This is a genomic window from Hymenobacter sp. M1-2, assembly GCF_057808495.1.
In genome coordinates, this window is the sequence record NZ_JBTYZO010000010.1 from 138,192 (window position 1) to 195,862 (window position 57,671).

49 protein-coding genes and 1 tRNA gene (1 of these 50 only partly in view) are annotated in these 57,671 nt (G+C 51.6%); 41 read left to right on the forward strand and 9 right to left on the reverse strand.

Features of this window, described 5'->3' with window-relative positions; all coding sequences use genetic code 11:
* Positions 1-164: 164 nt before the first annotated feature.
* On the reverse strand, positions 165-1,487 hold the full coding sequence (locus ACYSMN_RS11630) for a serpin family protein (protein WP_488924049.1): 1,323 nt from the start codon (positions 1,485-1,487) through the stop codon (positions 165-167).
* Between the two features lie 372 nt (positions 1,488-1,859).
* Between ACYSMN_RS11630 and ACYSMN_RS11635 the strand changes: the two genes are divergently transcribed.
* The 4 genes from ACYSMN_RS11635 (at position 1,860) to ACYSMN_RS11650 (ending at position 5,876) form a co-directional block, all read left to right on the forward strand.
* A complete protein-coding gene (locus tag ACYSMN_RS11635) occupies positions 1,860-3,740 on the forward strand; it encodes an ABC transporter ATP-binding protein (protein ID WP_488924050.1) in 1,881 nt (626 codons plus the stop codon).
* Positions 3,741-3,768: 28 nt separating this feature from the next.
* On the forward strand, positions 3,769-4,224 hold the full coding sequence (locus ACYSMN_RS11640; protein ID WP_488924051.1) for a GNAT family N-acetyltransferase: 456 nt from the start codon (positions 3,769-3,771) through the stop codon (positions 4,222-4,224).
* Between the two features lie 137 nt (positions 4,225-4,361).
* Complete coding sequence (locus tag ACYSMN_RS11645; RefSeq protein ID WP_488924052.1) at positions 4,362-4,961, forward strand: DUF4136 domain-containing protein; 600 nt, start codon at positions 4,362-4,364, stop codon at positions 4,959-4,961.
* Between the two features lie 150 nt (positions 4,962-5,111).
* Positions 5,112-5,876 (forward strand): TerC family protein, encoded by a 765-nt coding sequence (locus ACYSMN_RS11650; protein ID WP_488924053.1) that lies wholly within the window; start codon positions 5,112-5,114, stop codon positions 5,874-5,876.
* A gap of 213 nt (positions 5,877-6,089) precedes the next feature.
* Here the strand turns inward: ACYSMN_RS11650 and ACYSMN_RS11655 are convergent, their stop codons facing one another.
* The gene (locus ACYSMN_RS11655) at positions 6,090-7,004 is read right to left on the reverse strand and encodes a hypothetical protein (RefSeq protein ID WP_488924054.1); all 915 of its coding nucleotides are present in this window, start codon (positions 7,002-7,004) and stop codon (positions 6,090-6,092) included.
* Between the two features lie 337 nt (positions 7,005-7,341).
* On the opposite strand from ACYSMN_RS11655, the gene ACYSMN_RS11660 reads away from it, so the two are divergent.
* The gene (locus ACYSMN_RS11660; protein ID WP_488924055.1) at positions 7,342-8,394 is read left to right on the forward strand and encodes an MJ1255/VC2487 family glycosyltransferase; all 1,053 of its coding nucleotides are present in this window, start codon (positions 7,342-7,344) and stop codon (positions 8,392-8,394) included.
* Between the two features lie 224 nt (positions 8,395-8,618).
* On the opposite strand, the gene ACYSMN_RS11665 is transcribed toward ACYSMN_RS11660, so the two are convergent.
* Entirely contained in the window at positions 8,619-10,040 is a 1,422-nt protein-coding gene (locus ACYSMN_RS11665; protein WP_488924056.1) for an FAD-binding oxidoreductase, read from the reverse strand.
* Between the two features lie 192 nt (positions 10,041-10,232).
* On the opposite strand from ACYSMN_RS11665, the gene ACYSMN_RS11670 reads away from it, so the two are divergent.
* The 3 genes from ACYSMN_RS11670 (at position 10,233) to ACYSMN_RS11680 (ending at position 14,762) form a co-directional block, all read left to right on the forward strand.
* Positions 10,233-10,754, forward strand: a complete 522-nt coding sequence (locus ACYSMN_RS11670) for a C40 family peptidase (protein ID WP_488924057.1) — start codon at positions 10,233-10,235, stop codon at positions 10,752-10,754.
* A gap of 213 nt (positions 10,755-10,967) precedes the next feature.
* Entirely contained in the window at positions 10,968-14,543 is a 3,576-nt protein-coding gene (locus tag ACYSMN_RS11675; RefSeq protein ID WP_488924058.1) for a TonB-dependent receptor, read from the forward strand.
* A gap of 145 nt (positions 14,544-14,688) precedes the next feature.
* Positions 14,689-14,762 (forward strand) — tRNA-Ala (locus tag ACYSMN_RS11680).
* Between the two features lie 164 nt (positions 14,763-14,926).
* On the opposite strand, the gene cysK is transcribed toward ACYSMN_RS11680, so the two are convergent.
* Entirely contained in the window at positions 14,927-15,847 is a 921-nt protein-coding gene (cysK, locus tag ACYSMN_RS11685; RefSeq protein WP_488924059.1) for a cysteine synthase A, read from the reverse strand.
* A 109-nt stretch (positions 15,848-15,956) separates the two neighbouring features.
* Positions 15,957-16,796: a serine O-acetyltransferase gene (locus ACYSMN_RS11690; protein WP_488924060.1), complete on the reverse strand. Its 840-nt coding sequence runs from the start codon at positions 16,794-16,796 to the stop codon at positions 15,957-15,959.
* A gap of 190 nt (positions 16,797-16,986) precedes the next feature.
* On the opposite strand from ACYSMN_RS11690, the gene ACYSMN_RS11695 reads away from it, so the two are divergent.
* Positions 16,987-17,325 carry a cupin domain-containing protein gene (locus ACYSMN_RS11695; RefSeq protein ID WP_488924061.1) on the forward strand — a complete coding sequence of 113 codons (339 nt, stop codon included), beginning with the start codon at positions 16,987-16,989 and terminating at the stop codon, positions 17,323-17,325.
* A 200-nt stretch (positions 17,326-17,525) separates the two neighbouring features.
* On the opposite strand, the gene ACYSMN_RS11700 is transcribed toward ACYSMN_RS11695, so the two are convergent.
* Together ACYSMN_RS11700 and ACYSMN_RS11705 are read right to left on the reverse strand one after the other, a co-directional pair.
* A complete protein-coding gene (locus tag ACYSMN_RS11700; protein ID WP_488924062.1) occupies positions 17,526-19,505 on the reverse strand; it encodes a peptidylprolyl isomerase in 1,980 nt (659 codons plus the stop codon).
* 117 nt (positions 19,506-19,622) lie between these two features.
* Positions 19,623-20,123: an acyl-CoA-binding protein gene (locus ACYSMN_RS11705; RefSeq protein WP_488924063.1), complete on the reverse strand. Its 501-nt coding sequence runs from the start codon at positions 20,121-20,123 to the stop codon at positions 19,623-19,625.
* Positions 20,124-20,249: 126 nt separating this feature from the next.
* Between ACYSMN_RS11705 and asnB the strand changes: the two genes are divergently transcribed.
* The 30 genes from asnB (at position 20,250) to ACYSMN_RS11855 (ending at position 52,211) form a co-directional block, all read left to right on the forward strand.
* Positions 20,250-22,157 carry an asparagine synthase (glutamine-hydrolyzing) gene (asnB, locus tag ACYSMN_RS11710; RefSeq protein WP_488924064.1) on the forward strand — a complete coding sequence of 636 codons (1,908 nt, stop codon included), beginning with the start codon at positions 20,250-20,252 and terminating at the stop codon, positions 22,155-22,157.
* A gap of 85 nt (positions 22,158-22,242) precedes the next feature.
* Positions 22,243-23,580 carry a UDP-glucose dehydrogenase family protein gene (locus ACYSMN_RS11715; RefSeq protein WP_488924065.1) on the forward strand — a complete coding sequence of 446 codons (1,338 nt, stop codon included), beginning with the start codon at positions 22,243-22,245 and terminating at the stop codon, positions 23,578-23,580.
* Positions 23,581-23,660: 80 nt separating this feature from the next.
* Entirely contained in the window at positions 23,661-24,611 is a 951-nt protein-coding gene (locus tag ACYSMN_RS11720; RefSeq protein ID WP_488924066.1) for a UDP-glucuronic acid decarboxylase family protein, read from the forward strand.
* Entirely contained in the window at positions 24,608-25,012 is a 405-nt protein-coding gene (locus ACYSMN_RS11725; RefSeq protein WP_488924067.1) for a sugar 3,4-ketoisomerase, read from the forward strand. The genes ACYSMN_RS11720 and ACYSMN_RS11725 overlap by 4 nt, the downstream gene beginning before the upstream one ends.
* Positions 25,000-25,956, forward strand: coding sequence for a GNAT family protein (locus ACYSMN_RS11730; RefSeq protein WP_488924068.1), 957 nt, complete (start codon positions 25,000-25,002; stop codon positions 25,954-25,956). The genes ACYSMN_RS11725 and ACYSMN_RS11730 overlap by 13 nt, the downstream gene beginning before the upstream one ends.
* Positions 25,957-25,982: 26 nt before the next feature.
* The gene (locus ACYSMN_RS11735; RefSeq protein WP_488924069.1) at positions 25,983-26,918 is read left to right on the forward strand and encodes a glycosyltransferase family 2 protein; all 936 of its coding nucleotides are present in this window, start codon (positions 25,983-25,985) and stop codon (positions 26,916-26,918) included.
* Complete coding sequence (locus ACYSMN_RS11740; RefSeq protein ID WP_488924070.1) at positions 26,905-28,365, forward strand: glycosyltransferase family protein; 1,461 nt, start codon at positions 26,905-26,907, stop codon at positions 28,363-28,365. The genes ACYSMN_RS11735 and ACYSMN_RS11740 overlap by 14 nt, the downstream gene beginning before the upstream one ends.
* A 162-nt stretch (positions 28,366-28,527) precedes the next feature.
* Positions 28,528-29,640 carry a DegT/DnrJ/EryC1/StrS family aminotransferase gene (locus ACYSMN_RS11745; RefSeq protein ID WP_488924071.1) on the forward strand — a complete coding sequence of 371 codons (1,113 nt, stop codon included), beginning with the start codon at positions 28,528-28,530 and terminating at the stop codon, positions 29,638-29,640.
* A 57-nt stretch (positions 29,641-29,697) separates the two neighbouring features.
* Positions 29,698-29,970, forward strand: a complete 273-nt coding sequence (locus ACYSMN_RS11750; protein WP_488924072.1) for an IS1-like element transposase — start codon at positions 29,698-29,700, stop codon at positions 29,968-29,970.
* Complete coding sequence (locus tag ACYSMN_RS11755; RefSeq protein ID WP_488924073.1) at positions 29,967-30,413, forward strand: IS1 family transposase; 447 nt, start codon at positions 29,967-29,969, stop codon at positions 30,411-30,413. Before ACYSMN_RS11750 ends, ACYSMN_RS11755 begins: the two co-directional genes overlap by 4 nt.
* Before the next feature lie 234 nt (positions 30,414-30,647).
* Positions 30,648-31,652 (forward strand): STELLO glycosyltransferase family protein, encoded by a 1,005-nt coding sequence (locus ACYSMN_RS11760; RefSeq protein ID WP_488924074.1) that lies wholly within the window; start codon positions 30,648-30,650, stop codon positions 31,650-31,652.
* An 8-nt stretch (positions 31,653-31,660) separates the two neighbouring features.
* On the forward strand, positions 31,661-32,638 hold the full coding sequence (locus ACYSMN_RS11765; protein ID WP_488924075.1) for a glycosyltransferase: 978 nt from the start codon (positions 31,661-31,663) through the stop codon (positions 32,636-32,638).
* Between the two features lie 40 nt (positions 32,639-32,678).
* Entirely contained in the window at positions 32,679-33,500 is an 822-nt protein-coding gene (locus ACYSMN_RS11770; RefSeq protein WP_488924076.1) for a glycosyltransferase family 2 protein, read from the forward strand.
* Positions 33,501-33,537: 37 nt separating this feature from the next.
* Entirely contained in the window at positions 33,538-34,473 is a 936-nt protein-coding gene (locus ACYSMN_RS11775; RefSeq protein WP_488924077.1) for a GDP-L-fucose synthase family protein, read from the forward strand.
* A gap of 90 nt (positions 34,474-34,563) precedes the next feature.
* On the forward strand, positions 34,564-35,634 hold the full coding sequence (locus tag ACYSMN_RS11780; protein WP_488924078.1) for a DegT/DnrJ/EryC1/StrS family aminotransferase: 1,071 nt from the start codon (positions 34,564-34,566) through the stop codon (positions 35,632-35,634).
* Position 35,635: 1 nt separating this feature from the next.
* Positions 35,636-36,277 carry a NeuD/PglB/VioB family sugar acetyltransferase gene (locus ACYSMN_RS11785; protein ID WP_488924079.1) on the forward strand — a complete coding sequence of 214 codons (642 nt, stop codon included), beginning with the start codon at positions 35,636-35,638 and terminating at the stop codon, positions 36,275-36,277.
* A gap of 15 nt (positions 36,278-36,292) precedes the next feature.
* Positions 36,293-37,276, forward strand: coding sequence for a glycosyltransferase (locus ACYSMN_RS11790; RefSeq protein ID WP_488924080.1), 984 nt, complete (start codon positions 36,293-36,295; stop codon positions 37,274-37,276).
* Positions 37,277-37,289: 13 nt separating this feature from the next.
* A complete protein-coding gene (locus ACYSMN_RS11795; protein ID WP_488924081.1) occupies positions 37,290-39,059 on the forward strand; it encodes an ABC transporter ATP-binding protein in 1,770 nt (589 codons plus the stop codon).
* Between the two features lie 82 nt (positions 39,060-39,141).
* The gene (locus ACYSMN_RS11800; protein ID WP_488924082.1) at positions 39,142-40,086 is read left to right on the forward strand and encodes a glycosyltransferase family 2 protein; all 945 of its coding nucleotides are present in this window, start codon (positions 39,142-39,144) and stop codon (positions 40,084-40,086) included.
* A gap of 69 nt (positions 40,087-40,155) precedes the next feature.
* Entirely contained in the window at positions 40,156-41,094 is a 939-nt protein-coding gene (locus tag ACYSMN_RS11805; RefSeq protein ID WP_488924083.1) for a glycosyltransferase family 2 protein, read from the forward strand.
* 61 nt (positions 41,095-41,155) lie between these two features.
* Positions 41,156-42,253 (forward strand): glycosyltransferase family 10 domain-containing protein, encoded by a 1,098-nt coding sequence (locus ACYSMN_RS11810; RefSeq protein WP_488924084.1) that lies wholly within the window; start codon positions 41,156-41,158, stop codon positions 42,251-42,253.
* A gap of 525 nt (positions 42,254-42,778) precedes the next feature.
* Positions 42,779-43,372, forward strand: a complete 594-nt coding sequence (locus ACYSMN_RS11815; protein WP_488924085.1) for a helix-turn-helix transcriptional regulator — start codon at positions 42,779-42,781, stop codon at positions 43,370-43,372.
* A gap of 89 nt (positions 43,373-43,461) precedes the next feature.
* Positions 43,462-43,875: a hypothetical protein gene (locus tag ACYSMN_RS11820; RefSeq protein WP_488924086.1), complete on the forward strand. Its 414-nt coding sequence runs from the start codon at positions 43,462-43,464 to the stop codon at positions 43,873-43,875.
* Positions 43,876-44,225: 350 nt separating this feature from the next.
* Positions 44,226-45,338 (forward strand): GDP-mannose 4,6-dehydratase, encoded by a 1,113-nt coding sequence (gmd, locus tag ACYSMN_RS11825; RefSeq protein ID WP_488924087.1) that lies wholly within the window; start codon positions 44,226-44,228, stop codon positions 45,336-45,338.
* A 100-nt stretch (positions 45,339-45,438) separates the two neighbouring features.
* A complete protein-coding gene (locus ACYSMN_RS11830) occupies positions 45,439-46,359 on the forward strand; it encodes a glycosyltransferase family 2 protein (RefSeq protein WP_488924088.1) in 921 nt (306 codons plus the stop codon).
* Positions 46,360-46,379: 20 nt separating this feature from the next.
* The gene (locus ACYSMN_RS11835) at positions 46,380-47,573 is read left to right on the forward strand and encodes a glycosyltransferase family protein (RefSeq protein ID WP_488924089.1); all 1,194 of its coding nucleotides are present in this window, start codon (positions 46,380-46,382) and stop codon (positions 47,571-47,573) included.
* 330 nt (positions 47,574-47,903) lie between these two features.
* Positions 47,904-48,836 carry a glycosyltransferase family 2 protein gene (locus ACYSMN_RS11840; protein WP_488924090.1) on the forward strand — a complete coding sequence of 311 codons (933 nt, stop codon included), beginning with the start codon at positions 47,904-47,906 and terminating at the stop codon, positions 48,834-48,836.
* A 52-nt stretch (positions 48,837-48,888) separates the two neighbouring features.
* On the forward strand, positions 48,889-49,620 hold the full coding sequence (locus ACYSMN_RS11845) for a GNAT family N-acetyltransferase (RefSeq protein WP_488924091.1): 732 nt from the start codon (positions 48,889-48,891) through the stop codon (positions 49,618-49,620).
* Between the two features lie 374 nt (positions 49,621-49,994).
* Entirely contained in the window at positions 49,995-51,131 is a 1,137-nt protein-coding gene (rffA, locus tag ACYSMN_RS11850) for a dTDP-4-amino-4,6-dideoxygalactose transaminase (RefSeq protein WP_488924092.1), read from the forward strand.
* Positions 51,132-51,140: 9 nt separating this feature from the next.
* A complete protein-coding gene (locus ACYSMN_RS11855; protein ID WP_488924093.1) occupies positions 51,141-52,211 on the forward strand; it encodes a glycosyltransferase family 4 protein in 1,071 nt (356 codons plus the stop codon).
* A gap of 8 nt (positions 52,212-52,219) precedes the next feature.
* Here ACYSMN_RS11855 and ACYSMN_RS11860 read toward each other — a convergent pair whose 3' ends face one another.
* Positions 52,220-53,551 carry a hypothetical protein gene (locus tag ACYSMN_RS11860; RefSeq protein ID WP_488924094.1) on the reverse strand — a complete coding sequence of 444 codons (1,332 nt, stop codon included), beginning with the start codon at positions 53,549-53,551 and terminating at the stop codon, positions 52,220-52,222.
* Positions 53,552-53,567: 16 nt separating this feature from the next.
* Positions 53,568-54,809, reverse strand: coding sequence for a tol-pal system protein YbgF (locus ACYSMN_RS11865; RefSeq protein ID WP_488924095.1), 1,242 nt, complete (start codon positions 54,807-54,809; stop codon positions 53,568-53,570).
* A gap of 110 nt (positions 54,810-54,919) precedes the next feature.
* Between ACYSMN_RS11865 and ACYSMN_RS11870 the strand changes: the two genes are divergently transcribed.
* Entirely contained in the window at positions 54,920-55,834 is a 915-nt protein-coding gene (locus ACYSMN_RS11870; protein ID WP_488924096.1) for a M20/M25/M40 family metallo-hydrolase, read from the forward strand.
* Positions 55,835-56,051: 217 nt separating this feature from the next.
* Positions 56,052-57,671: the 5' portion of a sodium-translocating pyrophosphatase gene (locus ACYSMN_RS11875; RefSeq protein WP_488924097.1), read on the forward strand. It continues 612 nt past the right edge of the window; the window shows 1,620 of its 2,232 coding nt (coding positions 1-1,620); it begins with the start codon at positions 56,052-56,054; its stop codon lies off the right edge, out of view.

A 57,671-nucleotide genomic window follows, 5' to 3' on the forward strand; every position in this document is an offset into this window, starting at 1 on the left:
GTGTGACATCTTTCCGTGTGACAAAATTTTTTGTCACACGGAAAGATGTCACACGCGCTGCCTCCAAGAAAAAATACCCGGCTACCTGCTGTGCCCCACGAAGTGGGTAACAGGCGAGGTAGCCGGTATTTGGTAGAGGGAAGGCTATAGCAGCAACCGCATCATCAGGGCTGCATCAACTGCCCGACGAATAAGACGGCATTCGAAGACTTCTCCCGAATGAGAAACACGAAAGGCCGGTCCACCGCAATTGACGGTGGTCCGGCCGTCCGATCGATGCTTACGGAGGTTACGGCGGCAGCTACAGTACCGGCTTCGTCTACTTGCAGAAAGGTTTTGTGCATCACTTCACTGATGCTGAGGCCAGCGGAAACGCCCTGTAGCATCTGGCTGAAATTGGCTTGGTTGGAGAAAGCCTCGCCCATGCCCAGTTGGGTAAGCGTCTGGCTTAGCTCTTTCTTGTACTCCAGCTGAAATTTGGGCATGTGCAGGCCCAAGCTGCTGGGAGTGGCTCTGGCTAGCCAGCTGGTCAGGTTGGCGCTGCTCAATTCGCGGGCCACATCGGCGACGGTGTGGTTGTCGGTGGGCACTACGAGGGTCATACTGAACTGCTGGTTGCCGTAGGGCAGGTCTATCACCTGTTTGGTGGCGTCGGTGTAGTAGCGGTACTTACCGTTTTTCAGGTTCATGAAATCAATCCAAATCGTGCTGCCATCTTCTTTTTCAAACGGTGCCGGCCGAGTAAGTGTCCTATCGAACTGGTAGGTCCAGGTACCTTTGAAATAGATGGCGTTGATGAGCAACATGATATCGTTTCCGTTGGTCTCATCTACAATGCTCGTAATTCGACCCTTGGTTTTGTCGCTCACCCAGCCGTTGATGACGTCCTTGGTACCGGAGGCGCCAAAGTCCACGGGGCGCAGTGTGGCATCGAAGTAGGATTGGTTTTTCTGCACGAACGGGACTTGCAATTGGAACTGCTGCGCGTGCCAGATAGAGTTAGCGGCGGCAAACTCCACGGTCCGGTCCATATTGGTCAGCAGTTCAAACAGGGTCTTGAACGACTGGTTGAGGGCTTCGTCGGTCTGGCCCGTGTAGCCCAGCGTCTGGCGCATTGCCTCTTTAGTGGTGCCGTCAGCGCCGTTGAAGGTCATGGCTAGCGCCGCCGAGATGCTCAGCGGCGAGATGAACAGATTCTGCGTGGCTTCCTCGGAGCGAAGCATAGAAAACGCGCGGAAGCCGAAGTCGTTGGCGCTGCTTATCGTCCGGGTTTCCTGCTGCGATAAAGGCCGCGTGTTGGGCCTGTTATTACCTGTCGGATCAGACGCTTCTTTCTGACAGCCCGAAAGCAAAAGCACGGCGCTGGCCAGGCGAAATAGGGTGGCTTTGGTGTGAAGAAAGTGCCGTATAAGTAGAGTTAGGTTTCGGAAAGCAGATAAGAGGAAGATTTTATAGGTGGGATACCAGGAACATGGTAATAGTTGCATGTGCTAGCAGCCTTTTGATAGTAGCAGGGTTTAACCGTGGGAATTAACTGTTCCACCCTTTATGTGTTGCGGAACATCGCTCAGTAGTCCCGAAGGAGCTAAGTCATATGTCGCGGACTAGGACTACAAGCTAGTTCCCTCCTCGGATGAGGAGGGGCTAGGGGTAGTCGATGCCACCAGAACGATTTTTAGAGTTAGTTCTAATACTGTCCAACGACGGTCAACCACCCCTAGCCCCTCCTTAAAAAAAGAGGGGAACTAGCACTAAAATAATGTCTCACTTCTCATATCCCATAGTCTCATATCTCACTCCTTACCTGCCAAAACGGCGGCTCCTGCACTCCGGCCCGAAGTGTGCCGTATAGCTGGCTTATGTCTTGGTTTTCTTCGCTTTTCACTACCATATCGGCCAAACGGCCCCAGCCGGAAGGCAAGCCTGCTCTCACGGTGCGGGAGCGGTTTTCGGCCCTCAAGAATCTACCGGAGTTTCTGCGCCTGATTTGGCAGACCAGCCCGGCCCTCACGCTCGGTAACGTGGCATTACGCCTGTTGCGGGCAGCCCTGCCGGTAGCCATGCTCTACGTGGGCCAGCTCATCCTCGATGCCGTAGTGCAGCTCAGCCGCCAGCCTGCCCCGGAGCGGGTGCTGACGCCAGTACTCAGCTTAGTAGCCCTGGAATTCGGCCTCGCTATTCTGTCCGATGCCCTGGGGCGCGGCGTGGCCCTGCTCGATTCGCTGCTCGGCGACTTATTCGCCAACCGTACTTCCGTGCGCCTCATGGAGCACGCCGCCGAGCTGGACCTCGACCAGTTCGAGGACAGCACTTTCTACGACAAGCTCGAACGGGCCCGCCGCCAAACCCTGTCGCGCACGGTGCTCATGGCCCAAGTACTGAGCCAGGCCCAGGACACCATCACGATGAGCTTTCTGGCGGTGGGGCTGGTGGCATTCAATCCGTGGCTGCTAGGGCTGTTGCTGCTGGCCGTGGTGCCGGCCTTCCTGGGCGAGTCGCACTTCAATGAGCGCAGCTACTCGCTGGTGCACGGCTGGACGCCCGAGCGGCGCGAGCTGGACTACCTGCGCCAGACTGGCGCTTCCGACGAAACGGCCAAAGAGGTGAAGATCTTCGGGTTGTCGGGCTTTCTTATTGAGCGGTTTCGTACGCTCTCCGACGAGTTCTACCGCAAAAACAAAGACCTCGTGATTCGGCGGGCGGGTTGGGGCACGTTCTTCGCGGCGGTGGGCGCGGCCGGCTACTACGCGGCCTACGTCTACATCATCAGCCAGGCCGTGTACGGGCGCGTCAGCATCGGGCAGCTCACGTTTCTGGCCGGCTCCTTCGCCCGGATGCGGGGCTTGCTCGAAGGCATTTTGAGCCGCTTCAGCACCGTGGCGGAAGGCGCGCTCTACTTGCAGGACTTCTTCGACTTCTTCCACTTGCAGCCGCGCATCATTCGGGCCGAAGACGCGCGCACGGTGCGGCCCTTCCCGCGCCCTATTCTGGAGGGCTTCACGTTTGAAAACGTGGGCTTCAGGTACCGCAACGCCGAAAAGTGGGCCCTGCGCAACCTCAACTTTCAGCTGCAAGCCGGCGAGAAGCTGGCGCTAGTGGGCGAAAACGGCGCCGGCAAAACCACGCTCGTCAAGCTGCTGGCCCGCCTCTACGACCCCACCGAAGGCCGCATCCTGCTCGATGGCCACGACCTGCGCGAGTACGACCCGGCCGAGCTACGCCAGGAAATCGGGGTCATCTTCCAGGATTTCGTGCGCTTCCAGCTGCCGGCTGGTCAGAACCTGGCCGTGGGCCGCATCGAGGAAAAGGAAAACCGCCCCCGAATCGAGCAAGCCGCTACCCTAAGCCTCGCCGATTCGGTAATTGCCAAGCTGCCCGGCGGCTACGACCAAATGATAGGCCGCCGCTTCAACGGCGGCGTCGATTTGAGCGGCGGCGAGTGGCAGAAGATTGCGCTAGGCCGGGCTTACATGCGCGACGCCCAACTGCTCATCCTCGACGAGCCAACCGCCGCCCTCGACGCCCGCGCCGAGTACGAGGTGTTCCAGCGGTTCAAGGACCTGACTCAGGGCAAAACCGCTGTCCTCATCAGCCACCGCTTCAGCACCGTCCGCATGGCCGACCGAATCTTGGTCATCGAGCACGGGCAGTTCGTGGAAATCGGGAGCCACGAGGAGTTGCTGGCCCGCGGCGGCCGCTACGCTGAGCTGTTCCAATTGCAAGCCGCTGGGTATCGGTAGGAGGGAGGCGCGGCTTTATCTTAGCCCCATGCCCGACTACCACTTCCTGCCCAACCTGCCCGCCGGCCCGCAACGCAGCCCGCTGTTAGAGCTACTGAACACCATCTTCAGCGATACGCCGCCTGCCGAAACCGAAGCCGATCTGCTCTACCAGCAAACCCGCTGCCCGCTGCACGTATGGCTGGCTTCGGTGGATGGGCAGTTGGTGGGCTGCAAGCTAGGCTACGAGCGGAAGCCGGGCCATTATTACAGCTGGCTCGGCGGCGTCCATTCGGGTTTTAGGGGCCAGGGCATTGCGGCGGAGCTGATGCGACGCCAGCACGCGTGGTGCCAGGAGCAAGGCTACCGCCGCATCCGCACCCAGACCTACAACCGCTGGCGCGCCATGCTGCAACTTAACCTACGCCATGGCTTCGACATCATCGGCACGGTGCAGGGCGCCCGCGGCCTCACCATTGTGCTGGAAAAGGATCTGGCCGCCTAAGCTAACAGGGTTTGCGCCACACGCTGGCCTAGGCTCAAGCCAAAATTTTATAATGCTTCTACCGGTTGACTATCAAGTCTTAAGAACCCCAGATTTTCGTACCTTGGATCAGGTGTCACCATCCTTTACTGTTGCTCATGAGACTTAAGTTTACTCTCTTTATCGGGCTGGCCTTGGCGTTGTCCGGTTGTTTTGCGGCCCGTGAGGCCCGCATCGAATCCGACTACAGCTACTCCGGTAATTTCCGCCGCTACCGCACCTATGAATTCGTGACCGGCAGCGGGCTGGCCTCCGACACCAGCAAACTAGGCGAGGCCGTGCGCGACGCCATCCGGACGCGCATGAAAGTGCAGGGTTATAAGGCCAGCAAGCGCCGCCCCGATCTGCTCGTCAACTTCCGCGTGTTTGAAGGCGACATGCGCTTCCGGGGCTACGTGCAGGAAGACATTAGCCGCTGGGTGCAAGAAGAGAAAGTAGAAGACGAAGACACGCCCGAAGACTACCGCCAGGGCTATCAGGCCCAAAAAATGCTGCTCGCCGAAGGCACCCTGCTCATCACCCTCATCGACAACCGCACCAACCGCGCCGTTTGGAACGGCTACGCTTCCGGCGTAACGGTGCCCGGTGGCGCTCAGGGCGAAATCGTGTTGCGGCGCTCCGTGCGCTCCATCTTCGACCAATACCGCGTCTTCACCGAAGGCTACCTCGAAGGTAACAACCGCGCAAGCGAAAACTAGGCAAACTCAGGAGTGGTGCCGAGTTAATTTGACAGTCTGCTAAGGCGTTTTGCCGTGAAAATCTGCTTCACTCACCCCCAACTTCCCATAGCCTAAAGGATGCCGGGTGGAACATCCGTTGTACCGGAGCCGTTATCTTGGCAACCCGGTATGAATAGTCATCTCCAGCAAATCCTCGATAATCCTCTGGCGGCCTTGGCCATTGTGGGCAATTTGGTCATCATTGAGAGCCTGCTTTCCGTCGATAATGCGGCGGTGCTGGCTACTATGGTCAACGACTTGCCTAAGGAGCAGCGCCAGAAAGCGTTACGCTACGGCATCATCGGGGCCTATGTGTTTCGGGGGCTCTGTATTCTGTTTGCATCCTTCCTGATCGAGTTCTGGTTTTTGAAGCCCTTGGGTGGCCTTTACCTGCTCTATCTGGCCTACAACCATTTCAAAACCGAGCGTTACGCCCACGACGAGGAACAAGTAGACAAACAGAAAAGCTGGCTCTACCGCCGCACCTTGGGGCTGCTCGGACCGTTCTGGGCCACCGTGGCACTAATTGAGTTGATGGACTTGGCCTTTTCCATCGACAACGTATTCGCCGTCGTCGCCTTTACCGACAATCTGATTCTGATTTGTGCCGGTGTGTTCATCGGCATCCTCGCCATGCGGCTCGTGGCCCAGGGTTTCGTGCTGCTAATGGCCAAGTACCCGTTCCTGGAAACCGCCGCCTTTCTCGTCATTGCCCTGCTCGGTCTGAAGCTGATGCTCTCCCTGGTAGAGCATTACATGCCCACGCACCCTTTCAGCCGCTTCCTCAGCAGCGAAACCGCCGACGCAGGTCTAACGGTGCTGACCGTAGCTATCTTCGGCCTCCCGATACTTTTTTCCTGGCTTACTGGCCGCGCCCGGCAGGTAGAGAAGTAGGCTCTGTACTTACTAGCACCACCAAGTGTCCTTGCGAGGAGGCACGACGAAGCAATCCTTCCTCTCTGTGAGGTAACTTCCTTAAACAGACAAGCCCTTGACGCCAGCGCGGACGTCAAGGGCTTGTTGCTTCAGTAGGCTTGGCGCTGGGAGAGGAAGGATTGCTCCGCTCGCAATGACAGAGGAGGCTTCGCAAGGACACTCTCCGTTACATTACCGGCTGCTTGGAACGCGGAACTGCAAGCCGATGCTGGGCACGATGGTGAGGCCGCTGAGCTTGCCGGACGTGTTGTTGAGCAGCGCGTAGGTGCCGTAATTCTGGTAGTAGATGCCGAGCGCGGGCAGGAAGTACACGTAGCGGTAACCCACCTTGGCGCTGGCAAAGGCGCCGAACGAGCCGTAGTTCACGCGCTGGTCTAGCAGGGCCGGAACTTTCACATTGCCGTTGAACACCTTGCCCGGCTCGAAGCCATAGCGCATGAAGGAGCGCGAATACACCACGCCGTACGAGAAAGCGCCAATTTCCTCTTCCGGCCCGAAAGAGTGGCTGAAAACCAGCGGAATAATAAGGTCGTTACGGGTGGCCCGGAAGCCAAGTACGTTGTTGATATTGTCCAGGAAAGGAAGGTCAGGCAGCTTGGCCCGCTGCGTCGCGAATTGCAGGCCAATGCTGCCGTACATGGCGCCGGCTGGGCCACCGGGCCGCTCGGGCGTGCCAACGGGACCCATAAACTGGTACATGGCATCGAACACATGCGAGCCGAAAGCATACTTGTAGCCCACATCGAGCCGGTCCACGACGCCGTAGCGCAGGTACAGGTCGGAGGCCGGGCGCACGGGGTCCAGGATGTAGGCCAGTGCGGCCAGTTGCAGGTTGGTGATGCTGCCCGAATAACCAATAGTGTCTTTGGAAGCCGCCGCTTCGGCTGCCGATTTCAGGGCCGAGCCGGTTTTACTGATCGTTTCAGTGGCAACGTTGAACGACAGGTTGCCGCCGCCCCGGAACTCACCGCGCGGCGTTACTTTGCCCGTGCTGACGATAGTGCGCGGGGCGGTGCAGGCCGAAACCAGCAGCAAAACGGAAGCGGCAACACCCCACGCGGGGCGGAAAAAAGTAGAGCGTTTCATACGCGGCAAGCAGAAGCAGAGAGAAGAAAAAGGCACAACGGCGGCGCATTCGCCAAAACCGGGCCGAAAGTAGTGAAACGCCGTTTGCCATACCGTCACTTCTCGAATGATGTGAAGCCAGCCTAGCCAGTGCAGCTACTATCTATCGTGGCCGAAATGTATCGGTAGGAAACCCCTTATTTTGCTCACTCATCCAACCGAGCTACGTCGCCGTTAAGACGGACATCGTGATGTCCGCTCTCAGACATAGTAATGTCTGGGCTCAGACATTACTATGTTTAGGAAAAGATACAAGGGTAGTTTACCGTGGATGAGGCTTCACGCAGCCCCGCATCTTATGAACATTCTCTACGGAGTACCCGGCGAAGGCATGGGGCACGCCACCCGCAGCAAAGTCGTCATTCAACACCTCCTGGAGCAGGGCCACGACGTGCGTGTGGTGAGCAGCTCGCGGGCTTTTCAACTGCTGGCGCGCACGTTTCCGGGCCGCGTGCACGAAATCCGGGGCTTCCACCTAGCTTACAAAAGCCTCACCGTATCGAAGTCCCGCACGGCAGTCCTCACGCTGCGCTCAGCCCCGGAGAACCTGCTCATCAACTTCCGCAAATACGGCGAGCTGCTGCGCGGCCAGGACTTCGACCTCGTGCTTTCCGATTTTGAGTCGTTCAGCTACCTTTTTGCTAAAGCCAAGGGCCTGCCCGTCATCAGCATCGACAACATGCAGATCATCAGCCGGGCGCAGCTGGATGTAACGGTGCCGCCCGCTGAACGGGGCAATCTGGACCTGGCGCGCGGCATCGTACGGGCCAAGCTGCCGCGCAGCCGCCACTACTTCATCACCACGTTTTTCCCGCTGCCCGTCATCAAGGAAAATACTACGCTAGTGCCGCCCATTATTCGCCCCGAAATTCTGGCGGCGCGGCCCAGTGCCGGGCAGCACGTGCTGGTATATCAGTCGGCCACTACGCAGAAAGACCTGGTGCCGCTACTGCAAAGCTTGCCCGGCCAGGAATTCCGCGTCTACGGTTTCAACAAAGAGGAAAGCCACGGCAACGTGCAGCTCAAGGCTTTCAGTGAGCAAGGCTTTATCGAGGACCTGGCCAGTGCCCGCGCCATCGTCACGAACGGCGGTTTCTCCCTCATCAGCGAAGCCGTGTACCTGCATAAGCCCATCTGCGCCATCCCAATCCCCGCGCAGTTCGAGCAGTTCCTCAACGCCGCCGAAGTGGAAAAGCTAGGCTACGGCCGCCACTTCCCTAACCTCACCGCCGACAACATTAAAGCCTTTCTCTATGATCTGAGCGCCTACGAAAAAGCCCTGAGCACCTACCAGCAAGATGGCAATCAGGAGCTATTCCAAGAACTAGATAAGGCGCTAACCGCACTGTAGCGCGAAGCTCCGGCTTCGCGCATCGTCCGCGCCCCTTGCTGACTTCAGCAACGACATCGTTCAACGACACGCGAAGCGGGAGCTTCGCGCTACAAGCTGTCATTCGCGCCGCCCGAACAATCCCTGTTCAACGACATCGTGCAACGATGCGCGAAGCCGGAGCTTCGTGCTACGGCCCGTCCACAAAATCCGTGTAATCCGCTTAAATCCGTGCCAATCAGTGATCAGAAGATCTTGCCCGGATTCAGGATGCCGTGCGGGTCGAACACCTGCTTGATGCCGCGCATTAGGTTCAGATTGGTTTCGGGCAGGGCGATGCCGATGTAGGGTTTCTGCACCAGCCCGATGCCATGCTCGCCGGAAATGGTGCCGCCAAGCTGCACGCACAGCCGGAACAGTTCCTTGATAGGCTCCTGCAAGCCGCGGTGCCACATTTCATCATCCAGGTCGCCGCGAATAATGTTGACGTGCAGGTTACCGTCGCCAGCGTGGCCGTAGCACACGGACGAGAAACCGTAGCGGCTCCCAATTTCCTTCACGCCTTTCAAGAGCGTGGCCAATTCGGCGCGGGGCACTACGGTGTCTTCTTCCTTATACACTGAGTTGTAGCGCACCGCGTTGCCGATGTTGCGCCGGATCTTCCACAGGTCGTCCTTCTGCGCCGCCGTATCGGCCAATAGAATCTCGTCGATGTCGTAGTTTTCCAGCACGCCGTACACCGCTTCGGCTTCCTTATAAAGCTGGTCGAGGTCCTGCCCATCCAGCTCAATCAGCAAGTGCGCCCGAATATCCTCGGGCAGCGTGAGCGGGATATTAAGGTAGCGCGACGACCATTCAATGGCCTCCCGCTCCATAAACTCCATGCCCGACGGCACGATGCCCGCCCGGAAAATAGCCGAAACGGCCGCCGCTGCCTGCGTTTCATCGCGGAAGGGCGCCAGCAGCAGCACGTTCTGCTGGGGATAGGGCAGGAGCTTGAACACGATGCGCGTGATGATGCCCAGCGTACCTTCCGAGCCCACCATGAGCTGCGTCAGGTTGTAGCCGGTGGCGTTTTTGAGCGTGTTGGCGCCGGTCCAGATGATGTCGCCGGTGGGCAGCACTACCTGCATGTTGAGCACGTAATCTTTCGTGACGCCGTATTTCACGGCTTTAGGGCCGCCGCTGCTTTGGCTCAGGTTGCCGCCCAGGAAGCAGGAGCCTTTGCTGGCCGGGTCGGGCGGGTAAAACAATCCCACTTCCTTCACCGCGTTCTGGAACGCCTCCGTTACTACGCCCGGCTCCACGGTGGCCTGCAAGTTGCGCTGGTCAATCTCGATGATCTTGTTGAGGCGTTCGGTGCTCAGCACCACGCCGTGGTGGATGGGTAGTGCGCCTCCGCTCAGGCCCGTGCCGGCGCCGCGCGGCGTCACGGGAATGCGGTGCTCGTGGCAGAGCCGTACAATCTGGCTTATCTCTTCGGCGTTAGCGGGGCGGAGCACCACGTCGGGCGCGAAGTGCAGGTCTTCGGTATGGTCGCGGCCGTAGTCGGCGTACGCATCGGCGGTGGCCGCGGCTTCGGCCCGTTGCGCCGTCAGCACGTGGGCCGGGCCTACAATGGCTTCGAAGGCGACAACCAGTTCAGGAGTAAGGGAGTTGAAATGCATAACAGAGGAGCCACTATGGCCGATTCGCGTATCTTTGGCCCGATGCGGGAACACATGACGAAGGTACATCATTCGACGCACAGGCGTCTTTGGTGGCCAGTGCTGCTACTGGTCATGGTGAGTTGGCTGGCGAGTTGCAGCGGCTCGAGGAAAGTCAACTACCGAAACGGGCGCTACCATTCCGCCCGCGACATGGCCCGCATCAAAGCCGAGGAGCGCCGCCGCGGTGGCCGTGCCCCGGTAGCCAAGTCCAAAGCCAAGAGTACCACGGCTAGCGGCAAGGCCAAAATCGTGACCAAGCGGAGCAGCACGCCCGCCAACGCCAGCAGCGCCATCCAGACCGTTATCGAAACGGCCCGCTCCTACCAAGGCACTCCTTATAAGTATGGCGGCACTACCCGGCTCGGCATGGATTGCTCGGGCCTGCTGTGTGCGTCCTTTGCCGCCATCGAAGTAGCCATTCCGCGTTCCAGCAACGAGCAGGCATTGTGGGGCGAGCCAATTAGGCCCCAGGATCTGCGGGCCGGTGATTTATTGTTTTTCGGCGCCTCGCCGGGCAGCAACACCATCACCCACGTCGGACTCGTAACGGCCGCCACGCCGGAAGGGGTGGATTTTATTCACTCTTCCAGCTCATTAGGAGTAGTAGAAAATAGTCTGGAAACGGATTATTATCTGAGCCGCTTCATCAAAGCTGTGCGGCCCATCCTATAGAATAACGGGTTTGTGGACTTCAGTTGATTTGCTAGAGCGGACGAAGAATTTCTTCGCCCGCTCTTTTGCTTACACTCAGCGGAAATTCTACTAATAATAATGACATCAGCTTCTCAAAAACAGTTGAGCTCCCTGCAGATTTAAATAAACTTTTAGTAACACAATAACCCGTTAGTAGCAGTACTTTTGCGGTGCTTTTACTAAACCCTCAACATGAAACACCATTTCTACCGTCACTTGCTGCTTTTGCTAGTGGCTGTTTTGTCAGCCCAGCAGCTGAGTTGGGCCCAGGGTGCTACCACCTCAGCCATGAACGGTGTTATCACCGATCAGGCGGGCGGCGGCCTACCGGGAGCCACGGTTATTGCCGTGCACACTCCAACCAATACCCAGTATGTAGCGCCCACTAACTCAGAAGGCCGCTTCAACATCCAAAACATGCGCGTAGGCGGCCCTTACACGGTTCGAGTTACGTTTGTAGGTTATAAGGATGCCAACCGCGAAGGCATCTTCCTCACGCTGGCCCAAAACCTGCGCCTCGACATCAATTTGAGTGAGGCGACTACTGAATTGAGCGGTGTTACGGTAACAGGGCGCCAAGATCCCGTAATCAACTCGGGCCGCACGGGCGCCGCAACCACCGTTACACGCGAGCAAATCCAACGCTTGCCCACTCTAAACCGCTCCTTTGATGATTTCACGCGTCTGACTCCTCAGGCTAGTAGCGGTGGTGGCTTTGCTGGTCGCAACGGTGGATACAACAATATCACCATCGACGGGGCCATATTCAACAATTCGTTCGGACTTGCTTCGACGGTAGGTGGACAGGCTAATGCTCAGCCCATCTCGTTGGATGCTATTGATCAGATTCAAGTTAGCATTGCTCCCTACGACGTACGCCAAGGCTCTTTCACTGGGGCTGGTATTAACGCCGTGACACGTAGCGGTACCAACAAGTTCTCTGGCTCATTGTATGGGTTCTACCGTAACCAGGATTACGTGGGTAATAAAGTAGCCGATGTCAAGTCTGACTATCCTAACTTCAACCTGAAGAACTACGGCTTCCGTTTCGGTGGTCCTATCATCAAGGATAAACTGTTCTTTTTCATCAATGGTGAGGAAGAAGACCGTATTGATCCTCCGACAGGCAATTTCACGGCCAACCGCGAAACGACTGCCCCTGCCGCTAACTCTACCGTTTCTAGAGCTTCTTATGATGACCTAAATACTCTGAGCAACTTCCTGCGGGAGAAATATGGGTACAATGCTGGCGAGTTCGAGAATTATGACCTTCGCTCTTTCAGCCGTAAAGCGACTGCTAAAATTGACTGGAACATAAGTGACCAGCACCGTTTTAGCGTTAAGTATAACTATCTCAAGTCGTATCGCGATGTACCACCTTCTAACTCGGGTGCAGTAGCTAATACAGCTACCCGTGCTCAGACTCAGTTCGGTCTACCCTTCTTTTCTTCGTACTACACGATCAATAACAACCTGAATTCGGTAATTGCCGAATTGAACAGCACGTTTGGTAGCCGTTATTCCAACAACTTGACGGCCGGATTCTCCGCTTTCCGCGACTTCCGCGAGAGCCCAGCAGGGGGTACCTTCCCGTTGGTTGATATCGGCGATGCTACTACGCGTACAGCTCCCGGTGGTGGCCTCAACGTTACGAACACCTTCACTTCCTTTGGATACGAGCCGTTCTCTGCTTTCAACGTATTGGATTCGGATGTGTACCAGTTCGGCGACAACTTCACGGCCTACCTAGGAAAGCACAACGTGACAGTTGGTACCTATAACGAACTCTACTACTTCAAAAATGGCTTTGCTCCGAATTACTTCGGAGGGTATGCATTCAACAGCCTAGATGATTTTTATGCTGCTGCTCGTACTGACGAGGCTCCCAATGGATATGTTCGCGTAGGTGGCGTGCCTACGCCTAACACAGCTCCTGGTGCTACGCTAGGTTATGCGCAGCGTTACCAATTACAGTATTCAGCTCTGCCCGGCGGTTTCCCCTTCGGCGAAACTAAAGCGGCTCAACTTGGTCTGTATGCGCAGGATGAATGGTCGCCACTCAACAATCTGAAGGTAACAGTTGGTCTGCGGGGCGACTTGCCAATTATCTTCTCTGATATCGAGCGCAACTACGCTGTGGGCGGCGGTACAAATCCTGCAACGGATGTGTCGTATCCAGGCTTGACCTTCCGTGATGGAGTACGAATTGAAACGGACCGCTTGCCTAAAAGGCAGGTGTTGCTCTCACCTCGTGTAGGTTTCAATTGGGATGTAAACGACGACCGCAAAACGCAGGTTCGTGGCGGCACGGGTATCTTCACAGGCCGTGTTCCTTACGTTTGGATCTCCAACCAAGCTAGTAACAACGGGGTGCAGTTTGGTTCTTTCAGCCGCACAGGCGCCGCGGTGGCTACCGCCGGCAATGTATTTAGCCCCAATGTGGATGCCTACCGTCCTGACCCCAATGGTCCTACTCAGCTAGCGAACACGTCGTATAACCTAGCGGTAACTGACCGCGACTTCAAATTTCCTCAGGTGTGGCGTACCAACCTCGCTGTTGATCAGGAAATAGTAGGCGGTATAGTAGCGACTCTTGAGGCGCTCTATACAAAAGATGTGAATGCTGTGTACCACCAGAACGTGAACCTGCCGCAGGCAGTGGGCCGCTCCAATGGTGCAGATCAACGCCCGATATTCTATACTTTCGGAACAATCAACGCAACGGGAAATAATGCTGGCTTGTATACCGTAGCTCCTGTAGGATCTGGATCAAGTGCGCAACCTAGTCTAATCGGTAACAACCGTATCTACGGTGGCCAAGGAGGAACTTCAGTTGCAAACCCGAATATTACGGATGCAATCTTGATGAAGAATACCAACAAAGGCTACTCTTACTCCATTACCGGCCAGTTGCAGAAGTCCTTCAGCAGTGGCTTCTACGTAAGTGCTGCCTACACCTACTCTGATTCTCGCTCGGTAAATGATGGCGGTTCCATTGCACAGAGCATCTGGCGTGACCGGAGCGTATCTGAGGATCCTAACGCTAATGTCCTCAGCTATTCACAATTCCTGATCCAGCATCGCGTTGTAGCTTCTGCTTCGTACAGCCGGGAATATTTGAATCATTTGGGTACAACCATCTCGCTTTTTTACGAAGCTTCTCCAGCCGGTCGGTTTAGCTACCTCTATGGTGGCGACATGAATGGTGACAGCCAGAGCAACGACCTGATCTACATTCCCCGCAACCAAAGCGAAATCAATTTGCGGGATATTGTCTTTTCCGCCACAGGAGTAACTTATACTGCTGCTGATCAGTGGAACGACCTTAACGCTTACATCGAGCAGGATGACTATCTGAAGAGTCGGCGTGGTGAGTATGCTGAACGCAATGGAGCCGTACGCCCCTGGCAGAACCGTTTGGACTTCCGTCTTTTACAAGATGTATTCACCAACATTGGCGAAAGCAAAAACACCCTACAACTTAGCATTGACATCTTTAATGTTGGCAATCTGATTAACTCGGACTGGGGAACATTCCAGACTGCTAATCGCACAGGTTTGCTATCGTTTGCTGGCTACAATCAGCAGAACCAACCAGTGTTCACGTATCCCTACCTGACCAACCCTAGCATTGTAACTCCTGCTACGCCAACTACTCCGGCAGTAATTACGCCAGGTGTGCCGCTCACCGAGACGTTCCGTAAGGATACTGGTGGTATTGGCTCGCGCTGGCAGGCTCAAGTAGGATTGCGTTACATCTTCAACTAAGCCAACGACTTAGTCTCTATAAAAGAGGGCTGGCGATATGCTAGCCCTCTTTTTTTGCGTTTTTTCTGATCTGATACTTGCAGTTTCCGAAACCAGCCGTACTTTTGTCCCACTCAAACGCAACCGGCATTGAGGTATCATAAATGGGGGATTAGCTCAGCTGGCTAGAGCGCTTGCATGGCATGCAAGAGGTCATCGGTTCGACTCCGATATTCTCCACAGACCACGGATTGGCACGAATTGAAGCGGATTCCACGGATTTTGTAGCCGACATAAAAAAAGAGCTTGCCATGAGGCAAGCTCTTTTTTTATGTCTTAGCCGTAAGCTCGAATATCGTCCACAAAATCCGTGAAATCCGCTTCAATTCGTGCCAATCCGTGGTCTAGACGAACAGGCCTTCCACCGATAGATACCGCTCGCCGGTGTCGTAGCAGAAGGTGAGTACGCGGCCGCCTTCTGGTACTTCGTCCAGCTTGCGGGCTACGGCGGCTAGTGACGCACCCGATGAAACGCCGATGAATAAGCCTTCTTCGCGGGCGGCGCGGCGGGCCATGTCGAAGGCTTCTTGGTGGCTGACTTGAATAACACCATCGAGGATTTCGCGGTGCAGGTTGTCGGGGACGAAGCCGGCGCCGATGCCCTGAATGGGGTGGGGCCCCGGCGCGCCGCCGCCGATGACGGGTGACAGCTCCGGCTCCACGGCGAAGGTTTTCATGTTGGGAAAATGTGGCTTGAGCACTTCCGTCACGGCCGTGATGTGGCCACCTGTGCCTACGCCAGTGATGTGGAAGTCGAAGCCTTCCGGGGCGTCGCGCAGGATTTCTTGGGCCGTAGTTTCCGCGTGTACTTTGATATTGGCGGGGTTACTGAACTGCATGGGCATCCAGGCGCCGGGCGTGTCGCGTACTAGCTCGTGGGCTTTTTCGATGGCGCCTTTCATGCCCTTTTCGCGGGGCGTGAGTTCTAGATTGGCACCGTAGGCAGCCATCAGGCGCCGCCGCTCGATGGACATCGATTCGGGCATCACCAGCGTGAGCTTGTACCCTTTCACCGCCGCCACCATTGCTAAACCTACACCCGTGTTGCCCGAAGTAGGTTCCACGATTACTGAGTCGGGCGTTAGAATGCCATCCTGCTCGGCCTGCTCTATCATGCTCAGCGCAATCCGGTCTTTGATGCTGCCGCCGGGGTTGGCCCGCTCCAGCTTCACCCATACTTCCACGTCGGGACGGTGGGCAAACAGTTTGTTTAGGCGCAGCAAGGGCGTGTTGCCGATGGTATCCAGAATGGAATTGGCTTTCATGAGGGGGAAGGGTTTAATTGTTTATATGGTTGCATGGCTTAATGGTTAAATGGTTGATTGTTCTGATGGCGCGTTGAACAACCATTTAACCATTAAGCCATGCAACCATTCAGATGGAAAACATAAGATCGGCAGTGGGGTCTTCGGTGCGCGTGACGTGCTGTTGGGCCCGGTGGTAGACGCGGGAGTGCGAAGGGACGCTGTCGGTGAGCCAGACGTTGCCGCCAATGATGCTGTGGCTGCCGACCACCGTATTGCCGCCCAAAATAGTAGCGCCGGCGTAAATAACCACATGATCTTCGATAGTGGGGTGGCGTTTGATGCCTTGCAACTCCTTAGTTACGCTCAATGCACCTAGCGTGACACCCTGAAAGATCTTGACGTAGGCTCCGATTACAGCTGTTTCGCCGATGACGAGGCCCGTGCCATGATCAATGCAGAATGAAGAGCCAATACGCGCCCCTGGATGGATATCGATACCAGTACGTTGGTGTGCGTACTCGCTGATGAGCCGTGGCACACGTGGCACGCGCAATTGGTACAGCGCGTGCGCCATGCGGTGCAGTGCAATGGCGTAAAACCCCGGATACGTGCTGATAACTTCCTCCATGCCTTCGGCGGCCGGGTCGGCGGCCACGATGGCCGCGGCATCGCGCAGAAGGGAGTCACGTAGGGCGGGCAAACGGGCCATAAGTGCCGCCGCTACGGCTGCTGGCGGCTCGGGCAGCTGCACATGAGTGAGCAGTGCGGCGAGGTCAGTTTGCAGCTGGGTGAGCGTGGCCGCTACGGCATCGAGGCGGAGGAGGGGCTGGCCGCCGCGCTCTGGGAACAGCAGTTGCAGCAACTGCTCGGTGAGTTGGCAGAACGCGGCTCCCGGTAACGGCGCGGCCACTTGCTGATGCGCCCGCACCAAGGCCCGTACGAAAGGAGAATCGGAGGTGAAGGACATAAGGGAAGGTAGATAAAGCCACGAAGCGGTGGCCGGCAGCGGCGCGCTGGTACCTAATATGCCATAACTACACATTCCAGGGAAAGTTTTGGACCAGCGCAGTACGGCAACCAGCCACCCGCAACCTGCGTTTGCAAGGAAACCGAGCCGTACGGCCGGTTTCCCGCTCACCACTTATAATCTCCCGCATATGGCTGATTCCACCATCATCAAAGTAGACTCTGCCCACTCGCCCAAAGGCGCGGATGGCGAAAAATACCTGGCTTCCGGCAAGCAGGTCTCCATGCGTCTTTGGGAAAACGAACAACCCAGCGAGGCAAAAGAACCCACCAGCCGCCCTTACGAAACGGTAGGCTACGTATTACAAGGCCGCGCCGAGCTGCATCTGGAAGGCCAGATGGTGTTGCTGGAGCCAGGCCACTCCTGGGTAGTGCCCAAAGGCGCCGCCCACACCTACAAGATTCTGGAAGATTTTTCGGCCGTAGAAGCCACTACGCCACCCGCTCAGGTGCACGGCCGCGACGAGTAAGCATTACTCAATTCCACAACAAAACGCCCCAGCATCGTTGAGTGCTGGGGCATTCTGTTGTAGTACCAGTTTGCTGTACAGGCGTCTGTGCGGTTTTTGTCTGTCTAGAGTTTATAATCTTGTTGCAAATCAGCTTGCTCTCATACTCTAGAAACTATTGAGACGGGAGAGGCGCTGATAGCAACACCATGCTTTTATACTCAACGCACTAATTCCACTTTCGTCATCTTATCCCCAATAGCTAGACGCTGCACTACGTCCATGCCTTGCACTACCTGGGCGAAAATGGTGTATCGGCCATCGAGGTGCGGAGTGGGAGCGTGAGTGATGAACCACTGGCAGCTTTCGGTGTCTTTGCCCGCCGATGCCAGTCCCACGGCGCCTTCGCCGTAACGCAAATCGGCAAACTCTGAGCGGATGTTGTAGTCGGTGCTGCCAGAACCGTCGCCGCGCGGGCAGCCGCCCTGCGCCACGAAATTAGGTACCACCCGGTGAAAGGTTTTGCCGTCATAAAACCCCTGCCGCACCAATTGTACGAAGCTAGCTACCGAACCAGGAGCATCTTCCACCCGCAGTTGCAGCGTAATGTCGCCCTGGGTGGTGCGCACCAACACGCGCTGTTGGGCTGGAAGGTCTTGCACCACTGCCCACTCAATAGGATGGCTGGCCGCTTTGGCGACGGGCACAGGCGTTGCGGGACGGTTTTGCAGGTAATCGATGGTTTGTTGCAACGACTGCCAAGCTTCCAGGTCGCGGGGCAGTACGAGCTTGCTGCGGGCTTCCAGTAGAAAGGATGCATCCGGCAACAGACGGCGCAGGTCCAGCTGCGGGTCGCGCAGAGCTTCGGCAGCTGTGCCTATCATCGTAACGTCGCCGCTGGCTACCGCCCGGCGCAGGGTAAGGGCAAAGGCCGCTTGTTGCGCTTCCGGGAAACTAGGCTTGCGGCGCATGGCTACCAAAGCTTCCAACCCGTAGGATCTCACCACCAACGACTGGCCCGCTACGAAAGTAGCCTGTTCCACAAACTCATAAGCGGCCGGATCTTCGCCTAAAGCCTTGAGTAAATATCCTTTTTCATACGGGTCCGTGGCGCTGGCATAGCGTTGTTGCACCGCTGTGCGGATAGCGCCCTGCTCTGAGCCCCCCATTTTTAAAGCCGTAGCCAGCAGCGTAGCTCGCACTCGCCAGTTGACGAGCTTGTTGGCCTTCTCTAGAAATTGCGTGCCCGGCTCCTCGTTGGCGTGCGCCAGAAAGAATTCCGCGGCGGTCACCGCCACTTGGCCATTGGTGTCAGTAAGGGCATCCCAGGCGGCCTCTTTCGCGGGAGCGTAGATGGTGCCGTTCATTGCTCGCAACGCACTTACCCGCACCCGGTAGTCAGGATCGCGCCGCACCAACGCAATAAGCGTGGCGGCCACACTTGGGCTCTTCACTTTGCTTAGCGCGCTGGCGGCGGCGGCCCTGACGATGGGGTTTGAATCGGTAGTGGCGGCGGTCAGCGCGGTTTGGTAGGAAGTCAGATCGAGCTGCGGGGTCCGAGCCAGCATGAACGCCGCGCCTTGGCGGGCGGCCAGTGGCTGCCGGCCGTCCAGTAGCGCCACTGCCCGGGCCACTGCTGCTTCCGACGTCACGCCCCGCGCGCCCGCTCGAAACAGTCCCCAAGCCTGCCCCGCCGATTGCGACGTATCGGTTGGCGAGGATGTCAGCGTCGAGCGTAGAAGCTTGCCTTGCGACTTCTGCGTGACGCAACGGCCAAGCGCCTCATATATATACCGGCGTTGCACCGGCGACACTGGCTGTGTTAGTTGAGCAGCTAGAGCATCTACGGCCGTACTGTCGCCGGTTTGACCCAAAGCATAAGCTGCCGCGCGGCTCACGGTTGGGTCGGGATCCTGAAGTAGCGGTAGCAACTGAGCGGAAGCGGCTTTATCCTGCACCGAAGCCAGCGCTAAAGTTGCTTCCCGCCGGTAGCGAGCCTCCGCACTAGCGAGATAAGGAAGTAAGGCGGCTGTATTACGCTCATCTTGCGCCGTGGCTATCTGGCGCAGCGTCTGGTCAGCGAATTTGTTGGGCGCAGATGAAGTGACGGTGGAAGGCTGCTTGGCCGGGGCACAAGCCGTGAGCAGGCTGGCTCCGCAAAACAGGTGCAACAGAGCGCGCAGGAAGGCATAATGAGTCATAGCTGGCCGAAAATACCCAAAATCCCCGTTGTGCAGTCAATACGGCGGGCTATTAAAATACTACAGCCCACCCCGTTTAGCGGGGCAGGCTGTAGTAGCTAGAGCAAATTGGAAAATCTATTGCTCGTCTTTCAAATGGTCTTCGCCACCGTACGGGGCGCCGGCCGTGATGTCGCCGCGCAGGCCACCTTGCGATATGCCAGGACCCGTATTGGGCTGCTGGGCCATGGTGCTGTTGGGCTGGTCTGGCCCGTTCACCTGCGAGGCGGTGGCTGGCTGCCCGTTGCCCGTGATGACGGTAGGTTTCTCTCCAATGGGCCCGGCCAACTCGTTCACTTTTTCCACGTACTGTCGGCGAGCTTCGTCTTCGCTCATGCCTTTGAACTGGCTCCAAGAATCCCATTGTGCCTGCGACATTCCTTTCGGGCCGCTAGGATTGGAAGGCGTATCGTCGCCCACCACATCTTTTTCGGTGTCATGGTCGCCTTCGGTGGCTTGCTTATATAAGCCGTATAGCTCGTTCATGTGCGCCGCCGCTTGGTCGCCGGGAAGGTTGTCCACGCGCGATACGGCCGCTTCGAATTGCTTTTGCAAGTCCATATTCTCTTGAAGATTCATACGATCGGGTGGTCTGAGAGGTGGAAACTACTCCTGTGTACTAAGCCGGCACGGCTTTGGTTGCGGGGACTCGCCGCTACTTTTTTCGGTCATCAAGTCGACAGACTTCGTACTTTTGCCCGCCCTATGTGTGGAATTACCGGACTATTCGCCTTCACCGACACGGGCCGCAGCGCGCTGGCCGCCCTGCCGGCCTCTACCGATGCCATCATCAGTCGCGGCCCCGACTCGCAGGGCCACTTCGTTTACGACCGATGCGGCCTGGGCTTTCGACGCCTAGCCATTCTGGATCTCTCCGCCGACGGTAACCAGCCGATGACCGACGAGTCGGGCCGGTACACCATCGTCTTCAATGGGGAGATTTTCAACTTTCGCGAGCTGCGCCAGCGCCTCCTCAAAAAAGGGTATCAGTTTCACTCCCAGACCGACACGGAAGTAATCCTACGACTTTACATCATCGAGGGCCGCAGTTTTCTGAAGAAGCTCAACGGTTTCTTTGGCCTAGCCATCTACGACAAGGAAGAGGATTCGCTTTTCATTGCCCGCGACCGGATGGGGGAGAAGCCCCTGCTTATTTATCGCGACGAAGACAAGCTGTTTTTCGCGTCGGAGATGAAGTCGTTGCTGGCGCTGGGCATTCCGCGCAAGCTCGATTACGTGGCGCTGAGCCATTACTTGCAACTCAACTACATTCCCGGCCCCGCTACTATTTTCAAAGGAGTGCGCAAGCTGCTGCCCGGTCACTACCTCTACATCAAGGGAAAAAAAGTGGTGCGCAAGCGCTGGTACAAGATTCCCTACGACGCGAAGAAGGCCGAGAAGAACAAGCTGACGTATGAGGAGCAGCAGAAAAAGCTGGTGAGCTTGCTCGACGATGCCACCGCCCGCCGCCTCGTGGCCGACGTCCCGGTGGGTGCCTTCCTAAGCGGCGGCATCGATTCTAGCGTCGTTGTGTCCCTGGCTACGCGCCACACGCAACATCTGAATACGTTTAGCATTGGCTACCGCGACGAGCCGTTCTTCGACGAAACCAAGTACGCCAAGCTGGTAGCTGAGAAGTACAAGACCAATCACACGGTTTTCTCGCTCACCAATCAGGACCTCTACGACCATATCTTCGATGTCCTCAACTACATCGACGAACCCTTTGCCGATTCTTCGGCGCTGGCCGTGTACATTCTTAGCAAGCGCACCCGCGAGAAAGCCACTGTGGCCCTATCCGGCGACGGTGCTGATGAGCTGTTTGCAGGCTATAACAAGCATATGGGCGAGTTTCAGGTGCGGCAGGGCGGTTTCAAAGCCGAAGCCGTAACCGGGCTCAATCTACTCTGGGACATTTTGCCCAAGTCGCGCAACACGTTTTTTGGCAACCGTGTCCGGCAGTTTCAGCGCTTTTCGCGCGGTATGCTCAGCGGCCCCAAAGACCGGTATTGGGATTGGGCCTCGTTTGCTACCGATAAAAATGCTCACAGCCTGCTTAGCCCCGCTTCACGCCGCAAGGTGGGCAGGAAGCTAGCCGAGAGACGGCGCAAAGACATCCTGGAAAACCTACACGCTGACGGGGACCTGAATGAGGTGCTGCTCACCGACATGAAGCTGGTGCTACCTTACGACATGCTCACGAAGGTGGACCTGATGAGCATGGCTAACTCGCTGGAGGTGCGCCCTCCCTTCCTCGACCCCAACGTGGTGCGTTTCGCGTTTTCGCTACCTGTCGAAAGCAAAATCGACGCGAAGATGAAAAAGAAAATCGTGCAGGATGCTTTCCGGCCACTGCTGCCCGAAGAACTTTACAAGCGTCCTAAGCACGGCTTCGAAGTGCCGCTCCTCAAGTGGTTCCGCGGCGAGCTTCGTCCTCTCATCGAAGACGATTTGCTCTCGGATGCCTTCATTGAAGCGCAGGGCGTATTCGATGTGACGGCCATTCGTGCGCTAAAAACTCAGCTTTTCTCCCGCAGCCCCGGCGATGTGCATGCCCGCATTTGGGCACTCATCGTGTTTCAGCACTGGTGGAAACGTTACATGATGGCCTGACCAAGTAAGAGTCAAAAGTACAGTCGAGTCGTTTCGCTTTGAAAGTACTTCTCGCATTTCAACATCTTCTCTTTAATTCTTTGCAATGAAAATAGCAGTAGTCGGCACTGGTTATGTTGGCTTGGTAACAGGTACCTGCTTTGCCGAAGTAGGCATTGAGGTGACCTGCATCGACATCGACCAAAAAAAGATTGATAACCTCAAGCAAGGCATCCTGCCCATCTACGAGCCGGGCCTGGAGGAAATGGTGAACCGCAACGTCAATGCGAGCCGTCTGCACTTTACCACCAGCCTTGCCGAAGGTATCAAAGATGCTGACGTTGCCTTCATTGCCGTAGGTACCCCGCCCGGTGAAGATGGTTCTGCCGACCTAAAATACGTGCTAGCCGTGGCGCGGGGCATCGGTGAGCACATGAATAACTACGGCGTAATCGTGACCAAGAGCACGGTGCCGGTGGGTACGGCCGCCAAAGTGCGCCAGGAATTAGAACAGGCCCTAGCCAAGCGTGGCGTTGATATTGAGTTCGATGTGGCTTCCAACCCAGAGTTCCTCAAAGAAGGCGCGGCTATTGACGATTTCCTGAAACCTGATCGTATTGTAGTAGGGGTCTCCTCGGAACGTGCCGAAGAAGTGATGAGTAAGCTCTACAAGCCCTTCCTGCTCAATGGTCACCCCATCATCTTCATGGATATTCCGTCGGCGGAGATGACCAAGTACGCCGCTAACTCTATGCTGGCCACTAAGATTTCGTTCATGAACGACATTGCCAACCTGTGCGAAATCATGGGTGCCGACGTGAACATGGTGCGCAAAGGCATTGGCTCCGATGGCCGAATTGGGACCAAGTTCATTTATCCTGGTATAGGCTATGGCGGCTCGTGCTTTCCCAAGGATGTCAAGGCTCTCATAAAAACGGCCGCCGAAAACGGCTACCAGATGCAGGTGCTGCAAGCCGTGGAAAGCGTAAACGAAGCCCAAAAAGAAGTGTTGTTCGCAAAGGTGAAGCGACACTTCGGTAGCGACTTGCGAGGCAAGAAGATGGCTGTCTGGGGCTTGTCATTTAAACCCAAAACCGACGACATGCGCGAGGCTCCTTCGTTGGTCATCATCGAGAAATTGCTGGCCGAAGGCTGCGCCGTCTCGGCCTACGACCCGGTGGCCATGCCCGAAGCCCGCCACTCACTCGGCGACAGTATCACGTATGCCAAAGATCAGTTTTCGGCTCTCGTAGATGCGGATGCCTTGCTAGTAGTAACGGAATGGCCGGAGTTTCGCTCGCCTAGCTTCGAGGTAGTCGGCAAGCTGCTCAAAGAGAAAGTCATCTTCGACGGCCGTAACATCTACGATGCCAAGGAAATGGAAGAGGCTGGCTTCGCTTACCACTGCATCGGTATTCGGACCATGCACAAAGAACCTGCCTAACAAATAACCTGTCATTCTGAGCAGCAAAGAGCCTACTCCTCGGCAATGCTCAGGTTTTCTGAACGAACCACAACCATAAAATGGCAGATAAAAAACGCGTACTCATCACCGGCGGCGCCGGTTTTCTTGGTTCTCACTTGTGTGAGAGGTTCCTGGCCGAAGGCTACCATGTCATTGCCATGGACAACCTTATCACTGGTGACTTGCAAAACATCGAGCACCTATTCGGGCGCGAGGATTTTGAATTCCACCATCACGACGTGTCGAAGTTCGTATTCGTGCCGGGCAAGCTGGACTACATCCTACACTTCGCCTCGCCCGCTTCACCCATCGATTACCTCAAAATCCCGATTCAGACGCTGAAAGTGGGCTCCTTAGGTACGCACAACCTGCTGGGCCTAGCCCGCGTGAAAGGCGCCCGCATGCTTATCGCCAGCACCTCGGAAGTGTACGGCGACCCAGAAATTCACCCGCAGGTAGAAGAGTACTACGGCAACGTAAACCCTGTGGGTCCGCGCGGTTGCTACGACGAAGCCAAGCGTTTCCAGGAAGCCATTACGATGGCCTACCATAACCACCACGGCCTGGAAACGCGCATCGTGCGCATCTTCAACACCTACGGCCCACGCATGCGCCTCGACGACGGCCGCGTATTGCCAGCGTTTCTCTCGCAGGCCCTCCGCGGTGAGCCTCTCACGGTATTCGGCGACGGTTCGCAGACGCGCTCCTTCTGCTACGTCGACGACCTCATCGACGGCATCTACCGCTTGTTGCTGAGCGACTATCACCTGCCCGTCAACATCGGCAACCCATCGGAAATCACGATCAAGGAATTCGGCGAAGAAATAGCGCGCCTCACCGGTGTCGAGTTCAAGCCCGACTACCGCCCGCTGCCCGAAAATGACCCCATGAAGCGTCGGCCGGACATCACCAAGGCTAAAGAAATCTTGGGCTGGGAGCCCAAAGTAGACCGCGCCGAAGGTCTGCGCCGCACGCTGGAATATTTTCAGGAGCACGTAACCAAACCATGAAGAACCCCTACCTGATTGAGTTCCCCAAATTAGGTGCACCAGAAATCGGCTATATATCCGTTACGGAGCAGCTGAAGCAATTGCCCTTTGAAGTACAGCGTACATTCTGGACCTACTATACTCCCGAGAGCATTGTGCGCGGGCGCCATGCGCATTACAAAACTGAGCAAGTGCTGGTTGCAGTAGCAGGACGTATCACCGTCACCACCGAATTGCCCGATGGCTCCGTTAGTGTACATCGGCTGGAAGATCCGCATGTGGGCTTATACGTGCCCCCTCACGCTTGGCATACCATGCAATACTCACACTCGGCGGTGCAATTAGTGTTTGCTTCGTTGCCTTACAATGAGCAGGATTACATCCGGCAATATGAGAAGTTCAAGGAGGTATGGAGCGCTTAGATACCAACTTGTTGGCTTCGCGCGAAGCGATTCTCTTCTTCTATTCGCCCTATAATTTTCTGCGAGAAATCCCCTTTGCTACCCAACAAAAACTGTTTGGCGCCGGGCGCATGGTACAGTTGGCGGAAGCTGACTCTGGTCATGTACTGGCAGTAGGAGAAGGCGACGAGAGAATACAACTGCTGTATTCAGTGCTTCCCTGGGACTCTCAATTTTTTGGTACGCCTACTTATCGATTGCAAACGGCGCTTTTTGCTGCACAATCCTCTCTAGCCAGCCGGGTTGCGGCCGTAAGACAGTTGCAGGAGAAGCTCGCTGTCAATGGGGAATATTATTGCTTCAGTGAGGTTCCTGTAGAGGATGTTGAATTACTGCAGATGCTAACTGGCAGTGGTTGGCGGTTGGTTGAAACCCGCCTACTATTTTACCTCGACCAAGTGCCTACCTTCGACCAGCCACGTTATCCGGTACGGGCTGCTCGTGAAGATGAAGCTGCCTACATTGGGCAAATTTCAGCTGCCGCTCGAAACCAATACGACCGTTTCCATGCCGATCCTTGGTTCGGAGACAGTCGTGCTGATGCCTTCCTTGCGCACTATGCCAGCGCGGCCGTGCGCGGTTATTGCGATACCGTTTTAGTGCCGGCAGAACCAGATTTACCAGTAGATTCTTTCTTGGCAGTTAGTGACTTAGCCTCGGATGCCACCGCTCTCGGTGTTGGTTTGTCGCGGGTGGTACTTACAGCCGTGGGACCGCAAAATCGCGGTTGGCATCAGCGTCTGGTATCTGAAACCGTGCATCGCGCCCGCGCCAACGGAGCCCAATATGTGCTGATGACTACACAGGCTACGAACAGAGCTGTGTTTCGCACCAGTGAGAAACTTGGTTTTAAGCTGGGAGGTAGCACACACGTATTAGCCTGGTACGGCGGTCCTATCACTTAACGGATAGTTACATCCTTTTAACCCTCATGCCCAAGCTTTCCATTATTGTTCCTTGCTACTTCAACGAGGACAATATTCCAGTAACTGCACCAGAACTTATCAAGAACGAAGCCCGCTTTCCAGTTGGCGTAGAGTTCGAGTACATTTTTGTGGATGATGGTTCACGGGACCATACACTGCAAGCACTATTGCGCGTTCGAGAGCAATATCCAGACCGGGTACGTGTGATAGAACTAGTGGGGAATGTGGGGTCTTACAATGCTATTGTGGCGGGAATGGCCCATGCCACAGGCGATTGCTTAGCTATCATTACGGCCGATATGCAGGATCCACCAGAGTTAATGGTACAGATGTATGAGTATTGGCTGAAAGACCTCAAACTAATAATCGGCAACCGTCAAGATCGGGAAGAGAAAGGGATGTCCAAGCTACTAGCCCAAACTTTTCACTGGCTCATGAAAAAACTTGCTCTTCGTAATATTCCAGACGGAGGATTTGATTTTGTGTTTTTTGATAAGCAAGTCCGCGATGATATTGTTCGGTTACAGGAGCGCAACAGTAATATATTTTACCTGATGGTATGGCTAGGCTATACTTACGTGAATATCCCGTATGTGCGCCGTAAACGCGAAATAGGCAAATCACGCTGGACATTGCAGAAAAAAATAAAGTTGCTCATTGACTCTTTGCTGTCATTCTCATTTTTTCCCATTCGGGCTATTTCAGTTGCCGGAATTTCTTTGGGGATCATAGCAATGTTGTATGGACTGTATGTTATTGGACTAAAACTATTCATGTCAGAAGGTCCTCCTGGATGGACAACTTTGATGGTAGTCGTGCTTTTTGTGTCAGCCTTCCAAATGATAGCCCTGGGCGTTATCGGAGAATATGTCTGGCGCAGCCTAGATGCAGCACGAAATCGACCATTGTATGTAGTGAAAAAAGTGTATGAAAATGCGTAATAATTCTTACTTCCCTCTCAATGAGCGCGGCTGGCTAGCAGCCATTTTAGGGCTGGGATTACTACTGCGCCTCGCATTCGCCCTAAAAGGAGCTACTATATATTATGGAGCCGGTCAAGAACATTTAAACGGTGATTCCCTCTCTTATATGGAGAGCTTTTTAAACTTATGGCATAAAGGACATTACACCCACGAACCACTTATCCCAGACGCTGCATTTGGACGATTACCAGGTTATCCTTTTTTCTATGGTATTCACTATTTACTATTTGGTCCTAGATTAGCGGTTAGCGCGGTAGTGACCACTCAAATAGTACTTGATACAGTGGTTATTCTTCTCCTCTATAACATATTGCGACGTTGGTCTAGTCAAGTCTGGCCCGCGCGGATAGTCGCTCTTTTTTATGCCACCTACCCATTTGCTATTATATGGGTCACTATTGTCGGTTCTGAAGCACTGAATACCTTTTGCACTATTGCCTGGCTCAGTTTGTTAAGCCGCTCTGCAAGCAATTGGCGGCATTATTTGCTTATTGGAGTACTCACGGCAATAACATTTTATGTTCGAGAATACATGGGCATTTTATTTCCCATCAGTGTATTATTTGTTTTGTTTTGGCCACGTCAGGTTAATTTATCCCGCTGGCAGCGTGCTATTTGGGTAGTAGTAGGCTTTGGCTGCCTCTATATTTGGTGGCCAGTGCGAAATTATATTAATCATGATCGAGTCGTGTTAGTAAAACCTGCTTCTGCAGGCTACCCCAACTTGCGAGAGGATATGCAGGCTTATCTTAATTGGCTGCATATGTGGACTAATGATAACACCACTTGGGTAGAGAAAGCAGTACAAGGCAAACCATTGCAATATCCCGCAGATATCTTTAGTGACCAAACCGAAGAGCGTCGTGCTTATGCTCTCACAGCACTGGCTGCTCGTTGTGGTAGCAGTTTTTATATTCGCCGACTCAACACACGCGAATATTATTTGTCGCAGCCTCCTCATTTCTCCCCTTGTAACGCACAAGTAGCTGCTGGCTTCGATTCTTTACGGAGGAGCTATATACAACGAAATCCTGTTAACTATTATACTGCCGTACCGCTCGCCAATATTAGTAAGGCCTTTTTCAAGAATGCTAAAATTCATCAGGACGGTTCCAGAATCAAACAGTTGATCCAGCGGGTGCTATTTGGTTATCGCACACTACTTGTACTACTAGGAGTACTAGGTTTAATTCTAGGCTGGCGGCAGACTATACTGTGGCCTATCGCAGCTTATTTCCTATTTATCTACCTATTTATAAGCGTAATATTTCGCAGCTTGGAAATGCGATATCTCTTACAGGCGGATGTTTTATTATTATTGCCGGCTGCTTGGTTAGCAGCAGTTAGCTTGACTGATAGCATTAGTCGCCTACTTAAGCCAGTAATTCCTAGTGCAAAGCACTAAGCTGAAGACGATACGCTACTTGAAAGAGTATAAAATTATTGTACGGAGGAAGCCTAGGCTCTGCCAGGTAAGGATACTCTCGAATGTCTAAGCACTGTATCAGGAGTTAAGCCATAGTGCCTACCTTTGTCATTCATTCTTGACCATAGGCTTTGCTCTTTTATGATGAACGTTCCTTTTCTCTCTTTTACTCCTCAACATGTACCAATTAGGGAGAATATACTAGCTGCCATTGCCGATGTTTATGATAAACAATGGTATGTATTAGGAGATAAGGTTAAAGCTTTTGAAAAGGCTTATGCTACCTTCAATAAAGTACAGTACTGTATAGGGGTAGCCAATGGTTTGGATGCATTGCATTTAGCACTTGAGGCTCTCAACGTAAGGCCTGGCGACGAGGTGCTTGTTCCTAGCAACACATATATTGCTACTTGGCTAGCTATTTCGTTTGTTGGAGCTACTCCAGTGCCAGTAGAACCAAATCCCGGTACCTATAATATAGATCCAACAAAGTTAGAGGCTGCTATCACACCGCATACCAAAGGAGTTATGCCTGTTCACCTTTATGGGCAGGCTTGTGAGATGGGTCCTATTATGGATGTAGCCCACCGCCATGGCTTATGGGTAGTAGAAGACAATGCGCAGGCACAGGGAGCTACTTGGCAAGGAAAAGTTGCGGGTAGTTTTGGCAATGCAAATGGTACAAGCTTCTACCCAGGGAAAAACCTTGGTGCGCTTGGCGACGCGGGCGCGGTAACGACCAACAATGAGGAGCTAGAAAAAAAGATCCGTACGCTACGTAATTACGGCTCGCAGAAAAAATACTATAACGAAATCATTGGCCATAATTCAAGGCTCGACGAACTTCAAGCCGCAGTGTTGAGTGTAAAGCTGCCCTACCTCTCGGAATGGACGCAGCAACGTCAGTCGGTAGCCGCTCTCTATAACCAGCATTTAGCTGGGCTTGGCGATCTTATTTTGCCTGTTGTAGCGGAAGGGGCAACGCATGTTTATCATCTATACGTGGTACGCACCGCTTATCGTGACAAGCTACAACAGTACCTTCAAGAACAGGGCATTGGAACATTAATTCACTATCCTATTCCTCCGCATCGCCAGCAGGCTTACCAGCACATGGCAATTCCGGAGGGTACTTACCCTATCGCCGAAGAGTTAGCACGTACATCTTTGAGTCTGCCTATGTGGCCGGGAATGCAAAAGCAGGAGGTAGAAGCAGTAACAGCAGCAATACGGGACTTTTTTGATAGGGTATAGTCTTTACTGAACTAGCTGGTCGTGTGCTGAGTATGTAGATTGTACTTACTTTGGGTCATGGTATTAGAACCCGTTTTGTGCCCGGCCTGCCAGCAGCCGGAGGCCGTCTACCGACACGGCCAGGCCACGGACGGCACCCCGCGCTACCGTTGCGCGGCCTGCCGGCGCACGTTCCAGCTGCGTTACCGCCACAAAATCCATGAGCCAGGCGTGCGCGCTAAAATTACTGAAATGGCGCTCAACGGCAGTGGCATCCGCGACACGGCGCGCGTGCTGGGTGTGAGCACGCAAGCCGTTATGGCCGAGCTAAAAAAAAGATCGAAGCCGTGAGCCGTCGCCCGCCTGTGCGCCCCGGCTACGCGCCCGACCCGGCCGTGGCGCTGCGGCTGTGCGCCGATGAGATGTGGTCGTTTGTGGGAGCCAAGCGACGCCCGCGCTGGCTCTGGTGGGTCGAGGAGGCCACCACGGGCCGCGTGCTGGCCTTTGTCTTCGGCCGGCGCACGCACGCCACCTTCCGCCGCCTGCGTGCCCTGCTCGCCGGGGTGGGCCAGTTGGTGGCGCAGTGGTTCACCGACGCCTGGTGGGCCTACGTGGACGAACTGGACCCGGCCACCCGCACCGAAGGAAAGGCTGCGCTGCAACGCCTCGAACGCAAGCACCTGACCCTGCGCACCCGCCTCAAGCGCCTGGCCCGCAAAACCATCTGCTTTTCCAAAAAGCAGTTCTTCCACGACGGCCTTATCACCCTCTTCATCCACCACTTCTTTTTCTAGAAATCTACACACTCAATACACGACCAACTAGCTTAATTTATTCCTTGGCATCATGCCTCTTTTGCCTTCGCTAAAGGCAAGTTAAGGAAATGGTTGGGTGGTATAGGGTAAGAGGCCAACAAAAAATCCTACCTTTGCGCCGCCAAATTGGTGGTGGCTCACTTCCCGTGTTGGGTGGCAGACACTTTCCGCTGCCGATTTTTCTACACTTCCATTCCATTTCGCTTTTTGCGCATGTCTTCATCGAAGCCCTCTATTGTCATTACTTCCATTTTCGCTCCAACCAAAGCGGTAAACAAATTTGCCACCTTTGCCGAGTATCAGTTGGTGGTAGCTGGTGACAAAAAATCTCCCGCACAGTGGGAGGCTGAAAACGTGGCTTACCTATCTGTTCAGGATCAGGAGGCAATGGGCTTCAAAATGTCAGCTAAACTACCGTTCAACCATTATGGCCGTAAGATGATGGGCTACCTGCACGCTATGCAGCAAGGAGCCCAGGTTATCATCGATACTGACGATGATAACATTCCTTACGATGGTTGGGAATTCCCCGCTATGCAGGGCGAATTCCAGACGTCCCCAGCCAATAAAGGCTTTGTCAACATCTATAAAAACTTTACTAGTCACCATATTTGGCCCCGTGGTTATCCACTCGATCTTATCCTCAACGACGATCACAACCTGAAGGAAAGCGAGCTAGTTACAGAAGCCGCTAAAATTGGTATTTGGCAGGGTCTCGCCGACAGCGACCCAGATGTGGATGCCATCTACCGCCTCGTCGATAACACGGAAATATTCTTCGATAAGCGCGCGCCTATCGTGCTGGCCGAAGGCACGTTATGCCCCTTCAACTCGCAGAATACGGTGGTTCGGCAGGAATTATTTCCATTGCTGTACTTACCAGCCTACGTCACCTTTCGCTTCACCGACATCCTGCGCGGATTAGTAGCGCAACCTATCCTCTGGGCGCACGGCTACCGGTTGGGCTTCACGGAAGCCACCGTATTACAGGAGCGCAACCCACACGATTACGTGAAGGATTTCGAGTCGGAAATCCCCTGTTACCTGCACCCCAATCGCGTCATTGCCGCCGTTACTCGCGCTATCGATAAATCCGTAACGGTAGCTGAAAACCTGCGCCGCGCGTATGCCGAGCTAGCAAAAGAGAACATCGTGACGGCTCAGGAACTAGAGCTGCTCGACCTCTGGCTGGAAGATGTAGCTTCTTTGACTAAGTAACTTGCCGGATGCAGGAGTTTCCTTCTCTTTCTATTGTCATTCCTTCCTGGAATCAAGGGCGCTTTATTGAACGCACCTTGCTCAGTATTCTGCGTCAGGATTATCCTGGTACGGTTCAGGTTATCGTGTCCGATGGCGGCTCCACCGACGAAACAGTAGAGGTGCTGAAGAAATACGAGGATAAAATTGAGTGGTGGTCAGCTCGCGACAAAGGTTTCGTAGATGCAGTAACGAAAGGAGTGGCCCGCGCTACCGGAGAGATCCTAGCCATTCAAAGCTCAGACGACTATTACCTGGCTGGCACGTTCCGAGCTATGGCAAAAGCCTTTCAGCAACATCCGGAAGCAGGCTTTGTATCGGGTGGCGACCTTGCCATCGATTTGGAGCACCATGTGATAAGCGCCAATACAGTTCAAGGAACTATTACGCCCCGCAGTATTCTACTCGAGAATGTGCCGCCGCAGCACGCCACCTTCGCCCGCCTGGCCCTAGTACGTGAAACAGGAGGGATGCGTACTGAAGTTGATATGTGCGCTGACATTGACCAGTGGTTTCGCTTGGCGCACCTGGCACCCGGAGTTTTTGTGCCGGAACTTTGGGCCGTGTACCAGCTACACCCAGACCAGCGCACGGTGACTTCGCCAAAGTGGGCACCCAACCTTATCAAGATGGTGGAAACTTGTGAGCAGGACCCTCGTTATGGGTCTAAGTTCCGATTATCGGCAGCAGAAAAGCGTAACCTGTTTATGTATTGGCAGGTGAATTGGACCGCCAAACGCGACAAAAAGGAAGCTTATCGACTGGCGTTACGTCAATTGCCGAAGCTGCTTTCCTATAATTACCGCACTAGCCGGATGATTGTAGGCGCCTCCATTAATTATCTTATTAAGGAGGCAATAGGCCAGAACAAAGTAAATACTCCTCCGAAGTCTGTTGCGGTGCCAGCTGGGCTGGATCTGGAGTGGTGGGCTGCAAACAAACACTGATTCTCGTTGCGCCGGCCTGCGTCCGAAACCGTAATTCCTCATGAAGATATTTGCTATCTCCGTCATCAAAAATGAGGCAGATGTCATTGAGTACAATCTGCGTCAAGCGTCGATATGGGCAGACCAAATCTTTGTGTATGACAACGGCAGCACCGATGGCACGTGGGAAAAAGTACTAGCCTTGGCCTCGTTTAATGAAAAAATAATTCCTTGGAAGCAGGAGTTCAAGCCTTTCTATGAAGGGCTACGCGGTGAGGTGTTCAACGCTTTCAGACATTTAGCATCGGAGGGCGACTGGTGGTGCTTCCGGCTGGACGCGGATGAATTCTACGCCGACGATCCGCGTACGTTTCTGTCCCAGGTGCCACGTAAGTACCACTTCGTTCAGACGCAGACATTTGAATTCCAACTCACTGCTGATGATTTGGTTGAAATTGCTTTTACCGGCGATGCCCAAAACGACCTGCCACTAATTACTTACTACCATCCTGAGACGTACGCGGAAGCTCGTTTTTTTCGTCACCGCAAGCGCCTAACCTGGGAAATGGGGCTTGACCGGCCTCGACATATTGGGATTGCAAGCCCACAGCGTATTCGGGTGCGTCATTACCAGTATCGTTCTCCCGAACAGATTCAGCGGCGCCTCGATACTCGTATCAAGGCCCGGCAAGATGGGTTTGCTGGGTGGGACCACGCCTCACTACCAAACTGGCGCGACTACATTATTGCCGACCGCGCTACAATGCAGCGCTATGAAGGAAATAATCAACTCGTTGCACTTGGTAACCGTAACTCTTTTCATCATAAGCCACACGTTTTAGTCATTAAGCGGTTAATGCACGGTTTAGGCTTGTGGCCTTGAACCATGCCACTACTTCTTTGCTTTTTGCTTTGTTCTCATGAATCCAACTGACTCCATTTATATCGCCGGGCACCGTGGCATGGTAGGCTCGGCCATGATGCGCCGGCTTGAAAAAGCGGGCTATCATAACTTCATTACGCGCACCTCACAGGAACTGGATCTGCGTGATCAGGTTGCGGTTGCCGATTTCTTCGCTGCTGAGAAACCAAACTATGTAGTGCTGGCGGCAGCTAAAGTAGGAGGCATTCATGCCAACAACACCTACCGGGGCGAATTTCTCTATGACAACCTCATGATTGAGGCCAACGTAATTCATCAGAGTTATGTGCAGGGTGTTAAGAAGCTACTGTTTTTGGGGTCTTCTTGCATCTACCCTAAAATGGCACCGCAGCCGTTGAAAGAAGATGCGTTGCTGACGGGTGTGCTCGAAGAGACTAATGAGCCCTACGCTATCGCCAAGATTGCTGGCATCAAGCTCTGCGACGCTTACCGGAGCCAGTATGGCTGCAACTTCATTTCGGCCATGCCCACCAACCTCTATGGACCGCACGACAACTACGACCTGAAGAACTCCCACGTGCTGCCGGCGCTGATCCGTAAGTTCCACGAGGCCAAGCTCATTGGGGCGCCCGAAGTGGAAGTATGGGGCAGTGGCACACCGCGCCGCGAGTTTCTGCACGCCGACGACCTTGCCGACGCCTGCTTCTATCTGCTTCAAAACTACAATGAGCCAGGCTTAGTGAACATTGGGACCGGCGAAGACCTTAGCATTCGGGAACTGGCCGAACTGGTGCAACGGATTGTGGGCTACGAAGGAGCTATCCGCTTCAATTCTCAATATCCTGATGGCACTCCACGCAAGCTTATGGACGTGAGCAAGCTAACTGGCTTTGGGTGGCGATACAAGATTGGCTTAGAAGAAGGTATTCGGGCAGTGTATGCCGAGGCTTTTAATACGCTAATGTTGAAATAAGTAGCCTATCAATTAACGAAGTAGATACGCTTCATAGGTCCATTTTGCTTAGGCTGTTTTTTGTTGTACAGAAATAATGACTCTTCTTGCATGATAAACGTAACAAAGGCATACTTGCCACCTTTGAGCGAGTACACAGCATACTTGGAAGGAATTTGGGAACGCGGTTGGCTGACAAATCACGGTCCATTAGTTGAGCAACTGGAAGCTGAGTTATCCAAAGAAGTTGACGGGGCTAACGTACAGTTCATGTCTAATGGCACTATCGCATTGCAAATTGCCATAAAGGTATTAGGACTTACTGGAGAAATAATCACAACTCCTTTTTCTTACGTAGCGACCACTACAGCTATATTATGGGAAAATTGTGAGCCAGTCTTTGTTGATATCGAGAGTGATACATTTTGCATAGATGCCAATAAAATTGAAGCTGCTATTACCCCACGTACTTCTGCTATTTTGGCTACACATGTATACGGATATCCTTGCGATGTTTTAAAAATTGAGCAAATAGCTAATAAATATAATATTAAGGTTATATATGATGGGGCACATGCTTTTGGAGTTAAAATGCATGGACGCTCTTTACTAACTTATGGTGACATTACCACATGCAGTTTCCATGCTACTAAATTATTTCATACTATTGAAGGAGGAGCAATAATTACAAAAAACAATGACTTAAAAGAAAAAATTTGGCTATACAAATCGTTTGGCCATAAAGGAGATAATTATTTTACGTTAGGAGTAAATGGAAAAAATTCTGAATTTCATGCGGCAATGGGACTATGCAATTTGCCAAGGGTGCCGGAATTCATTTTATCAAGACAAAATTTGTCACGCGAATATAAATTAAAATTACATGATATTCCATTGATATTCCCGTCCTGTGCATCGCACATAGAATATAATTACGCATATTTTCCTGTGGTATTTCATGACGAAGAAAGGCTGATAAAAGTTAAAGATTGTTTAGAGCTTGAAGGGATAAATACTAGACGTTATTTTTATCCATCTTTAAATAATTTGCCATATATCTCTGGAGCTAAATGCCCTATTTCTGAAGATATATCATCTCGTGTCTTGTGCCTTCCTTTCTATCAGGAAATGAATATTGAAGAAGTGTGCAAAATAGTCGAAAGTATCTCTAAATGTTTCTAATATGGTTGTTATAGGTGCTCGCGGACACGCTGTTGAACTACTGGAATTGCTCGAGCAAATAGGAGAAAGTAATATTTCTTTTTATGATGACATTAATAGTGGTGTTGCTGATTATTTATTCAATAAATATCCTATTCTAAAATCAACAGAAGAAGCTAAGCACTCATTTCAAAAAGATTCCAGATTCGTTTTAGGAATTGGTGTGCCTGCATTGCGATATAAAGTGAGCCAGCGTTTTCAAGATATAGGAGGAACATTGTGCTCAGTCATAGCAAATAGTGCTTGTATCGGACGACATTCAGTTATTTTTGACAGTGGTATTAACATAATGGACGGTGTATTCGTAAGCAATAATGTTATTATAGGCGAAGGAGCCTTAATTAATGCAAGATCTAATATTCATCATGATGTAATAATTGGAAATTACGTTGAAATTTCTCCGGGCGTTCAGCTTTTAGGCGGAGCGAAAATAGGCGATTTTTCCCAGATAGGCGCAGGCGCTATTATTTTACCTAACATCACTGTTGGAGATAATTCAACAATAGGTGCTGGAGCAGTAGTAACAAAGAATATCCCGAGAAACAGTATATCTGTAGGTGTGCCAGCTACAGTAATTAAGATGAAAAACGAAGTTCAGCATTGAAATAACAACCTTAAAATGGCAGTTCTTGATAAAGCAGCAGTGAGCATTTGTTTGATTACATACAATCAAGAGCTTTATATAAAGCAAGCTCTTGACTCTATACTTATGCAAAAGACTAATTTTGAGTTTGAAATTATAATAGGCGAAGATTGTTCCACTGATTCCACTAGAGCTATTATAGAAGGATATGCAACACTTTATCCTGATAAAATAAAGTGCTTGTTTAATGACCGTAATATAGGAGTGATGGCTAATTTGAGAAATGTTATTGCTTTTTGTAATGGCGACTATATTGCATTTATAGAAGGTGATGATTATTGGATTGATGATTATAAGTTACAGATTCAGTTTGATCTTCTTGAGTCAAAACCTGAATATTCAATGTGTATACATGATGCACAGATAGTTATTGAAAAAGGTGTTAATTATGATTTTTTCCCCAAGATTGATACTGATAATTTTTTTAGCTCAAAATTTCCTGATATTCTGCCTGATTGTGAAACTACTCTAACGCAAAGTGATTTTGTTAATAAGGGGTGGTTTACCCCAAGTGCATCAATGTTTTTTAGAAAATCCTCATTGCCCCTACCCTTGCCAAAATGGTTTTTAAAAGTTTTCAGTGGAGATTATACATTGCAACTGCTTAGCACGAGTAATGGAAAAGCCTTTTATATACCGAAAGCTATGTCTGCTTATAGATTGCATTCAGGAGGTATAATGCAGATGTCGAAAAATACTATTTCACAATCTAACAAGAGAATTTTTGAGAATAAGAAATTTATGAAGTTTTTTGATCCTTCTTATAAGGATGTGTTTCTAGAGCGTATAAATAGTTATTATTTGGAGCGGCAAGACTATTATTTCACTTTAAGTAAAGATATGGCATCTGCTGGAAATAGTTTTAAACGAATTTATTATTACGCAAAAGCTATATCGGTAAATAGAGAGAGGCTAAGGTTTCATATTCTGCGTCTAGTAAAAAGGTTTACTTTATCATAGATAGCTGAACAACATGAGAGGTGGAATCATAGCGGCTTCGTTGAACAGCCTACGTCTTTTTCTTACCCCTTCGCAAAAGCGAGAAGGAGTTTGGATGCTGTTGCTGTTGCTCATTAATTCTTTTCTGGATGTGTTCGGCTTGGCTGCTTTAGTACCAGTTATCATGCTGGCATCTGAGCCAGGAGCAATATTGAAGAGTAAGTATTTCGCTCCAGTCTACGATCTACTTAATCTAGATTCAGAGCGTTCTTTTCTTACAGTTATTATCGTTGCAGTATTTGTATTCTTCTTATTCAAGAATCTTTTTTCTACTTGGGTTAGCTATTTACAGACGCGCTACACAGCAGATATTAGCTTGGCTCTGATTGATGCACAGATGACAAAATACCTAAATCTTCCTTTTTGGTATTTCAATGATTTAGGTTCTGCGACTATAAGCAATTATGTGATAGGTATCCCATCTAATTATGTGACGGGTGTATTGCGGCCTTTAATTCTTTTTATTTCTGAGGTAGCGGTTGTTCTTATCATTATGGTAGGGATAATGTTATATAAACCAATGCTGCTTCTTATACTGGCTGCCGTGCTGGTGCCTTCTGCGCTAATCACTTATCGTGCACTACGCAATCGTTCTTTAGCCATTGGAAATAGAATAAATGAGCTGCGACCATTGGTGGCGGCCAAACAGCTTGACTTATTTATTGGATATGCGGAACTGAAACTTGCTAACAAGCTTCAGCAGTTTCGCACCCATATTACGTCTGGGCAACAGGAAATTCAAAAACTAGACGCGGAAGCTTATCTGTATGGGCAGCTCCCACTTAAAGTTATTGAATTAGTCGCGATTCTAGGAGTAGTAACTATTTTCCTTTACGCCCTGTACTTCGCTAATGGGGCAGCAGGATTGATTGGATTAGTAGGGTTATTCGCTGCTGCTGCTTACCGGCTTATGCCATCCGTAAACCGGATGTTGATGTCCTTGATGCAGATCAAGCAGCATCAGTACACCATCTATCATCTAGGCACGTACCAGGAGCCTCATTTCAATGAGGCTCCCCATCCCCAGCAGTTGCCCCTTTCTTTCGAGAGCGGCATCGATTTCGAGAATGTCGGGTTCACCTTTCCTAATGAGACGCAACCCGCGTTGCGTGGCATTAGCCTGCACGTTCGTAAAGGAGAAAAAGTAGGCTTTATTGGCAGTTCTGGCTCGGGGAAGACCACGCTGATGAATCTATTACTGCGCTTCTATACGGAGCAGGAAGGCAGTATTCGAGTAGATGGCCAGCGCCTCACTCCCCAGCATTTGCAAGCCTGGCACCGACTTGTCGGGTACGTGAAGCAAGATACCTTTTTGATGGAGGCCTCTATTAAAGACAATATCACCTTGAATGATCCTGACGTTGATAAGCAACGATTGGATTACGCTCTTGAACAGGCCTCCTTGCGAAGCTTTGTTGACCGGCTGCCAGATGGGGTAGATACATTCATCGGCGAGAGAGGCTCTAAGCTATCTGGTGGGCAGCGACAACGAATTGGTATTGCTAGAGCCTTGTATAAGCAAATGCAGGTACTGGTGCTGGATGAGGCCACTAGCGCCCTCGATAATGAAACCGAACGGGAGGTGAACGAAGCAATCAATAAGCTCTCCTCTACCGATATAACCATTCTCATCATTGCGCACCGTATCACGACGCTCCGCGAGTGTAACCGGATTTATGAGCTCGGTAAAGGACAAATCATAGCAGAACATAAGTACGAGGACCTCGTCCGACAGGTAGTATAAGCCATAGTTGAAATAATATAGCTTCAGCTATTAAAAATTTGCGTCAGGAACTGTTGCTGCAAGCTTGCTTTAAAAAGTAGAAATGACGAAGCTGGTTTCCATTATTATGCCTGCGTATAATGCAGCTAAGCATATTGGAGAAACTATTCGTAGTGTCTTCGCGCAGACGTATACGCAATGGGAACTTGTTATTGTGGATGATGGCTCCACGGATGAAACCCAAAGGGTCGTAAAAGCCTATTGTACTCAAGATCAGCGCGTCAAATACGTTTATCAGGAAAATGGCCGCCAAGGTCGGGCGCGTAACAACGGCATCGCACATGCTGCTGGCGAATACATTGCCTTTCTCGATTCAGACGACCTCTGGATGCCAGAGAAACTAGAAGTGCAGGTACGCGAGTTGGAAGCTCAGCAAGCCGATTTACTATTCGCTGATTCGTATATGTTTAGCGGCGAATTCGACTGGAACTCTGTAGCCAGCTTACCCAAAATGAATACCGTGCGAGGTACTTTCGCTGGTGAAGAGGGAGTAGTCGTGTTTTTGGCCGGTAATCGGGTTCCTATACTAACGGCCCTAACAAAAAAAAGCGTAATAAAAGCAGTCGGTGGATTCACCGAAAATCGGTTGGTGCAGAATGCTGAGGATTATCATCTATGGGTGAAGATGCTTCTGGAAGGGTTTACGCTGGTGGGAACGGACCACACACTGGCGGCATACCGGAGGCACAGTTCGTCTGTCTCTGACTCTGATGGTCAGAATCTGAAGCAAGTAGTGGAAGCCAAAGTGGATCTAAGTAGCGCTTACCCTGAGAAACGAGAACTTGTGTTTGCCTCCATTCGCAATACTATCATTCTAAGCTTGCAGCAAGTAAGTAAGTACAAGGATGTTGACTTTTACGCTACAATCGATCGATACCTACAAATAAATGGTATGGAAGCATGGCGATCCTTGTTCAGAGTTTTTCAAATAGCTGGTGCTCGGCGCTTAGCGTTGAAAGGTATTTATTTTGTTTTCAATCACCTCTAAGGCTTATAAGGCGAGAAAAAGCGACTCATCATGCTTTTCCTGCAATCTAAACTATCCAATACTTTGAACTTGGTAAGCTTAATCATTCCCTGTTACAACTACGGCTGGCTGCTGCCGGAGACCCTGGATTCGGTACTAGCCCAGACACATCCGCATTGGGAGTGTATTATCATCGACGACGGTTCTACGGATACCTCGCGCAGTGTAGCCGAAAGCTACGTGCAGCGCGATAGCCGGTTCCGGTATCTGTATCAAGTGAATAAGGGTATGTCGGCGGCTCGTAATGCAGGAGTGGCCGCGGCTACAGGTGACTATATCCAGTTTTTGGATGCCGACGACTTGCTAGCACCCCGTAAGCTGGAGTTACAAGTAGCCTTTCTGGAAGCGCATCCTAACGTAGATTTGGTGTATGGTGACATGCGTTATTTCCGACATGGCATGCCCACCGAGTTGAGCCAGTCGATGGACATGCTCAATAAGCCATGGATGAGTGGTGCCGAAGGTCAGGGTGAAGTGTTAATAAACGCCATCATTGAAAAAAATCTGATGGTAGTGAACGCGCCTTTGACGCGGGCGGAGTTGCTGCGTCGGGTTGGGCCGTTTGCCGAGGATTTGCGCTCAGTGGAGGATTGGGAATTTTGGGTGCGGTGTGCGCTGGCAGGAGCTCATTTTCGCTACGACCCTTCGCCTGAAACCTGGGCCTTGGTGCGGGTGCATGCCACGAGTACCAGCCAAAACATGCGCCGTATGCATGACTTCGAAATTCAGGTGAGGCAGCGGCTAGGAACGGAACTGGAGAAGATAGGTGCCTACCAAGCCGTAAAGATTAACGCGCTGGCCATGCAGCAAAGCCGTGCCAACCTGGCAACACATTATTTAGTGAAAGGTAGTATCTGGGAAGGAGTCAAGAGTTTTCTAGCTCTGGCTTATACTACGGGTAAGTACCGCTACTACCTAGGTAGTATTGGCTATTGGCTGAAAATCCGGCAGCAGACAAAACATTCTTAGTTCGCCGCTAAACCAGTTGTTCCTTTCCGAGCCCACGGCGCCTTCTCCTTCTGACTACAATATGAAAGCCACTCTAGTCGTACTGAACGAGCCGGACTTTTTGCAGAACCGCATCTTCTCCGATCTGCCTATTAAGGGCATAAAAAACTACGGCTACATGTTTGCCGAGCTTCGCCGTCAGCTTGCGGTCCACGGTATCGATATGGCCACTCAGGATATTCATCCTCCCGAAGAGTCAGAACTGATAATTGGCCTTGATGTGGTAGACTTTTTTCAAACCTATCAGCGACGCCCTGGCCAGCGGCTTTACCTGTTGCTCAATGAGCCGGCTACGTACTATCCAGAGGTGTGGAAGAAAGAAAACCACGTTCCCTTCGACCGGGTATTTACTTTCGATTATACGCTGGCGGACGGTGAGAAATATATTCACCACTATTTCGCTATCGATCTTGATGGCTACCCGCCGTTTCAGGACGTGACGGAAGAGGAGTTTAACCGGCGCAAACTTTTAGTGCTCATGGCCGGTATGTTTCAGTTCACACGGCCCAAACCAGGCTCCGGCTCGCTTTTATATACCCGCTACCGTACGTTGCGTTGGTTTGGTGAGCATTTGCCGCAGCAATTCGATTTTTACAGCAGGGGTGTTGATCCAACTTTATACCGCAGCTTTCGCGGCTTGGGTGTGCTGCAGCGAGTGTTGCCGCGCGCCATTACCAATCGATTAGCCGATACGGTTGCTGCTCGCCGCCGCCGCGCGGTAGAAGGTCTAAACCGAGGCCCGGTTCCACCACTCGACAAACTGGCCGTTATCCGCTCTTACCGGTTTGTGGTATGCTACGAGAACACGCGTACCCCCGGTTACATCTCTGAAAAGCTGTTTGATTGTCTATTTGCCGGATGTGTGCCCATATATCTAGGCGAGCCTGACATTAAGCGCTTTGTGCCCGCGGAATGCTTCATAGACCGGGAGGCATTTGCTACAGATGCCGAACTCGCTGCTTTTTTAACCCAAATGACCTATGCAGAATATGCTCGTTATATAGCTGCTATGCGGCGGTTTGTTGAGGGAGTCGAACGGCAAAAGTTCGGTTCAGAGGCAAACGCTAAGCGGGTGGCAGAAGTGTTATTGAATGATTTAACGGTATCCCAAACACAATAAGCTCAAAAGACGCCAACGTCGTTAAACGGCTAATTAAGCATTGGAGAAGATATTTTAATATAGTGGCCTTCTAGTGATTTGCTGATGCGCAAGTCATTAGAAGATCATTGGCTTGAAGTCCAATACATAACCGTTACGAAGAACCCCTTCTGCTGACACTCTAAGGATATGAGTGTCCAGCACTCGCTGCTAGTGGCAGTCGAGCAGTTGCGTAGGCTGATACAGGCACCTCCGTCGGATACCACGGCTCCTTAAGTCAAGCGTATTGTCAAGTGTAGTCCGTTGGAATATACTCCTAAGCCTCCTTCTCACTAACTGCTACGCAGCTAGTAGTATGACTCTCCAGGGTTTGGCGAGCTTCTGCTTCCTGACTAGCCATCATAAAGTTTCATTCCAAAAAGGCTAGTGATACCTACTAGCCTTTTTGTTTTATGTCTAGGAAAAGGCTAGTATGCCGTTGCCGGCAAAAGCCAAAGACATCAACTTCACCGGGAGTACAGTGCACATAAATTAACTGCTGCTTATATGAAAGCTGTTCCCTCTACTACTATCGCCGCGGCTGTACGGGCGTATTTAGGTTTATCACAGGTGGAGCTAGCGCGCTATCTGGGGGTTACGCGTGGACAGGTAGCCCACATAGAAGCGGGCCGCCACGTGTTCTCTTATCAGATAGCGCGGCGGCTGAGCGAACTCGCTCGGCTGCTGCCGTCGCCTCTCGGCCTGGGCTTGCCCGAAGCAGCGGACGGGTCCGGGATAGAAAATGGGGTTAGACCTGCCATAACGCCATTGCGTCGGCGTCAGGCGCGTTGCGTGTGGCAGGCCGCTAACCTACGCGTGGAACTGGAGCAATTGGATGCGCGGGTACGGCAAGCGCGGCGTTGGCAGCAGGTGCTTCCGGCCTTACGCGCCGCCTTGCCAGTCTCTACTCCCGGCGAAACCCACGCTACTCGTCAGCACCGGATGCTGGACGAGTGGGCAGCAGAAGCCGCTGCTATCCTTGACCCGGAGCAGGCCGCAACGCGGCTACTACTCGGCTTGCGTTTACAGTATCTCGAAGCCGAAGCCACCGCGCTAGGCACACTGCTGGCAACAATTGACGGTGCGCCTGAAGAAAATTGAGAAAATAAAGTATAAGCTGAACAATATACCAAAAAGAGTTTGCGTTTTGAGATTGTAAATAATTTTTCACATTTTAACACAATAACAACATGGCGTACTCTGTAGAACTATTGACCACCATCGCTGATTGCGACACGCTACTGGCGGATGCTGAAAGCGAGTTGAAAGCCTTGCGCCACCGGGCCAACAACCTCGAATATGCCCGCGGCAGTACCAGCGAAGCATCAGCCGAAACGCAGGCTGCTATGGTCAGCCTCGATGCCGAAATCCAGGCGCTTACTACCGTTATCCCAACGCTGGCCGTGGGTACCAAGGCTCGTAAAAACAGCGAGATTGATTTGCGTAGCGCAACATTCCGCCGGTCTAAACTCACTGATAAGCAAGAAGCCCGCGGTCCTGTCGCGTTACTCACCCGCGAACGGGACTTGGCCGAAACACAAGCTCAAATCACCGAAATAACCACCTTTGTAGCGGCGGTGGCAGCACGGAAGGCCACGTTGTAGACTTGTTGATGAAAAGCCCGCCTCGAGATTTTTCGGGGCGGGCTTTTTTGTGTCGTTAGAAAGGGTAAGTCTGGCACCAGCATAAGGCATTAGGAGTCTGTGGCGGCTAGTTTGTACTCTGAAAATGCTTCCAATCTAGAAGCACAAGGAGCTGAACTATTACCCTGCTTACGATGGTACTATCCTGGCTAATAGGAAGATTTTTGCTCCCGGCCTAAAGATCGTTTCAATTCGTGAGTTTACCTTTGCCCTAAGTTCAGCAAAAATCAACTCGCTGGACGCTCACAGTTGCTTCTGTTCGATACTTGTATTCTATACCATGTATCAGGTGAAGCATAAAAGCATAAAATATGAAAGTTGCCCTCGTTACCGGGATTACTGGCCAGGACGGTGCCTACCTCGCAGAACTTCTGCTAAAGAAAGGCTATGAAGTACACGGCATCAAGCGCCGCTCATCGCTATTCAACACCGACCGCATCGACCATCTCTACCAAGACCCGCACGAGAAAGACGTTCGTTTTAAGTTGCACTACGGCGACCTGTCGGACTCCACTAACTTAATTCGTATCATTCAGGAAGTACAGCCCGATGAGATTTATAATCTCGGTGCTATGTCGCACGTGAAAGTTTCGTTCGACACGCCTGAGTATACCGCCAACGCCGACGGTATTGGTACCCTGCGCATTCTGGAGGCTGTACGCCTATTAGGATTGACCAAGAAAACCCGCATTTACCAGGCCAGTACCTCAGAACTGTACGGCTTGGTGCAAGCCGTGCCGCAGTCCGAAACGACGCCCTTCTATCCTCGCTCGCCCTATGCCGTAGCCAAGCTCTACGGGTATTGGATTACGGTGAACTACCGCGAAGCTTACGGTATGTATGCCTGCAACGGCATCCTGTTCAACCATGAATCGCCACTACGGGGTGAAACCTTCGTGACGCGCAAAATCACGCGTGGTACGGCTCGTATTGCGATGGGCTTGCAGCAGAAAATCTATCTAGGCAATCTCGACGCCCGGCGCGACTGGGGGCATGCCAAGGACTATGTAGAAGCCATGTGGCTCATTCTACAGCAGGATAAGCCCGAAGACTTTGTAATTGCCACCGGTGTAACGACCACCGTGCGCGATTTCGTGAAGATGGCCTTCGCGGAGGTAGGCATCGAGTTGGCTTTTGAAGGTGAAGGCGCCAACGAAAAAGCCGTCGTCGTGCGCTGCACCAACCCCGAGTATCAAGTAGAAGAGGGGCAGATAGTGGTAGAGGTAGACCCCAAGTATTTCCGTCCCACGGAAGTAGAGCTGCTCATTGGCGACCCCACCAAGTCGCAGCAGCAACTAGGCTGGGTACCCAAGTATGATTTGCCCGCGCTAGTGAAGGATATGATGCAAGCCGATGTGGCCTTGTTCCGTCGGGATGCTTACCTGCTCCAAGGAGGGCATAAAGTGTACAACTACCACGAGTAGGAGTAATCTGCACCAGAAGGCATTCCTGTTTCATAAAAAAGACCGGCCTCAACCACCGGTCTTTTTTATGAAACAGTGCTGGTCTCGTCAATAGCCGTTCATGACTAATTCCACAAATCCATTCTTTAGCGTCGTTGTTCCCACCTACAACCGGGCTGGCTTCATTGCTGATACCTTACGCTCAGTGCTAGGGCAGACTTTCGCGGCACTGGAAATCATTGTGGTGGACGATGGCAGCAAGGACAACACGGCAGAAGTGGTAGCGCAGTTCATAGATGGGCGGCTCCAGTACATGGTGAAAGAAAATGGTGAACGAGGAGCGGCTCGCAATTACGGCTTCGCTCGTGCCAAGGGCGAGTATGTCCTGTTTCTCGATTCCGACGACCAATTTCACCCAACACACCTAGCCACGCTGTACGCGAAGATCGTGGAGTTGGGACAGCCAAACTTTATTGCCACCAAGTATAACTTCGACCGTAACGGCGTGCTGGCTGATAGTGACCTTGCAGAGGTGGAAGAAGGCTGGTATGGATTTGACTTTTTCGTGCGCGGCAATGCCTTAGCCTGTAATATCTGCGTGCGCCGCGGAAACTCAGATTTACATCTGTTTGAAGAAGATAGGCGTTACGCGGCCGTGGAAGACTGGATGTTTATGCTGGAAAACACGCAGCGTGAGCGCGTTTACATCATAGACGCTATTACGCTAACTATGAACGACCATGACCAGCGCTCAATGCGGGCCGATAATCAGGGCCTAATCCGGCGGCTGGACTTGGCTGCTGGCTGGATGCAGCAACGCCTACAACTGACCGAGGATCAGCGTCGGCGTCTGCTGGGGCAAGTGTATTACCTTTGTGCCATCCATGCTCATATCGATGGTCATCAGCGCGAGGCCTTGGTCTATATGCGCCGTGCCTTGCCAGGCTTACCAGCGCCGCAGGGAGCCAAACTTCTGTTGCGCTGCCTAACGAGCCCCCGTTTGGTACGGTGGGCTAAGCAACTGCTGGGCCGCGGAGCATAACAGCAGGTTAAAAATAAGCTATGCGTATTCTGTTTCTCAGCTACTGGTCATTCGCTGACGCGTTAACCACAGCTACCGTACTGCCGCACCTGCAACTTCTACAAGAGCGAGATGATGTAGAGGCCATACGGTTGGTAACCATTGAGCGCGGAGAGTCGGCACTGAAGCCGCCAGCACTGAACGTGGCATTTGAAGTGACTAAAATTAGTTTTCAGCCGTTACTCTCGCCGCCAGGTCGTTCAGTACTGGTAACTAAAACAGACGATTTTCTCCGTTTTCCAAAAGAATTAGTGGCACAAGCCTTAGAGTTTAAGGCCGACCTGCTCATCGCCCGTGGGGCACCAGCTGGGTCTTTAGCTTACCTGGTCTGGAAGCAAGCCAAACTACCTTTCCTGGTGGAATCATTTGAACCCCACGCTGAGTACATGCGCGATGCAGGCGTATGGCACCGCTTCGATCCGCGTTATATTTTCCAACGATACTGGGAAAACAAACAGAAAAAATATGCTCTAGGCTTGATGCCCGTAGCAGAAAACTACCGTCGTCAGTTAATAAAGGAAGGAGTACCAAGTAGTCGTATCATTACCGTGCCCTGCTCTGTCAATCTCAGCAACTTCGCCTTTCAATTAGGAGCACGTAAGCGGATGCGCCAACAACTAGGGCTTTCTGTTGAGGCAATAATAGGAGTATATGTAGGTAAATTCGGAGGCATCTACTACGACTTGGAAGCATTCAAGCTATTTAAGGAAGTAGCCAGCTTCTTTGGTTCCTCCTTCCACCTGCTGTTGCTCAGCCCCCAGCCTGTAGCTGAGCTGCAAGCTAAGTTAAGAACTGCTGGTCTCGATGAAACTCAATGTTCTATCGTATACGCACCATTCTATGAGGTGCCCGATTATTTGTCGGCCTCTGACTTCGCCTTTGGTTTACATAGACCATCCCCTTATGTCTCGCCAATCAAAGTGGGAGAGTATTGGGCCAATGGTTTACCTGTGCTTCTTACTGAAGGCGTTGGAGATGACTCTACCATCATTCAGCAGGAGGGGGGAGGTATTTTATTCAACTTAACGAAACCTGATAGTATATTAACAAGCCTTAAAAATTTAGCTAAAATTTTATATGATCCCTCGCATCGAAGCAGTATTCGAGCACTAGCTGAACATCATCGTTCAGTTGAGCGAGCAAGAGAGGCGTACTCAATATTCTTTAATAGTTAATTTATTAATAACCTCCGTGTTGTAATGCTGTTAAATTAAATGGATATTGCTTAGTTCTACTGCCGATTGAAATAAACTATACGGGTTTTTCGGCGCACTTGGCGCGTGTTACCCATATTCACGTTTCGAGTTTTCTTCCACTACACATTCATCGAACCATGTGTACCCTCGAAATGCGCTACCTATTACTAGCTAGTACATCTATGATGTTGGCTGCGTCAGCACTGGTTGAGAGCTTGCAGGAACGTATCTTTGGACGCAAAACCCTACTCTGCTGGCCCTTTCCAGAGAGCTCCTAATACTCTTTTCTACTCTCCTTCTTTTTTAGTCTTGGGTTCGAATAAACCTCTGTTTTCAATTGTTAGCCCAGTTTATCGAGCTGAAGCGCTGGTAGATGAGCTTGTACAGCGTATAGTCACAAGCGTATCGGCAATAACGGACAATTTTGAAATAATTCTCGTGGACGACCGAAGCCCCGACAAGTCCTGGGAGCAGATTTTGCGCAATACTGCACTGGATAAGCGAGTACGCGGCATTCGGCTTAGTCGGAATTTTGGGCAGCACAAAGCCATTACAGCCGGTCTGGCGCAGTGCTGTGGGGAATGGGTTGTGGTAATGGACTGCGACTTGCAGGACCAACCGGAAGAAATTGCCAAATTATTTGCACTAGCTCAACAGGGACACGATATCGTATTTGCCCGAAGAGTAGACCGGCAGGATACATTTTTGAAACGCTTATTCTCTAGATTTTTCTACTGGGTTTTATCTTATTTAACAGAAACTAAACAGGATCCTGCCATTGCTAATTTTGGCATCTATCATCACAAAGTCATTAAATCAATACTCGCTATGAACGACAGTATTCGCTATTTCCCGACGATGGTACGTTGGGTTGGTTTTGATATAGCATCTGTCGCCGTCGACCATGCCGAGCGTAGTATTGGAAAAAGCTCTTACAATTTTCGCCGTTTAATTCACCTTGCGATAGATATCATTCTATCATACTCTGACAAGCCTATGCGGCTAGTAGTGAAATTAGGACTAGTAGTATCGGCATTGGCATTTGTAATGGCTATTTACATGATTATTAGATTTTTATCAGGCGGGGTAGAAGTGCTTGGTTACACAAGCCTGATTCTATCTATCTGGTTGCTTTCAGGATTGTTGATGTCGGTTCTTGGAATGGTCGGCTTATATATTGGTAAAACTTTCGAACAAGTTAAAAGCCGTCCGATATTTTTAGTTGACGAAATTATTAATTAATACTGCCATCCTACTCATTGCTAGCAAAAACCGTTAACCACAACATTTGTGTATGACGAATCAGTTAATGAAGCTAGACTGGGATAGCGATTTTCTGGGCTATTCCGTCGGTCGTATTGGTTTAAGCTACGGCACTGGTACGCAGTTGGCCAGCCTGGTGGAGCAAGCAAGTAGTGCGCAGTACCGCTTGCTGTATGTAATAATTCATCCTGCTGACTTAAATAGTCAAGAGGAGGCACAACGATTAGGGGCTATGCTAGTAGACCGTAAGGTGACTTACCTACAAACGTTACCTAGGGTGCAGGAAGTGGTAGCTGAGCCAGACATCAAAGAAGCACATAGTCTAAAGCCACAGTTACGTGCGTTGGCTCTGCAAAGTGGCGAGTATTCCCGGTTTCGCCGTGACACTAATTTTGGTCGTCACGTGTATGAGCAACTGTATACAAAGTGGATGGAGAACTCCCTTTCAGGAGATTTAGCTCGTTCGGTACTAGTTTATCAGCCAATAGAAAAGGAACTGGGCGTGCTAACTCTCGGGGTTAAACAAGGACGCGCGGACATAGGTCTGTTGGCCGTGGATGAGGCTACGCGAGGTACTCGCATTGGTCAGCGGCTGGTAGCTGCTGCGATACAGCGTGCCCAGGAGTGGGGCACAAAAGAGTTGCAAGTAGTCACTCAACTAGAAAACGAACGCGCCTGCCATTTCTACGAAAAGTGTGGGTTTCACCAAGACCAAGTGGAATACATATATCACCTTTGGCTTAAGACAGCCAACATCACTTGATTAGGCGGTATACTTTATTTGAATGTGGAAAGTCCAACGTCTATTTATACCTTAAGACGTGTCATTATTTATAAGGTGTTAGTTGAAGACCATGCTTTATTTGCTCCCGCTACCGATTCAGCTAGTGGTGTACAAGTAGCAGAGTATTGCTTTCAGGAACAACACCGTAGTAGACAATCCGCGAATAAACCCTGACGTGCGCGCCAGCAGTAGTATAATGGGAGTGCATTCTCTGCTTGACGCAGGCACGTATGTCGGCGTCCAGGCTCAGCCGTGGAAGCTTCGGGTGAGTTCTGGCGAGCGGGTTGGAGCAAAGGAACGATAATGGTTTGCGCCCTGTAGCTTGTACCTTTGAGCTTTACTAATACGAAAGAATGCAATCTGCCATCCCCTTTAACAAGCCATATCTCGCCGGTTCGGAAACGAGATACATTGAAGAAGCTGTACGCTCCGGAAAAATTTCGGGTGACGGCATTTTCACCAAGCGTTGTCACGCTTATTTTGAGCAACAGCTAGGTTTTCAGAAAGTACTACTCACCACCAGTTGTACCGATGCGTTGGAGATGGCTGCCATTCTATTGGACATACAGCCGGGCGACGAGGTTATCGTACCTTCTTACACCTTCGTGAGCACGCCTAACGCGTTTGTATTACGTGGTGCTAAAATCGTTTTCGCGGATAGTAGTGCTGAAACCCCCAACCTGGATGCGACCACGCTCGAAGCGCTGGTGACACCTCGCACACGCGCTATCGTACCGGTGCATTACGCAGGCATTGCCTGCGACATGGATGCCATTCAGGGTGTAGCTGACCGTCACAATCTTTTAATAGTGGAAGATGCGGCTCAGGCTATTGATAGCTTTTACAAAGGCAAGGCACTAGGCACCTTTGGAGCGATGGCCGCCTTCTCATTTCATGAAACCAAAAATATCATTTCGGGTGAGGGGGGCATGTTGGCTATTAATGACTTAAGCTACGCTGGCCGAGCCGAAATCATTCGCGAAAAAGGTACTAACCGGTCTTCATTTTTCCGCGGTGAGGTCGACAAATATGGGTGGGTAGATATTGGATCATCTTTCTTACCCTCCGATATAATTGCGGCCTTTCTGTGGGCGCAATTGGAGCACCTGTCTGACATTCAGCAGCGTCGAAAAGCGATATGGCAGAGATATTACGCTGCTTTTGCTTCGTTGACTGAATCGGGCATAAGTTTACCCGTAGTGCCTGAATACGCTACCAACAATGGTCATATGTTTTATCTAGTGTGCCGCAGTCTAGCAGAGCGCACCGCCCTCATCGACAGCTTAAAGCAACAGCAAATTCTTCCTGTATTTCACTACTTGTCCTTGCACAAGAGTTCATTCTATGCCGACAAGCATGATGGACGCGAATTAAAATGGGCAGACTATTACACAGACTGCTTGGTGCGCTTGCCTTTGTATTATGAGTTGAGTAATGACGACCAGCAGCGTGTAATCGATGGGGTACTGGAGTTCTACAAAGGCTATTAAGTGCGTAAGATGCCAAGCATTCTGTTTTTGATTCCTTATCCTCCTGGCCGCGCACCATCACAGCGGTTTCGATTCGAACAATACCTGGAAACACTTGTAACGGCTGGGTACACATATAAGCTAGCCCCGTTTTTGTCGGATGCCACCTGGGCTGTTCTTTATAAGTCAGGGCATACCATGGCCAAGGTGATGGGGATTTTAACGGGATTTCTGCGGCGAGTTGTTTTGTTGTTCAGCGTGCCTGCTTACGACTACGTGTTCATTCATCGCGAAGCTGCCCCTATTGGGCCGCCAATGTTTGAGTGGCTTATTGCGAAAGTGCTTGGTAAGAAATTAATATATGATTTCGATGACGCTATTTGGATTCCGAATACGTCGGAGGCCAATAAGGTGGTAGCAGGAATAAAATGGCACAGCAAAGTAGGTAGTATTTGCAGATGGGCTTATAAAGTAAGTTGTGGCAACGCATATTTGCAGAACTACGCTAAGCAGTTTAATCCTAACTCATTCGTCAATCCCACTACTATTGATACTGTGCACCTGCATAATCGGGTGCGTGATCAACAGGCACCTGGTCGTCTTGTAATTGGCTGGACCGGCACTCACTCTACGTTGAAATACTTAAAGCAGATAGTACCCATATTATCTGAACTGGAAGTCCGTTATGATTTTGAATTTCGGGTCATCTCTAATCAGCTGCCAGAACTATCTCTTCGCTCTCTAAATTTTCAGCCGTGGTGTAAAGAGACGGAGATAGAAGATTTAGCTGCTTTGCATATTGGCCTTATGCCATTGGAGGATGATCCTTGGTCCAAAGGTAAATGCGCTTTTAAGGCGCTACAATATATGGCATTGGGCATCCCTGCTCTCGTGTCGCCGGTCGGCATGAATACGGAAGTAGTTCATTCTGATGTAAATGGTTATATATGTGCTACCCCCAGTGATTGGCGAGCAGCGTTAGAGAAATTAATGCAGAATCCCTGGCTGCGTATTCGCTTGGGAGAAACGGCCCGCTCCACCATTACAGAGCGTTATTCTGTTTTGGCTAATGAGCCAAATTTCTTACAACTATTTTCTTAATAATTTACTTAAGCTGCCGCTACTCGTCTCTTCATACGAATGTGCTTTACTGCTTCTGCTTGCAGGATAGATAATGCCGCGAGATAAAAAGGCATTAGTGGGATTTTATAACGAACCAATGTTCCAAAATTTCCACTGTTAGTTCCTACACCTATAGCGAATATAATGGTGAACAAGAGACAAAAAGAAATGATAGGACGTGAGCTTATAAGCTTCAAGCTACTCAATAGACCAGTACGAAATAGAATTCGTAAAGTGAATACAGTGAACCATAGTGATTCCAAGGCAGATAGCAGCATAACTGGATTGCGAACCTCCCACAGAAAAGGACGAAAAATAGATACAAATACCGCCTGAGGAGCTACTCTTACAATACTGGCGATACTCCCATCTAGTTCTCCGATATTGTAGCCAGAACCTTCATCCTTGGTACGATAATACAAGGCTCGTTGAGTAATACGGCTCCTCTCCCCAATTTTGTCTACGTCGAATCTCTCGTCTCCCTCTGTGAGCTGTGTGGCGCCAAAAAAACCTACTGCTGCACCTAACAAAATAAACAAAGGCTTGACCAGAGTTCTTATTGCCGCGCTCTTGATTCGGCGACTATTTTCATTGAAGACCCAAAAAATAGCAGGGGCTAAAAAGGACATTAAGATGTAAACTTTTACTTGTATCAGTAAATAAGCTCCTAATAGCCCCATGACACTAGAAAAGATAATCCGGCGCTTCTCTATAAATGCATTGTAGAATCCATAGAAAACCCATCCCAAGGCACCAATACACAAAGAGTCTTTCATATAACCCGATCCCCAGAAGAATACTGAGGGTAAAAAGAACACCGCGATGGCCAACTGTTTGTAAGCTACAGGATAGATACGAGCAAATGTTATGTACATGGCCCACATTCCTGTGAAGCTAGCAATTGCGAAGAATAGCGCTATGATGGTGTATGTATTAAAGCATAGCAAGCTAAAAATAGCGGCGACGCGTACAATAAAATACTCAGTGCCATCTCCAAACCAATACATGCCAGCTGTATAAGGAGCTATTGCTGGGTCTAACTTATCAGAAGATGTTATTAACTTTAAACCAGTAAAAAAGGATTCTCCAAGAGCATTACTAATAATTATATTATGATAAAAATAGTTAAATGTATCGCCGCCACTATAATAAAATTGATAAATTAATCCTAGAGCTATAGCGCCAATGAATTTTAAAGTTAATGCTGGGATAAAATATTGCTGCGTATAAGCATTGGTAAAACGCGGGCGTACGGCATAAGCTAAGGTGTAAAATAAACCTAAATAAAAAGGAGTTAAGAAAAGATCCTTTAGTTCCATGCGTGTTAGGATAATGCTACCTCTTATTCTTTTTCAAAAACGCCTTCGCCTCCTTATACTGGTCGGACTTTTTGTCGGCTATGTCCTGCACAACGGCGTAATAGCGCTGGGCGGTTCCCAGGTCTTTTTCTCTTTCGGCAATGCGGGCTAGGTTGTAGTTGGCATGCAGGTAAAAGCCGCCTTTCACCTCGTTGGTGCTTTCCGCAAATACAATACAACGCTGGTAATAGTCTTTGGCCTTGACCATGTCCTTGTAGCGGTTCTGCATCAGCCACCCCAAAAAATATGTGGCGTAGCGGCCACTAATGCCTTCGTAACCGGGCATTCCCTGATTCAACTTCGTCAGAATCTCCTGGCTAACCCGCTCGCTCTCCTTGAACTCGCCCATATTGAAGCACAACAATGCGTAGAATCGTTGGAAATAGCCATTATCGGGGTAAGCGCGGGCTAGATTACGAGCAATGGGTAAGGCAGCTTCTGGATTGTTTTCCTCGTTGTTGAGGATACGCATGAGAAATACTTTGGCCTCCGCACCTACATAAAAGCCGTTGTCGGCTACGTTGCGCAGTTGCTGCAAACCTAGCTGCTTATTGCCCTTCGGAAACAATAAGAGCACGGGTTTGAGCAAGGGGTAATTATCCGGAATCCAAACGGCGTAATAGTTGAATAGAGCTTGCCCAAACAGAAACTCGGGGCTTAGGCCATTAGCCTCCTTGCTTATTTGCAGGTATTTCAGGGCTCGTTTGGCGCTTACCGTAGCTTTGGGCCAATTGCTACGCTCGGCGTGCAGGCGGCCATCAAACCCATAGGCTGCGGCTAGAAAAAAGCAGGCCTCATAGTTCTTCTCATCCGCGTCGTACAGCGCTTCGCCCTTGGTGATGGTCGAGTCCATATACGCGAAGAAAACCTTGTCGTACTGCTTGGTTTTGATGTTGGTCGGTACGATTTTCCACCACTGGCTGAGGCCCAGCAGAAAGTAGGGCATGGGGTGGTTGGGGTAGCGGCGGCGCAAGGAACGAAACTGCTTCTCCGCCCGCTCATACTTACAGTTGTAGAGATTTTGTACCGCGCCCTCTAGCTCCAACTGAATGTCCTTGTCAAGCAGCAGCCAGCCTTTCGTGTCTACGGCGGCAGGCAGTACGTCTACGTTCTCGGTTTCGATGTTGCGAATGGGCGTACGAGCCGTGTCGGGTTGCTGAGCACGGGCCACAAGGGGCAGTAGCATCAGCAACAGGATAAATCGGAGTCGAAGGGTCATAGAGTCGGCAGCTTGCAGGTGCGGGCAGGCTGTAAAGCCTAGGCGCACCGCCCAACAGAAAGGCTAAAGTATGGCTTTTATCCTAGTTTTGGGCAACTAACAGGCCTACTATGGAGCTTTTGCACACCCTTTGCCAGATTCCAGCACCCTCTGGAAACGAAGCTGCGCTTACGCAATTTTTACTGGAGCACATCCGTGCTGCCAGTCCTTCTTGGAAGGTGCAGCCACTTGTATTGGCGGGAGCAGAGTGGCAAGACTGCATCATGCTGGTTTTCGGCACACCACGGACAGCAGTTTTCGCCCATCTCGATAGCATCGGCTTCACCGTACGCTACGGCCGCCAATTGGTGCGTATTGGTGGGCCGGTGATGGAAGAGGGAATCCGGCTCGTAGGAAAAGATTCGCAAGGTCCTATCGATTGCCGTTTGGTCATTGATGATGAAACCGGACAACCAGAATACGAGTTCACACGCGAAATTGACCGGGGCACCGAACTGACGTATTACTGCGACTTTCGTGAGACGGAGACTACCGTGCAAAGCTGCTACCTCGATAATCGGTTAGGTGTTTGGAATGCGTTGCGGCTTTGTGAAACGCTGGAGCACGGCATTGTGGCCTTTGGTTGTTGGGAGGAGCACGGTGGCGGCTCAGTGGCTTATCTATCTAAGTACATCTATGAAACTTACAGTGTACGACAGGCTCTTATTTCCGATATCACCTGGGTGACAGAAGGCGTGCACGCGGGCCAAGGCGTGGCTATTTCTCTGCGCGACTCTCTTATTCCGCGTCGTTCCTACGTGGAGCGTATCCGCCGTATTGCTGAAGCGGCTGGTATACCGTATCAACTAGAGGTGGAAGGCAGCGGCGGCTCAGACGCCAAGGAGTTGCAGCACGGCGCCCAGCCCTGGGACTGGTGCTTCGTGGGTGCTGCGGAAGACAACGTACACTCGCCTGATGAAATAGTAGATAAGCGAGATATTGATAGCATGCTGACGCTGTATCAGGAATTGATGCGGCAATTGTAACCCTTAACAATATAAATTGAGTAGAAAGCTGCTACCTACCCTCGGTGCAGCTTTCTGTTATTTAAAGCAATTGTGGTAGATACCCAATAGCAGTAGTGTGTCAAAAAAGAGAGGCCGATTGTCCTCTGTTAGATGGAGGATTAGTCAATAAGCTCTATTTTACCCGCTCAATGCTCTTTTCTTCCCCACTCAACTCCCAACCTCTTTTCACCGCTCTATGATGAATTTTCTTTACGTGGTGCCCACGTTAGGCATACTGGCATTGATTTACACCTGGCTACGCTCTGGCTGGGTGAGCCGGCAAGACGCTGGTGATGAAAAGATGCGCACCATCGCCGGCTACATTGCCGATGGCGCTATTGCCTTCTTGAGAGCTGAGTACAAAGTGTTGGCCTTGTTCGGCCTGATTGCTTCCGCTTTTCTTTTCTACCTAGGTAGCACGGGCGAAAAGTCCAGCCCGGTTATTGTTCTGGCCTTCCTTATTGGAGCCGTTTTTTCGGCATTAGCTGGCTTCATCGGAATGAAGATTGCCACTAAGGCCAACGTGCGCACCGCGCAAGCGGCCCGTACCAGCCTTTCACAGGCTCTTAACGTGTCGTTTTCGGGTGGCTCGGTGATGGGCATGGGCGTAGCAGGCTTGGCAGTGCTTGGTTTGGGCAGCTTGTTCATTGTCTTCTACCAGATGTTCGTGGTGAGCAAGGGCGGCGGGGCTAATGGCATCGAGATGGAAACCGCCCTCGAAGTACTGACTGGTTTCTCCCTTGGCGCGGAAAGCATAGCGCTTTTCGCCCGAGTAGGCGGCGGTATCTACACCAAAGCCGCCGACGTTGGCGCCGACCTCGTGGGCAAAGTGGAAGCCGGCATCCCGGAAGACGACCCTCGTAACCCCGCTACCATTGCCGACAACGTGGGCGACAACGTGGGCGACGTGGCTGGTATGGGTGCGGACCTGTTCGGTTCTTATGTAGCTACGATTTTAGCTACTATGGTGCTGGGCCGCGAAGTAGCTGCCACCGGCGACCAGTTTCAAGGACTTTCACCCATTTTGCTACCGATGGTGATTGCCGGCATGGGCATCGTTGCCTCGCTCATTGGTATTTTGATGGTGCGAGTGAAAGAAGGCGGCAATGTGCAAGCGGCGCTTAACCTCGGCAATTACATCTCGGTTGTCGTATCGGCCGTAGCGTCCTACTTCATCATTCGTTGGATGCTGCCTACGGAACCGCTCGTTATTCGCGGCATCACATTCGATGCTATGGATGTATTCTATGCCGTGGTAGTGGGGCTGGTTGTGGGCACGCTGATGAGCATTATCACGGAGTATTACACGGCCATGGGCAAACGGCCGGTACTGAGCATCGTGCGACAGAGTAGCACCGGCCACGCTACTACCGTTATTGGCGGCCTGGCTGTGGGTATGGAATCAACGGTGCTACCCATCATTGTACTGGCGGCTGGTATCGTGCTCAGCTATGAGTGCGCTGGTCTTTACGGCGTAGCTATTGCCGCTGCTGGCATGATGGCTACCACTGCTATGCAGCTCGCTATTGACGCCTTCGGCCCCATTGCCGACAACGCGGGCGGCATTGCCGAAATGAGCGAGCTGCCCAAAGAAGTGCGTGAGCGTACCGATATTCTCGACGCCGTGGGCAATACCACCGCTGCCACGGGCAAAGGCTTCGCCATTGCTTCGGCGGCGCTTACCTCGCTGGCCTTGTTTGCCGCCTTCATGGGCACCGCCAACATCGACCGAATCGACATCAGCAACGCTCGGGTGCTAGCGGGCCTATTTGTGGGTGCCATGATTCCATTCATCTTCTCGGCCCTGGCTATTTCG

What these genes read in the sequence shown, in the direction of transcription:
- ACYSMN_RS11750 (WP_488924072.1), top strand. Translation starts at nt 29,698, where the DNA reads ATGGTATTAGAACCCGTTTTGTGCCCGGCCTGCCAGCAGCCGGAGGCC.
- ACYSMN_RS11720 (WP_488924066.1), top strand. Translation starts at nt 23,661, where the DNA reads ATGGCAGATAAAAAACGCGTACTCATCACCGGCGGCGCCGGTTTTCTT.
- ACYSMN_RS11795 (WP_488924081.1), top strand. Translation starts at nt 37,290, where the DNA reads ATGAGAGGTGGAATCATAGCGGCTTCGTTGAACAGCCTACGTCTTTTT.
- ACYSMN_RS11705 (WP_488924063.1), bottom strand. Translation starts at nt 20,123, where the DNA reads ATGAATCTTCAAGAGAATATGGACTTGCAAAAGCAATTCGAAGCGGCC.
- ACYSMN_RS11630 (WP_488924049.1), bottom strand. Translation starts at nt 1,487, where the DNA reads ATGCAACTATTACCATGTTCCTGGTATCCCACCTATAAAATCTTCCTC.
- ACYSMN_RS11845 (WP_488924091.1), top strand. Translation starts at nt 48,889, where the DNA reads ATGACGAATCAGTTAATGAAGCTAGACTGGGATAGCGATTTTCTGGGC.
- ACYSMN_RS11820 (WP_488924086.1), top strand. Translation starts at nt 43,462, where the DNA reads ATGGCGTACTCTGTAGAACTATTGACCACCATCGCTGATTGCGACACG.
- ACYSMN_RS11650 (WP_488924053.1), top strand. Translation starts at nt 5,112, where the DNA reads ATGAATAGTCATCTCCAGCAAATCCTCGATAATCCTCTGGCGGCCTTG.
- ACYSMN_RS11810 (WP_488924084.1), top strand. Translation starts at nt 41,156, where the DNA reads ATGAAAGCCACTCTAGTCGTACTGAACGAGCCGGACTTTTTGCAGAAC.
- ACYSMN_RS11870 (WP_488924096.1), top strand. Translation starts at nt 54,920, where the DNA reads ATGGAGCTTTTGCACACCCTTTGCCAGATTCCAGCACCCTCTGGAAAC.
- ACYSMN_RS11735 (WP_488924069.1), top strand. Translation starts at nt 25,983, where the DNA reads ATGCCCAAGCTTTCCATTATTGTTCCTTGCTACTTCAACGAGGACAAT.
- rffA (WP_488924092.1), top strand. Translation starts at nt 49,995, where the DNA reads ATGCAATCTGCCATCCCCTTTAACAAGCCATATCTCGCCGGTTCGGAA.
- ACYSMN_RS11855 (WP_488924093.1), top strand. Translation starts at nt 51,141, where the DNA reads ATGCCAAGCATTCTGTTTTTGATTCCTTATCCTCCTGGCCGCGCACCA.
- ACYSMN_RS11675 (WP_488924058.1), top strand. Translation starts at nt 10,968, where the DNA reads ATGAAACACCATTTCTACCGTCACTTGCTGCTTTTGCTAGTGGCTGTT.
- ACYSMN_RS11635 (WP_488924050.1), top strand. Translation starts at nt 1,860, where the DNA reads ATGTCTTGGTTTTCTTCGCTTTTCACTACCATATCGGCCAAACGGCCC.
- ACYSMN_RS11640 (WP_488924051.1), top strand. Translation starts at nt 3,769, where the DNA reads ATGCCCGACTACCACTTCCTGCCCAACCTGCCCGCCGGCCCGCAACGC.
- ACYSMN_RS11730 (WP_488924068.1), top strand. Translation starts at nt 25,000, where the DNA reads ATGGAGCGCTTAGATACCAACTTGTTGGCTTCGCGCGAAGCGATTCTC.
- ACYSMN_RS11645 (WP_488924052.1), top strand. Translation starts at nt 4,362, where the DNA reads ATGAGACTTAAGTTTACTCTCTTTATCGGGCTGGCCTTGGCGTTGTCC.
- ACYSMN_RS11770 (WP_488924076.1), top strand. Translation starts at nt 32,679, where the DNA reads ATGAAGATATTTGCTATCTCCGTCATCAAAAATGAGGCAGATGTCATT.
- ACYSMN_RS11740 (WP_488924070.1), top strand. Translation starts at nt 26,905, where the DNA reads ATGAAAATGCGTAATAATTCTTACTTCCCTCTCAATGAGCGCGGCTGG.
- ACYSMN_RS11865 (WP_488924095.1), bottom strand. Translation starts at nt 54,809, where the DNA reads ATGACCCTTCGACTCCGATTTATCCTGTTGCTGATGCTACTGCCCCTT.
- ACYSMN_RS11700 (WP_488924062.1), bottom strand. Translation starts at nt 19,505, where the DNA reads ATGACTCATTATGCCTTCCTGCGCGCTCTGTTGCACCTGTTTTGCGGA.
- gmd (WP_488924087.1), top strand. Translation starts at nt 44,226, where the DNA reads ATGAAAGTTGCCCTCGTTACCGGGATTACTGGCCAGGACGGTGCCTAC.
- ACYSMN_RS11690 (WP_488924060.1), bottom strand. Translation starts at nt 16,796, where the DNA reads ATGTCCTTCACCTCCGATTCTCCTTTCGTACGGGCCTTGGTGCGGGCG.
- ACYSMN_RS11715 (WP_488924065.1), top strand. Translation starts at nt 22,243, where the DNA reads ATGAAAATAGCAGTAGTCGGCACTGGTTATGTTGGCTTGGTAACAGGT.
- ACYSMN_RS11775 (WP_488924077.1), top strand. Translation starts at nt 33,538, where the DNA reads ATGAATCCAACTGACTCCATTTATATCGCCGGGCACCGTGGCATGGTA.
- ACYSMN_RS11670 (WP_488924057.1), top strand. Translation starts at nt 10,233, where the DNA reads ATGGCCCGCATCAAAGCCGAGGAGCGCCGCCGCGGTGGCCGTGCCCCG.
- ACYSMN_RS11665 (WP_488924056.1), bottom strand. Translation starts at nt 10,040, where the DNA reads ATGCATTTCAACTCCCTTACTCCTGAACTGGTTGTCGCCTTCGAAGCC.
- ACYSMN_RS11765 (WP_488924075.1), top strand. Translation starts at nt 31,661, where the DNA reads ATGCAGGAGTTTCCTTCTCTTTCTATTGTCATTCCTTCCTGGAATCAA.
- ACYSMN_RS11790 (WP_488924080.1), top strand. Translation starts at nt 36,293, where the DNA reads ATGGCAGTTCTTGATAAAGCAGCAGTGAGCATTTGTTTGATTACATAC.
- ACYSMN_RS11725 (WP_488924067.1), top strand. Translation starts at nt 24,608, where the DNA reads ATGAAGAACCCCTACCTGATTGAGTTCCCCAAATTAGGTGCACCAGAA.
- ACYSMN_RS11780 (WP_488924078.1), top strand. Translation starts at nt 34,564, where the DNA reads ATGATAAACGTAACAAAGGCATACTTGCCACCTTTGAGCGAGTACACA.
- ACYSMN_RS11835 (WP_488924089.1), top strand. Translation starts at nt 46,380, where the DNA reads ATGCGTATTCTGTTTCTCAGCTACTGGTCATTCGCTGACGCGTTAACC.
- asnB (WP_488924064.1), top strand. Translation starts at nt 20,250, where the DNA reads ATGTGTGGAATTACCGGACTATTCGCCTTCACCGACACGGGCCGCAGC.
- ACYSMN_RS11815 (WP_488924085.1), top strand. Translation starts at nt 42,779, where the DNA reads ATGAAAGCTGTTCCCTCTACTACTATCGCCGCGGCTGTACGGGCGTAT.
- ACYSMN_RS11655 (WP_488924054.1), bottom strand. Translation starts at nt 7,004, where the DNA reads ATGAAACGCTCTACTTTTTTCCGCCCCGCGTGGGGTGTTGCCGCTTCC.
- ACYSMN_RS11760 (WP_488924074.1), top strand. Translation starts at nt 30,648, where the DNA reads ATGTCTTCATCGAAGCCCTCTATTGTCATTACTTCCATTTTCGCTCCA.
- cysK (WP_488924059.1), bottom strand. Translation starts at nt 15,847, where the DNA reads ATGAAAGCCAATTCCATTCTGGATACCATCGGCAACACGCCCTTGCTG.
- ACYSMN_RS11860 (WP_488924094.1), bottom strand. Translation starts at nt 53,551, where the DNA reads ATGGAACTAAAGGATCTTTTCTTAACTCCTTTTTATTTAGGTTTATTT.
- ACYSMN_RS11695 (WP_488924061.1), top strand. Translation starts at nt 16,987, where the DNA reads ATGGCTGATTCCACCATCATCAAAGTAGACTCTGCCCACTCGCCCAAA.
- ACYSMN_RS11830 (WP_488924088.1), top strand. Translation starts at nt 45,439, where the DNA reads ATGACTAATTCCACAAATCCATTCTTTAGCGTCGTTGTTCCCACCTAC.
- ACYSMN_RS11660 (WP_488924055.1), top strand. Translation starts at nt 7,342, where the DNA reads ATGAACATTCTCTACGGAGTACCCGGCGAAGGCATGGGGCACGCCACC.
- ACYSMN_RS11785 (WP_488924079.1), top strand. Translation starts at nt 35,636, where the DNA reads ATGGTTGTTATAGGTGCTCGCGGACACGCTGTTGAACTACTGGAATTG.
- ACYSMN_RS11745 (WP_488924071.1), top strand. Translation starts at nt 28,528, where the DNA reads ATGATGAACGTTCCTTTTCTCTCTTTTACTCCTCAACATGTACCAATT.
- ACYSMN_RS11800 (WP_488924082.1), top strand. Translation starts at nt 39,142, where the DNA reads ATGACGAAGCTGGTTTCCATTATTATGCCTGCGTATAATGCAGCTAAG.